Source organism: Janthinobacterium algoris, from assembly GCF_051380935.1.
Taxonomy (GTDB): domain Bacteria; phylum Pseudomonadota; class Gammaproteobacteria; order Burkholderiales; family Burkholderiaceae_D; genus Janthinobacterium.
The window spans coordinates 354,990-412,111 of sequence record NZ_JBNYXZ010000004.1 but is presented as its reverse complement, the minus strand read 5'-3'; the positions used below and the strand labels follow the sequence as shown (position 1 = coordinate 412,111).

General features: G+C 61.4%; 48 protein-coding genes, 2 tRNA genes and 1 pseudogene (1 of these 51 only partly in view). 34 read left to right on the top strand and 17 right to left on the bottom strand.

Going from position 1 to position 57,122, the window contains the following annotated elements:
* Nucleotides 1-212 precede the first annotated feature (212 nt).
* Both ACQ4W7_RS08720 and ACQ4W7_RS08715 read left to right on the top strand, forming a co-directional pair.
* Nucleotides 213-1,094 (top strand): LysR substrate-binding domain-containing protein, encoded by an 882-nt coding sequence (locus ACQ4W7_RS08720; RefSeq protein ID WP_436529826.1) that lies wholly within the window; start codon nt 213-215, stop codon nt 1,092-1,094.
* A 316-nt stretch (nt 1,095-1,410) separates the two neighbouring features.
* Nucleotides 1,411-2,493 (top strand): hypothetical protein, encoded by a 1,083-nt coding sequence (locus ACQ4W7_RS08715; protein WP_436529824.1) that lies wholly within the window; start codon nt 1,411-1,413, stop codon nt 2,491-2,493.
* Nucleotides 2,494-2,508: 15 nt separating this feature from the next.
* On the opposite strand, the gene ACQ4W7_RS08710 is transcribed toward ACQ4W7_RS08715, so the two are convergent.
* Both ACQ4W7_RS08710 and ACQ4W7_RS08705 read right to left on the bottom strand, forming a co-directional pair.
* A complete protein-coding gene (locus tag ACQ4W7_RS08710; protein WP_436529822.1) occupies nt 2,509-5,382 on the bottom strand; it encodes a bifunctional diguanylate cyclase/phosphodiesterase in 2,874 nt (957 codons plus the stop codon).
* A gap of 154 nt (nt 5,383-5,536) precedes the next feature.
* Nucleotides 5,537-6,307: a spermine/spermidine synthase domain-containing protein gene (locus ACQ4W7_RS08705; protein WP_436529820.1), complete on the bottom strand. Its 771-nt coding sequence runs from the start codon at nt 6,305-6,307 to the stop codon at nt 5,537-5,539.
* Nucleotides 6,308-6,459: 152 nt separating this feature from the next.
* Here ACQ4W7_RS08705 and ACQ4W7_RS08700 point away from each other — a divergent pair, with 152 nt between their 5' ends.
* The 6 genes from ACQ4W7_RS08700 to fdhD all read left to right on the top strand — a co-directional run bounded on the left by ACQ4W7_RS08700 (nt 6,460) and on the right by fdhD (nt 12,931).
* Nucleotides 6,460-6,735, top strand: coding sequence for a hypothetical protein (locus tag ACQ4W7_RS08700; RefSeq protein WP_426073078.1), 276 nt, complete (start codon nt 6,460-6,462; stop codon nt 6,733-6,735).
* Nucleotides 6,736-6,772: 37 nt separating this feature from the next.
* Entirely contained in the window at nt 6,773-7,924 is a 1,152-nt protein-coding gene (locus ACQ4W7_RS08695; protein WP_426073077.1) for a GGDEF domain-containing protein, read from the top strand.
* Between the two features lie 630 nt (nt 7,925-8,554).
* Complete coding sequence (locus ACQ4W7_RS08690) at nt 8,555-9,637, top strand: calcium:cation antiporter (protein ID WP_071077959.1); 1,083 nt, start codon at nt 8,555-8,557, stop codon at nt 9,635-9,637.
* A 166-nt stretch (nt 9,638-9,803) separates the two neighbouring features.
* Nucleotides 9,804-11,261: a Ppx/GppA phosphatase family protein gene (locus ACQ4W7_RS08685; protein WP_436529817.1), complete on the top strand. Its 1,458-nt coding sequence runs from the start codon at nt 9,804-9,806 to the stop codon at nt 11,259-11,261.
* Nucleotides 11,262-11,354: 93 nt separating this feature from the next.
* Nucleotides 11,355-12,032 (top strand): hypothetical protein, encoded by a 678-nt coding sequence (locus tag ACQ4W7_RS08680; protein WP_436529815.1) that lies wholly within the window; start codon nt 11,355-11,357, stop codon nt 12,030-12,032.
* A gap of 80 nt (nt 12,033-12,112) precedes the next feature.
* Entirely contained in the window at nt 12,113-12,931 is an 819-nt protein-coding gene (gene fdhD, locus ACQ4W7_RS08675; RefSeq protein WP_436529813.1) for a formate dehydrogenase accessory sulfurtransferase FdhD, read from the top strand.
* 72 nt (nt 12,932-13,003) lie between these two features.
* Here fdhD and ACQ4W7_RS08670 read toward each other — a convergent pair whose 3' ends face one another.
* Complete coding sequence (locus ACQ4W7_RS08670) at nt 13,004-13,162, bottom strand: hypothetical protein (RefSeq protein WP_436529811.1); 159 nt, start codon at nt 13,160-13,162, stop codon at nt 13,004-13,006.
* 247 nt (nt 13,163-13,409) lie between these two features.
* A pseudogene (locus tag ACQ4W7_RS08665) lies at nt 13,410-13,790 on the bottom strand (CbbBc protein); the annotation flags it as partial.
* 174 nt (nt 13,791-13,964) lie between these two features.
* Between ACQ4W7_RS08665 and ACQ4W7_RS08660 the strand changes: the two are divergent.
* A complete protein-coding gene (locus tag ACQ4W7_RS08660) occupies nt 13,965-14,726 on the top strand; it encodes a GNAT family N-acetyltransferase (protein ID WP_426073072.1) in 762 nt (253 codons plus the stop codon).
* Between the two features lie 126 nt (nt 14,727-14,852).
* Here the strand turns inward: ACQ4W7_RS08660 and ACQ4W7_RS08655 are convergent, their stop codons facing one another.
* From ACQ4W7_RS08655 to ACQ4W7_RS08645, 3 genes are all read right to left on the bottom strand, one after another.
* Nucleotides 14,853-15,143: a hypothetical protein gene (locus ACQ4W7_RS08655; protein WP_436529809.1), complete on the bottom strand. Its 291-nt coding sequence runs from the start codon at nt 15,141-15,143 to the stop codon at nt 14,853-14,855.
* A gap of 276 nt (nt 15,144-15,419) precedes the next feature.
* Complete coding sequence (locus ACQ4W7_RS08650) at nt 15,420-15,707, bottom strand: hypothetical protein (RefSeq protein WP_034786045.1); 288 nt, start codon at nt 15,705-15,707, stop codon at nt 15,420-15,422.
* A gap of 179 nt (nt 15,708-15,886) precedes the next feature.
* Nucleotides 15,887-16,579, bottom strand: coding sequence for an ABC transporter ATP-binding protein (locus ACQ4W7_RS08645; RefSeq protein ID WP_436529807.1), 693 nt, complete (start codon nt 16,577-16,579; stop codon nt 15,887-15,889).
* A 320-nt stretch (nt 16,580-16,899) separates the two neighbouring features.
* Between ACQ4W7_RS08645 and egtD the strand changes: the two genes are divergently transcribed.
* Entirely contained in the window at nt 16,900-17,892 is a 993-nt protein-coding gene (gene egtD, locus ACQ4W7_RS08640) for an L-histidine N(alpha)-methyltransferase (protein ID WP_436529805.1), read from the top strand.
* A gap of 10 nt (nt 17,893-17,902) precedes the next feature.
* On the top strand, nt 17,903-19,147 hold the full coding sequence (egtB, locus tag ACQ4W7_RS08635) for an ergothioneine biosynthesis protein EgtB (RefSeq protein ID WP_436529803.1): 1,245 nt from the start codon (nt 17,903-17,905) through the stop codon (nt 19,145-19,147).
* Between the two features lie 5 nt (nt 19,148-19,152).
* Here egtB and ACQ4W7_RS08630 read toward each other — a convergent pair whose 3' ends face one another.
* Complete coding sequence (locus ACQ4W7_RS08630) at nt 19,153-20,757, bottom strand: methyl-accepting chemotaxis protein (RefSeq protein ID WP_436529801.1); 1,605 nt, start codon at nt 20,755-20,757, stop codon at nt 19,153-19,155.
* A 166-nt stretch (nt 20,758-20,923) separates the two neighbouring features.
* Nucleotides 20,924-22,630, bottom strand: a complete 1,707-nt coding sequence (gene leuA / locus ACQ4W7_RS08625) for a 2-isopropylmalate synthase (RefSeq protein ID WP_436529799.1) — start codon at nt 22,628-22,630, stop codon at nt 20,924-20,926.
* A 488-nt stretch (nt 22,631-23,118) separates the two neighbouring features.
* On the opposite strand from leuA, the gene tssF reads away from it, so the two are divergent.
* The 5 genes from tssF to ACQ4W7_RS08600 all read left to right on the top strand — a co-directional run bounded on the left by tssF (nt 23,119) and on the right by ACQ4W7_RS08600 (nt 32,439).
* On the top strand, nt 23,119-24,960 hold the full coding sequence (gene tssF, locus ACQ4W7_RS08620) for a type VI secretion system baseplate subunit TssF (protein WP_436529797.1): 1,842 nt from the start codon (nt 23,119-23,121) through the stop codon (nt 24,958-24,960).
* Nucleotides 24,924-25,955 (top strand): type VI secretion system baseplate subunit TssG, encoded by a 1,032-nt coding sequence (gene tssG, locus ACQ4W7_RS08615; protein ID WP_436529795.1) that lies wholly within the window; start codon nt 24,924-24,926, stop codon nt 25,953-25,955. The genes tssF and tssG overlap by 37 nt, the downstream gene beginning before the upstream one ends.
* Before the next feature lie 78 nt (nt 25,956-26,033).
* Nucleotides 26,034-28,787 carry a type VI secretion system Vgr family protein gene (locus ACQ4W7_RS08610; RefSeq protein WP_436529793.1) on the top strand — a complete coding sequence of 918 codons (2,754 nt, stop codon included), beginning with the start codon at nt 26,034-26,036 and terminating at the stop codon, nt 28,785-28,787.
* A 42-nt stretch (nt 28,788-28,829) separates the two neighbouring features.
* Entirely contained in the window at nt 28,830-31,052 is a 2,223-nt protein-coding gene (locus ACQ4W7_RS08605; protein WP_436529791.1) for a T6SS effector phospholipase Tle3 domain-containing protein, read from the top strand.
* A gap of 553 nt (nt 31,053-31,605) precedes the next feature.
* A complete protein-coding gene (locus ACQ4W7_RS08600; protein WP_436529789.1) occupies nt 31,606-32,439 on the top strand; it encodes a hypothetical protein in 834 nt (277 codons plus the stop codon).
* A gap of 14 nt (nt 32,440-32,453) precedes the next feature.
* On the opposite strand, the gene ACQ4W7_RS08595 is transcribed toward ACQ4W7_RS08600, so the two are convergent.
* Complete coding sequence (locus ACQ4W7_RS08595; protein WP_436529787.1) at nt 32,454-32,741, bottom strand: barstar family protein; 288 nt, start codon at nt 32,739-32,741, stop codon at nt 32,454-32,456.
* Entirely contained in the window at nt 32,738-33,397 is a 660-nt protein-coding gene (locus tag ACQ4W7_RS08590; protein WP_436529785.1) for a hypothetical protein, read from the bottom strand. The genes ACQ4W7_RS08595 and ACQ4W7_RS08590 overlap by 4 nt, the downstream gene beginning before the upstream one ends.
* A 176-nt stretch (nt 33,398-33,573) precedes the next feature.
* Between ACQ4W7_RS08590 and ACQ4W7_RS08585 the strand changes: the two genes are divergently transcribed.
* Nucleotides 33,574-34,485, top strand: coding sequence for a patatin-like phospholipase family protein (locus tag ACQ4W7_RS08585; protein WP_436529783.1), 912 nt, complete (start codon nt 33,574-33,576; stop codon nt 34,483-34,485).
* A 59-nt stretch (nt 34,486-34,544) separates the two neighbouring features.
* Complete coding sequence (locus tag ACQ4W7_RS08580; protein ID WP_426073063.1) at nt 34,545-34,952, top strand: GlcG/HbpS family heme-binding protein; 408 nt, start codon at nt 34,545-34,547, stop codon at nt 34,950-34,952.
* 8 nt (nt 34,953-34,960) lie between these two features.
* Here ACQ4W7_RS08580 and ACQ4W7_RS08575 read toward each other — a convergent pair.
* Nucleotides 34,961-35,756 (bottom strand): IS5 family transposase gene (locus ACQ4W7_RS08575; RefSeq protein WP_436529781.1). Its coding sequence is split into 2 segments (ribosomal slippage): nt 34,961-35,495 and nt 35,494-35,756, totalling 798 coding nucleotides; the frame shifts between segments, so codons are not numbered across the junction.
* 351 nt (nt 35,757-36,107) lie between these two features.
* Here ACQ4W7_RS08575 and carA point away from each other — a divergent pair.
* The 4 genes from carA to ACQ4W7_RS08555 all read left to right on the top strand — a co-directional run bounded on the left by carA (nt 36,108) and on the right by ACQ4W7_RS08555 (nt 41,607).
* Nucleotides 36,108-37,286: a glutamine-hydrolyzing carbamoyl-phosphate synthase small subunit gene (gene carA / locus ACQ4W7_RS08570; protein WP_426073062.1), complete on the top strand. Its 1,179-nt coding sequence runs from the start codon at nt 36,108-36,110 to the stop codon at nt 37,284-37,286.
* Nucleotides 37,279-40,518, top strand: coding sequence for a carbamoyl-phosphate synthase large subunit (carB, locus tag ACQ4W7_RS08565; RefSeq protein WP_426073061.1), 3,240 nt, complete (start codon nt 37,279-37,281; stop codon nt 40,516-40,518). The genes carA and carB overlap by 8 nt, the downstream gene beginning before the upstream one ends.
* Before the next feature lie 169 nt (nt 40,519-40,687).
* A complete protein-coding gene (gene greA / locus ACQ4W7_RS08560; protein ID WP_426073060.1) occupies nt 40,688-41,164 on the top strand; it encodes a transcription elongation factor GreA in 477 nt (158 codons plus the stop codon).
* Nucleotides 41,164-41,607: a DUF4149 domain-containing protein gene (locus tag ACQ4W7_RS08555; protein WP_436529778.1), complete on the top strand. Its 444-nt coding sequence runs from the start codon at nt 41,164-41,166 to the stop codon at nt 41,605-41,607. Before greA ends, ACQ4W7_RS08555 begins: the two co-directional genes overlap by 1 nt.
* Before the next feature lie 106 nt (nt 41,608-41,713).
* Here ACQ4W7_RS08555 and ACQ4W7_RS08550 read toward each other — a convergent pair whose 3' ends face one another.
* Nucleotides 41,714-42,184 carry a YhbY family RNA-binding protein gene (locus ACQ4W7_RS08550; protein WP_010397237.1) on the bottom strand — a complete coding sequence of 157 codons (471 nt, stop codon included), beginning with the start codon at nt 42,182-42,184 and terminating at the stop codon, nt 41,714-41,716.
* A gap of 42 nt (nt 42,185-42,226) precedes the next feature.
* On the opposite strand from ACQ4W7_RS08550, the gene ACQ4W7_RS08545 reads away from it, so the two are divergent.
* The 6 genes from ACQ4W7_RS08545 (at nt 42,227) to ACQ4W7_RS08520 (ending at nt 47,642) form a co-directional block, all read left to right on the top strand.
* Entirely contained in the window at nt 42,227-42,910 is a 684-nt protein-coding gene (locus ACQ4W7_RS08545; RefSeq protein WP_096234939.1) for an RlmE family RNA methyltransferase, read from the top strand.
* A gap of 203 nt (nt 42,911-43,113) precedes the next feature.
* The gene (ftsH, locus tag ACQ4W7_RS08540; protein ID WP_426073057.1) at nt 43,114-44,997 is read left to right on the top strand and encodes an ATP-dependent zinc metalloprotease FtsH; all 1,884 of its coding nucleotides are present in this window, start codon (nt 43,114-43,116) and stop codon (nt 44,995-44,997) included.
* Nucleotides 44,998-45,104: 107 nt separating this feature from the next.
* Nucleotides 45,105-45,938 (top strand): dihydropteroate synthase, encoded by an 834-nt coding sequence (gene folP, locus ACQ4W7_RS08535; RefSeq protein ID WP_436529776.1) that lies wholly within the window; start codon nt 45,105-45,107, stop codon nt 45,936-45,938.
* Nucleotides 45,939-45,977: 39 nt separating this feature from the next.
* Nucleotides 45,978-47,315 carry a phosphoglucosamine mutase gene (glmM, locus tag ACQ4W7_RS08530; protein ID WP_426073055.1) on the top strand — a complete coding sequence of 446 codons (1,338 nt, stop codon included), beginning with the start codon at nt 45,978-45,980 and terminating at the stop codon, nt 47,313-47,315.
* A gap of 81 nt (nt 47,316-47,396) precedes the next feature.
* Nucleotides 47,397-47,473, top strand: a tRNA-Pro gene (locus ACQ4W7_RS08525).
* 94 nt (nt 47,474-47,567) lie between these two features.
* A tRNA-Arg gene (locus ACQ4W7_RS08520) sits at nt 47,568-47,642 on the top strand.
* Between the two features lie 68 nt (nt 47,643-47,710).
* On the opposite strand, the gene ACQ4W7_RS08515 is transcribed toward ACQ4W7_RS08520, so the two are convergent.
* From ACQ4W7_RS08515 to ACQ4W7_RS08505, 3 genes are all read right to left on the bottom strand, one after another.
* Nucleotides 47,711-47,890 (bottom strand): hypothetical protein, encoded by a 180-nt coding sequence (locus tag ACQ4W7_RS08515; protein ID WP_426073054.1) that lies wholly within the window; start codon nt 47,888-47,890, stop codon nt 47,711-47,713.
* A 143-nt stretch (nt 47,891-48,033) separates the two neighbouring features.
* Nucleotides 48,034-48,600: a PEP-CTERM sorting domain-containing protein gene (locus ACQ4W7_RS08510; protein ID WP_436529774.1), complete on the bottom strand. Its 567-nt coding sequence runs from the start codon at nt 48,598-48,600 to the stop codon at nt 48,034-48,036.
* A gap of 268 nt (nt 48,601-48,868) precedes the next feature.
* The gene (locus tag ACQ4W7_RS08505) at nt 48,869-49,420 is read right to left on the bottom strand and encodes a GbsR/MarR family transcriptional regulator (protein WP_436529772.1); all 552 of its coding nucleotides are present in this window, start codon (nt 49,418-49,420) and stop codon (nt 48,869-48,871) included.
* A gap of 138 nt (nt 49,421-49,558) precedes the next feature.
* Between ACQ4W7_RS08505 and cydD the strand changes: the two genes are divergently transcribed.
* The 5 genes from cydD to cydX all read left to right on the top strand — a co-directional run bounded on the left by cydD (nt 49,559) and on the right by cydX (nt 56,108).
* A complete protein-coding gene (gene cydD / locus ACQ4W7_RS08500; RefSeq protein ID WP_436529770.1) occupies nt 49,559-51,247 on the top strand; it encodes a thiol reductant ABC exporter subunit CydD in 1,689 nt (562 codons plus the stop codon).
* On the top strand, nt 51,244-52,923 hold the full coding sequence (locus ACQ4W7_RS08495) for an amino acid ABC transporter ATP-binding/permease protein (protein WP_426073050.1): 1,680 nt from the start codon (nt 51,244-51,246) through the stop codon (nt 52,921-52,923). Before cydD ends, ACQ4W7_RS08495 begins: the two co-directional genes overlap by 4 nt.
* A 140-nt stretch (nt 52,924-53,063) precedes the next feature.
* Nucleotides 53,064-54,641, top strand: a complete 1,578-nt coding sequence (locus tag ACQ4W7_RS08490; protein ID WP_426073049.1) for a cytochrome ubiquinol oxidase subunit I — start codon at nt 53,064-53,066, stop codon at nt 54,639-54,641.
* A 13-nt stretch (nt 54,642-54,654) separates the two neighbouring features.
* Entirely contained in the window at nt 54,655-55,809 is a 1,155-nt protein-coding gene (gene cydB, locus ACQ4W7_RS08485; protein WP_436529767.1) for a cytochrome d ubiquinol oxidase subunit II, read from the top strand.
* Between the two features lie 173 nt (nt 55,810-55,982).
* Nucleotides 55,983-56,108, top strand: coding sequence for a cytochrome bd-I oxidase subunit CydX (gene cydX / locus ACQ4W7_RS08480; RefSeq protein WP_076570210.1), 126 nt, complete (start codon nt 55,983-55,985; stop codon nt 56,106-56,108).
* A 63-nt stretch (nt 56,109-56,171) separates the two neighbouring features.
* On the opposite strand, the gene ACQ4W7_RS08475 is transcribed toward cydX, so the two are convergent.
* Nucleotides 56,172-56,384 carry a hypothetical protein gene (locus ACQ4W7_RS08475; protein WP_426073047.1) on the bottom strand — a complete coding sequence of 71 codons (213 nt, stop codon included), beginning with the start codon at nt 56,382-56,384 and terminating at the stop codon, nt 56,172-56,174.
* 202 nt (nt 56,385-56,586) lie between these two features.
* Between ACQ4W7_RS08475 and ACQ4W7_RS08470 the strand changes: the two genes are divergently transcribed.
* Nucleotides 56,587-57,122 carry the 5' portion of a hypothetical protein gene (locus ACQ4W7_RS08470; protein ID WP_426073046.1) on the top strand. The gene runs 193 nt beyond the window's last position, so 536 of the gene's 729 nt are visible here — the first part of the coding sequence; it begins with the start codon at nt 56,587-56,589; the stop codon falls past the right edge of the window.

Sequence of the window (57,122 nt, the reverse complement as noted above, 5' to 3'; positions counted from 1 at the left end):
AATGAAAAGTCGACCAAGGTCGGCATCGCTACCAAACGCTTAAAAGCTGGCTGGAGTGCCGACTATCTTGCCAAGGTCTTGGGCTTACCGACTTGATGCTTCATGCAATCGCCCTGCCTGACGTAGTGTGTTGCCATCACTGTTGCCGTGATTCCATTATAATGGCGTGATATGTGAAAATCGCGCAACAATGCGGCAATATTAAGGCAGCAATGGATATCAATTCGGACGACCTGAAAATCTTCGTCACCGTCATCGACAGCGGCACCCTGAGCGCGGCTGCCGTGCACCTGGGACAAACTACCTCGGGCGTTAGCCGCGCCCTGTCGCGCCTGGAAGACAAGCTGGCCACCTCGCTCTTGACGCGCACCACAAGGCGCATGGAGCTGACGGAAGAGGGGCAGCTGTTCCTGGACAAGGCGCGCGCCATCCTCGCCTCGATGGAGGATGTGGAGGAATCGATCCGCATCCGCCGCCAGAAGCCGGCCGGGCGTTTGTCCGTGGACGCCGCCTCGCCCTTCATGCTGCATTGCGTGGTGCCCCACGTGGCCGAGTTTCGCGCCATGTACCCGGACATCCGCCTGGAACTGACCAGCAACGACCAGATCGCCGACCTGCTCGAGCACCGCACCGATATCGCCATCCGCATCGGTGCCCTGGTCGACTCGACCCTGCATGCGCGCCCGCTGAGTGCCAGTCCTTTGCACGTGCTGGCCACGCCCGCCTACCTGGCGCGCCACGGCGTACCAAATACGCCGGAAGAGCTGTCCGGCCATGCGCTGCTGGGTTTTGCGCAATATGAACTGGGCAATCACTGGCCGCTGCGCCACGATGCCGGCAACAGCCTGCAGATCGTGCCTGCGCTGGCCGCTTCCAGCGGCGAAACCTTGCGCCAGTTGGCGCTGCATGACCAGGGCATCGTCTGCCTGTCCGACTTCATGACGAGGGACGACATCGCGGCCGGGCGCCTGGTGAAGGTGCTGCAGCCGTTCTACACGGGCTACCGCCAGCAGATCCACGCTGTGTATTACCGCAATACGCAACTGGCGCAGCGCATCAGCTGCTTCCTCGAATTCCTGCAGCAAAAGCTGTAGGTCCGGTCATGATGGAGACCGGCATGCAGTGTCCCACTTGCGGCGAGTATGGCGATCTGCGGCATGCACCATCCGCAAAACGGAGCAGCAGGTGATCGTCTGCAAGGAGTGTGTGCGCTATGGAAGCATCCGGAGACGCGGATCACGGCCGACAGCATGCTGGATGTTGCGACGTTTCTCGCCGAGTCAGGACTGCATGTCGGCTGGGATGAGTTCGAGACCGTGGTGAGGCCGCTAGCGCCAGGAATGCCTGCAATAAAACCGTAGTGCCTCGCGTGAGAAAGTGTGTATTTGCTATTGTGTAAGCCATGTTAGCATGTCGCAACTTAAAACATTGCAAAAAAAATATGCACAAACATTTTGCCCTGATCGCCTTGTTATACATGACCAGCGCCGGTGCCGCCAGCATCACCTATGCGGCAAAGCGGACTGCCGCGTTGCCGAGCATGCGCGGGTGACCGGGCACATAGCTTACTGGACTGGGGCTTGCAACGATGGCTATGCCAGCGGACCTGGTGCTTTGCAGTGGAGCAAGGACGGCAAGGCAACGGAACGTTATGAAGGAGCGCTGAGCAAGGGCGTGCCAGAAGGCGCAGGCATTTCACAGTGGGCGGACGGCAGCTTGCATGAAGGGAACTACCGGGATGGCATGCTGCAGGGCCCTGCCGTGGTAATCTTTAAGGGCGGGGAAAAACTGGAAGGCAATTTCGAGCAGGACAAGCCAGTGGGCAATGTCAAGTTCGGCTCTCCGGGCGACGATCAGTATGAGGGAGGCTGGCAGGATGGTCCCGGAGGCCACGGCACCATGACATTTTTTATGGGTGGCGCCTATCGTGGGCAATGGCGCGAAGGCCGACCGGTTGGTGACGGTGCGATCTTGTATCCCAACGGACTCGTGTTGAAGGGGCGTTTCAATGGTAGCTTCCACCTGAAGGCGCAGCCGGAATTGCCCGTGGCACCTAATATGTACACCATCAAGGAACAAAATGCGACGATTGGCTCGAACATTCGTGGCACTGCCTCTGGTGGTTTTGTGGTGCCCCCGGAAAAGTCATACGCCCAGTTGACGCCGGAGCAGCAGCAGCTCGTGAAAAGAGACTACGCGGTCTTGCAGGATGACGATGCACCGCCGTATCCGGAGAAGGGCATACTGGAAATATCGCGGGCCATGCAAAGCCTGATCTCGTACAAGGACGCTATCGGCGAGTTGCACGTCAATGTCGGTGTCGATGAACAGGGCGTGGCGCAGAATGTCACCCTGCTGAAAAGCCCGGACAGTGAGTCCGGCAAACTGGCGGCGGCCATGTTCATGCATCTCCGGTTTACACCGGGCCGTTGCGCAGGCCAGCCCTGCGCGATGGTAGTGCCGTTCAGGTTTACGCTCAGTTACAAGAAATAGCAAGCCGGCCTGACCTTATGCGGTCGCGTGCGAGCTGCTCAGCAGCAGCTCTACCTCGTGCGCGGGCAGCGGGTGGCTGAAATAAAAGCCTTGCGCTTCGTCGCAGCCGTGCTGGCGCAGGTAGTCCAGCTGTTCCACCGTTTCCACACCTTCGGCCACCACGCGCAGCTTCAAATTGTGCGCCAGGGCGATGATGGAGACGACGATGGCGGCATCGTCCGCGTCGCGCGCCACGTCGCCCACGAAACTGCGGTCGATCTTCAGCACGTCGATGGGGAAGGTGCGCAGGTAGGCGAAGCTGGAATAGCCGGTGCCGAAGTCGTCGATCGACAGCTGCACCCCCAGTGCCTTCATGTCGTGCAGCTGGCTGACGGCCAGCGCCACGTCGTGCATGAACAGGCTTTCCGTCAGTTCCAGTTCCAGGCAGGCGGGCGGCAGGCCCGTTTCAAGCAGCACTTCGGCGATCGAGGCGACCAGGTTCGGCTCGTTGAACTGGCGCGCCGACAGGTTCACGGCCAGGCGTAGCTGGCCCAGCCCGGCCGCATGCCAGGCCTGCATCTGCGCGCATGCCTGGCGCATGACCCAGGCGCCGATCGGCACGATCAAACCCGTATCTTCTGCCAGCGCGATGAAGCGCTGCGGGGCTACCATGCCCAGGTCCGGGTGTTGCCAGCGCAGCAGCGCTTCCACGCCGACGATGCGCCCGCTGGCCAAGTCCAGCTGCGGCTGGTAATGCAGCACGAACTGCCCGCGCTCCAGCGCGTTGCGTAGCGCGGTCTCGATGCGCAGGCGCTCCAGGGTGGCCTGGTTCATGGCCGTCGTGTAGAACTTGATGTTGTTGCGGCCCTGTTTCTTGGCGCAGTACATGGCGATGTCGGCCTGTTCGATCAGGTTCTGCGTCTCGCCATTCAAAGTCGCGTCGCCGGGGGCGTCGTAGCGCGACATGTCGTAGACGGCCACGCCGATGCTACAGGTGACAAAGAATTCCTTGCCGTCGAGCAATACCGGCTGGGCCACCGCATCCATCAGGCGCTGCACGATGGCGCCGCTGAGCACTTCGTCGGCCTGTTCGCACAGGATAGCGACGAATTCATCGCCGGACAGGCGCGCCACTGTGTCGCTTTCGCGCAGGCTGGCCTGCAGGCGCGCGGCAATGGTTTTCAATAGCAGGTCGCCGGCCTTGTGGCCCAGGCTGTCATTGACGAACTTGAAGCGGTCGAGGTCGATCAACAGCACCCACAGCGCGCGGTTCTTGCGGCGCGACAGGGCCATCGCTTGCGCCAGGCGGTCGCGCAGCAGGGCGCGGTTGGGCAAGCCCGTCAGCACGTCGTGGTGGGCGATGTGCTGGATTTTCTGCTCGGCCAGCTTGCGTTCCGTGATTTCGGACCCCGTGCCCCGGTAGCCGCGAAATTCGCCCAGCTCGTTGAATAGCGGTTCGCCGTTGATGCTGAACCAGCGCAGCTGGCCATCGCGGTCTTTCATCGCATATTCGAGGTTGGAAAAGGGCAGGTGCGCTGCCAGGTTGGCGATATGCTGCTTGCCCCAGCGCGAATTGCGCATCTCCGGGTTGTTTTCCCAGCGCGTCATGCCGATGAAGCGTTCCAGCGGCATGTTCGACTTGTCCGTAAAACCGCTGGTGATGTGGGTGAAGCAGAAGTTGGCATCCTGTTCCCAGTACCAGTCCGAGGACAGTGCCAGCAGGCGGCGGAAACGTTTCTCGCTTTCCTGTAAGGCGCGTTCCGTGCGCTGGCGTGCCCGCACGTCGGCGCTGAGCAGCTCATTGCTGCGCTTGAGGTCGGCCGTGCGCTGTTCCACCAGCAGCTGCACGCGGCGCGAGCGCTGCGTCAGCGACTGCACGAAGGCGGCCGTCAGCATGCTGAACAGCAAGCCCGTGATCAGGGTGAACAATGAACCCAGGTGCTCGGCCAGGAAGGGGCGCGGATGGGCCACCACGCGCACATGCCAGGGCCGGCCGGCGGATGAAAATGCCCGGTCATAATGGCTGTGATAAGCAAACTGCAGCCAGCGTGGCAGCGATTCCCAGGCGCCGCCCGCTTCGTCGGCAGGTGCCTGGCCATGCCGAAAGATCATCTGGCGCGGGTCGGCGCCAGCGTCCGCGTAGACGCTGAGTTCAAGCTGCGGGTCGCCCAGCAGGTCGGCGCCGGCGAGGATTTTCTGCACCAGTTCTCCGGCGCGGATGATGGCCGCCGTATCGCCAATCAGCGCCGCGCGTCGCTGCTGCACCGTTTGCAGCGGCATGCCGTGGCGGTACACGGGGCGCAGGATGACGAAGCCCTGCTGCGGTCCCTGCGCCAGGGCCAGCAAGCCGGTGGCGGTGGTCTGGCCGCTGATGATGGCTTGTTCCAGCGCGCGCGCCAGCAAGCCGTTCGGGCTGACGTTCAAGCCGAAGGCAGGGCGGTTACCCTGCAAGGGTTCAAGGTAGTCCACCACCAGGTAGCTGGCGCGCGTTGTCGCGGGCACAACGACGCCGTCGCGCATTTCCGTCATGGCGTAATCGGGCACGATGCGCCGCAGTTCGGCCTCGAATGCGGCGCGCTGCGCATGCGGCACGAGGCGGTGAAAATTGAAGGCCTGGATGAAAGGGTGGCGCTGCAGCAGCGGCGTGGTGAAGTCGTGGAACTGCTCGCGCGTGACGGGCATGACGGCAGCAAACAGCTGGTTGGTCGTGGTCAGCACCTCGACCGCATCGTCGAGTCCCTGCTCGATGGCGGCCACGCGCGCGCCGGCGCGCTGCTGCAGGCTCAGACTCATCTTGTCGTACTCGAGCTGGCTGATGGCGGCGAAGAGCACGGCGGTGATGCTGACGCCGCAGGTAAAGGTCAGCGCGGCCGCGGCAGAGATCGACAATGGCAGGCGGCCACGCAGCATGTTTTTTCCTATCTCACTTCATGAATACTTGAATTCGGCGGCGCCTGCCGGCCCCGCGCAGGCAGTAGTTTGTCATAAACCACATCCATCATGCTGATTTTGTACCAAATTACTACTAATAAGCAACAACATCCATGGCCGGGGAAGACGACTTTCAGCCCCTGCCCGCGCCTGACTGCTGACGCACCCGCCACAACTGCCATGCGGGCAGCACGCGGTTCAGGAACGCCAGGCCGCACACCCGCCGCCAGCGCACCAGGCGCACGATGCGCAGTGCTCGGCCCGCCCCGCGCTTGTCTGGCCTGGCGGCGAAGACGATGCGGTTGTTGCCGGCGATGCCATCGAAGTGGCACACGGCGCCGCGGAAGGTGAGCAGCAGGCGCGCCAGCATGGCGGGGTAGTGCTCGTCATAACTGAACAGGTTGGCCACCAGCACGCCGCCGGGCAGCAGGGCGCGCAGGCAGTCCGCATAGAAGCGCGCGCTGCCCAGTGCGGGCGGCAGGCCCGTTTCATCGTAGCCATCAAGCAGCAGCACGTCGGCGCAGCCCGGATGCTGGCGGATATAGCTGACCGCGTCCGTTTCGATGATGCGCAGGCGCGCGTCGTCGGGCGGCAGCATGAACTGCTCGCGCAGGGCGATCACGTCGGCGCGCAATTCCAGCACCGTGATGCGCGCCTCGGGCAGGTAGCGGTGGCAGAACTTCAGCAGCGAGCCGCCGCCCAGTCCCACCATCAGGATGTGCCGGGGACGCGGCACGAACAGGGTGAAGCACATCATGGCGCGCGCATAGCGCAGCAGCAGATGATCGGGGCGCGACAGCAGCATTTCGCTCTGGATCATGCCTGGTTGGAATTCCAGGCGACGCCGGTCGCCGCAGGTATGCACCTGGGGCGCGCGCACGGCAGGTAATTTGCTATCCGACATAGGACGACTTCGCTGAGTGGACAGGGGGAGATGCTTTGTTGCATTCAGAGAAATCTGATAAGCTCCCGTGAGCATACCCGATTAATCCGCGCCGAGCATGTGTAATGGCGCGCGGCGGCACGGCCGCGCAGTCGGGCACCATGGAGACAAGCATGTTTTTGGATCACCCCATCATTACGGCGACGAACAGTTTTACCGAGCCTGACCGCATCGAGCGGCTGACGCGCGTGTACGGTTACGCGGCGGCGCTGGCCGACCAGGCCGACAATGTCGGATTCATTGAAAAAGTAGCGCAGATCCACGATCACAAGGGCACCCTCATCGTGTTTTGGCATGAGGCGCCCAGCGAAGTGGAAAAGCAGTATTTCGTGCAGGCGTGGGCCAGCAAGGTCGGCGACGGCAGCAGCAATGTCGAACACGAAATCTGATCTGGCGCGCCGCGCCTGCGCATCGATAGTGTAGCCCATGGATATCAAGACCCTGGTACTGGCCCTGGCACTCGGCAACCTGAGCCTGTGCGCGGCCCTGTTCTTCTTCGAGTACGAGCGCAAGAAGTCGCTCAGCATGTCTACCTGGGCGGTAGCCAAGCAGTGCCAGGCCGTGGCCTGGTGCTTGCTGTATTTCCGCGGCGTGCTGCCTGATTTCCTCTCCATCTTGCTCGGTAACAGCCTGCTGTTTGCCGGCATGGCGCTCGACGCGGGCGCGCTGTGGCAGGCGGCCGGGCGCAGCGGCTGGCGCCGCTATGTATTGCCGGCGCTGGGACTGTCGGTGGCGCTGTTTGCCGCCTGCTATCTGTTCGACGTGGCGCCCCTGTTGCGCAGCGCCGGCGGTTCGCTGATCGTGGCCGGCTTCTTCCTCGCCGGCGTGGCCGCGCTGTGCCTGAAATGGCGCGAGGCGAGCATGCTGCGCCGTTTCCTCGTCGTCAGCATGGGCCTGCTGTCGCTGCTGATCGCCGCGCGCGGCGTGCTCGCCGCCGCCGTCCCCGCTTTTGATGCCGAGCTGCTGCAACTGGCCGGTTTTGGCGCCCTGTACCTGATGATGCTGACGAACGCCTTCGGCTACCTGCTGCTGTCGCGTGAAAAACTGGGCGGCGAACTGGCGCGCCTGGAAGTGCTCGATGCGGCCACGGGCGTGCCGAACCGGCGCGGTTTTTACCAGGCGCTGGCGCCGTGGATGGCGCTGGCGCGCCGGCCCGGCTTGCCGACGGCGCTGGTGGTACTCAATATCGACCATTTCAAGCGCGTCAACGACAGCTATGGCCATCCGGTGGGCGACGCGGTACTGAAAACCATCGTCGACACGTGCCGTCAGCAACTGCGCGACAGCGACCTGATGGGTCGCCTGGGGGGCGCCGAATTCGCCATCCAGCTGCCGCGCACGACCCTGGCCGATGCGCTGATGGTGGCCGAGCGCATCCGCGCTGCCGTCGAAGTGCTGCCCGTCAAGACGGAGCGCGCCGTGCTGCAACTGACGGCCAGCCTGGGCGTGACCACCATCCGCGCCGAAGACAGCACTGTCAGCCTGTTCAAGCGGGCCGACGAGGCGCTGCAGGCGGCCAAGCAGGCGGGCCGCAACAGGGTGGTCGAGGCGCAGGGCGCCAGCACCTTGGATATTTAAATCGGCTTACTTCTTGGGCGACCCCAGCCAGCTGGGTTCCTTGCCGCATTCCTTGCTCAAGAATAAGGCGTCGAGGCCCGGGATCGCAGCGCCTGTCAGGCGCCTTCATCGGCTCCACGTTCAACCATTCACTCCTGGGCAGGATCTTTTCTTCGCGTGGCGCCACCGGTGGCGCAGGCGGCAGGCTGTCTTGCCACCTTGGTGCGGCGGCAGGCGCAGGCGGGGTGGCCCAGTTTGCATCAAGCTGCGCTGTGGGCGCTGGCGGTGTGTCCGCATGTGCGGCGGCGCACAGCAAGCTGCCCGCGAAGATGAACGTACGCATGGCGGCACTGTTTACTGAAATCATGGTCTGTCCTTGATCGGTGCCGGGAGGGCGGCCTTGCATTATGACGGCAGCCGGAAGCAAAAAAACAAGGAAATTGCAACGGCATGTTACCAAAGGGACTATAGTTACCGATAGCAAGCAGGTGCACTGCAGCAAGGTAGTCGAGACGCGGGGCGCCGGCAGCCGGACGTGTGCATTGCCTAACTTTCATTTAAGCTAAGCAAGTTATGCTATGGCGCGCACGCTGGGCTCCCCTTTGCCGTCCGCACCGCAGTTCCCCTTTTTTTACTCTTGCCAGGCCCATAATGAAAATGCTTAAATCCCTGCCTGTATGGCCGCTTGCCGCCCCCCTTGCCGGTTGGCTGTTCCTGTTCGGTTCCACCTTCAATGTCGGCGGCGCCTACCAGATCCTGCTGGTGGCGGGCCTGATCGGCAGCGTGCTGGCCGCCGTGTACCACGCGGAAGTGGTGGCGCACCGCATCGGCGAACCGTATGGCACCCTGGTGCTGGCGCTGGCCGTGACCCTGATCGAGGTGGCGCTGATCGTCTCGCTGATGCTGGCCGGCGGACCGGAAACGACGGGACTGGCGCGCGACACGGTGTTTGCCGCCATCATGATCATTTTGAACGGCATCGTCGGCATCTGCCTGCTGCTGGGCGCCGGGCGCCACCGCGAGCAGACTTTCGGCCTGCTGGGCGTGAGTGCGTCGCTGGCCACCCTGGCGGCCATCGCCATCCTGACGCTGGTGCTGCCAAATTATACGTCCAGCGCCGCCGGACCCTATTACAACTCCAGCCAGCTCATTTTCATCGCCGTCATCTCGCTGGTCCTGTACGGCACTTTTGTGCTGGTGCAGACGGTGCGCCACCGCGACTACTTCCTGCCCAAGGAAGCCGTCGGCGATGAGGAGGTGCATGCTGCGCCGCCGACGCCCACCGTCGCCTGGGTCAGCGCCGGCGCGCTGCTGGTGTGCCTGGGCGCCGTGGTGCTGCTGGCCAAGTCGCTGGCGCCCGCGCTGGAGACGGCGATTGCCGCCATGGGCGCGCCAAAGACATTGGTCGGCATCGTCATCGCCGCCATCGTGCTGCTGCCCGAAGGCCTGGCCGCCGTGCGCGCCGCGCGCGCCAACCGTTTGCAAACGAGTCTGAATCTGGCACTCGGCTCCGCACTGGCCAGCATCGGCCTGACGATTCCCGCCGTGGTGGTGGTATCGCTGGCCACGGGCCTGACCATTACCCTGGGACTCGATATCAAGTCGACAGTGCTGCTGTTGTTGTCGCTGATGGTGGCCACACTGTCGCTGGGTACGGGCCGCACCACGGTGATGCAGGGTACCGTGCACCTGGTGATTTTTGCTGTTTATCTGTTCACTACCATCGTGCCCTAAGCGTCGTCGCCGTACGACTTCTTGTCACAATCCTGTCACGCCGCTGTCATACGATGAGGGTAGTGTGGTAGGATTTTTAAATCGTTTAAATGATTTATATAATTTACCAATTGAGTTTGCCAATTTTTTGGCGCTTGGTACAGCAAAGACAAGACAAGAGGCCAGTATGTATGCAGCGGTGGACCTGGGGTCCAACAGTTTTCGTTTACACGTCGGCAAGCATGATGGCGACACCATACGCGTGGTCAAGAGCGTGCGCGACCCGATACGCCTGGCCGCCGGCCTCGATGCCAATGGCGACCTGACAGAGGCGGCCATGCAGGGGGCGCTGGCCTGCTTGCAGCGCTTTCGCGCCATCCTCGCCGGCTTCGAACTCGATGCCGTGCGCGTGGTGGCCACGTCGGCCATGCGGGTGGCGCGCAACGGCGCCGTCTTCCTGCCGCTGGCCGAGCAAGCCATCGGCCATCCGATCGAGATCATCTCGGGTGAGGAAGAGGGGCGTTTGATTTACATGGGCGTGGCCAATGCGCTGGCCATTCCCGGCGAACGTCGGCTGGTGATGGATATCGGCGGCGGTTCGACCGAACTGATACTGGGGCGCGGCAACGATATCGAACGCGTCGAATCCTTCAGCCTGGGCACCGTCAAGCAAAGCCTGTCGTTCTTCATCGGCGGGCGCATCGACGCGCCGTCGTTCGAGGCGGCCATCCTGTCGGCGCGCAGCCATTTCGAAGATGCCGCGCCGCCCTACCATCCGCAGCACTGGAAGACGGCCTACGGCTCTTCCGGCACCATCCGCACGATCGCCGACATCATCGCCCGCAACAAGCTGGGTGATGGCTTGCTCACCAGCGCCAGCCTCGATGCGCTGGCGCGGCGCTTCATCGAGCTGGGTCACACCAGCCGCATCGACATGCCCGGCTTGCGCCCAGACCGCGCCAGCACCATTGTCGGCGGCCTGGCCATCTTGATCGGCCTGTTCCGCGAACTGGCCATTCCCGTCATGACGCCGATCGAGGCAGGCTTGCGCATGGGCGTGATGTGGGATTTGTATCTGCGTTCGACCAAGCGCGACCGCCGTGAACAGTCGGTGCAGGGCTGCATGGAGAAATTCCATATCGACCAGCAGCGCGCCGGCCGGGTGGCCGAACAGGCACTGACCATGTACGCGCAGCTCAAGCCCACGTCCGATGCCCTGGTGAAATGCCTGCGCTGGAGCAGCCTGCTGCACGAAGTGGGGCTGGCCGTGTCGCAGACGGGCTACCACAAGCACGCATCCTACATCGTGGAAAACGCGGACTTGCCCGGTTTTACCACGCGCGAACAGAAGACCATGAGCCGGCTGATCTTGGCGCAGAAGGGCAATTTGCGCAAGATCGGCGAAGTGCTGTCCGACCCTGATTTTGCCAAGGCCGTGCTGGCGCTGCGCCTGTCGATTCTGCTCATGCATGCGCGCATCGAAGCCGATTTCAGCGAACTGCGCCTGCGCATGAAGAGCCGCATCGAACTCGACATCAAACGCGGCTGGGTGGCGCACCATCCCACCGTGTCGTTCTGGATCGAGAAGGAACAGGAATTCTGGGATGAGGTCGGGGTCGATTTCACCATCCGTGCCAGCGCCTAGGAGGCCATGCCGTTCGCATGGCTTGATGTGCAGCAAGCAAGTTTTCAAAAAAGAGTATATATTGTTTATATTATTTATTAGATTGGATAATCCATGACCAAAACCGTTCCAGTGAAAAAAGCCGACAGCGCGACCGTATCGATGTTCCCCACCAGCGCCTCGATCAATGCGGCAGCGGCCAAGGCCGCACCGGCCGCCAAGCCTGCCGTAAAACCGGCCGCCAAGCCGGTGGCAAAAGCCGCCGCCAAGCCAGTGGCCGCCAAGCCCGCCGCAGCGAAGCCGGTAGCAGCAAAGCCTGTCGCTGCCAAGCTGGCGACCAAGGCCGTCGTGGCCAAACCAGTCGCCAAAGCCGCTGCCAAGCCGGCTGCCAAGGCGGAGGTGAAAGCCGTTGCCAAACCGGCGGCCAAGGTTGCTGCGAAACCAGCCGCCAAGGCCGTCGCCAAGCCGGCAGTGAAAGCCGCCGTCAAACCGGTAGCCAAAGCCGCTGCCAAGCCGGCCGCCGCAAAAAAAGCGCCGGCCGCCAAGGTTGCCGCCGTCAAGGAAAAAGCCCGCAAGCCGAAACTGGTGCGCGACAGCTTCACCATGCCGGAAGCGGAGTATGAAGTTTTGGGCCAGGTCAAGAAAGCTTGCCTGAAGGCCGGTTTCGAGATCAAGAAAAGCGAATTGCTGCGCATCGGCGTGGCGCTGATCAGCCAGATCGATCTGGCGACCCTGCAAAACGTGCTGGCCGGCTTGCCGCAGCTGAAAACGGGCCGTCCGAAGAAGGATTGATGGCGCGAGCGGAGGGGCCACCCCCCCGCTTGCCCATTCTGGTTTACCATGGGGCCTGTGATAGTTCCCCCATGGTTGCCATGTCAGAAGAAATCAGTATTGATCGCGCCGGCTTTGTCGAGCGCGCCATCGTCCGCCACCACGCGGGCGACTCCACTGCCGCCATCGACCACGTCGCCGAAGAAATCCCCGTCGCGCTGGTCTTCAATGGCATTTCCCACGTCGTCATGATGGCTACCCCGCGTGATCTGCAAGCGTTTGCCTATGGTTTCGCGCTGACGGAAGGCGTGGTCGCTTCTGCCGGCGCCATCTTCGACTGTGAAGTCTTCCTGCGCGCCGGTTCCGCCGAAGTGGCACTGACCATTGCGCAGGAGGATTTCGTGCGCCTGAAGGACCGGCGCCGCGCGCTCACGGGCCGCAGCGGCTGCGGCGTGTGCGGCATCGACAGCATCGACATGCTCGACTTGCAACCCGAAGCGCTGCCGCCGTCCCTGATTCAGGTCGACTTGCCCGCCGCGCTGGCGCGCGCGTCGAGCGGCTTGCGCGAACACCAGGCGCTGATGCAGGCAACGGGCGGCGTGCATGCGGCCGCGTGGTGCACGCCCGACGGCGATATCGTGCACGTGTTCGAGGATATCGGGCGGCATAACGGCCTGGATAAACTGATTGGCCACCTCGCACTGAGAGGCACCGACATGCGGCGCGGCTTCGTCTTCTTGTCCAGCCGCGGCAGCTACGAGCTGGCGCGCAAGGCGGCGCGCATGCAGATTCCCTTGCTGGTGACCATTTCCGCCCCCAGTTCGCTGGCCATTTCCATCGCCACGCAGGCGGGCATGAAGCTGGTGGGCTTTTGCCGCCAGGATGCTTTCGTCGACTACACTCCCGGCATCGCGCTTTAAGTTCCGCTGGGTTCCAGCGGTACGGGGACGGATTTCGACGTCGGTGCGCCACGCCATCGTCCCAGGCGCTGATCATATCTGCCAGCTCGCCATCGGCAAAGCCCACATGGCGATATCTTCCTTGTTGGCGAAGACGACCTTGCGCGTGCCGTACACCCCGCGGTAGCGGTCATCCATGCCGTAAATGGTGGTGTTGTACTGGTCGTGCGAGCGCGTACTCATCAAGACCATCAGGCGTTCCCCATGGCGCGACGTTGTAGTCCTAAAAATCGTCAAACACCTTTTCGATGTCGTCGCGGATGCGCGCGTAGTCGTCAGCATACGCGCGCCAGTCCACCAGGGCGCAGCCGACCGTCGCTTCGGCCATGCCGGCCACTTCCGAGCGCATTTGCGGCGAAGCGGGTGTATTGCGACCGTACGAGATATGCACCATGCGCATCGAGTCTTCCACCGTCACGCCTTGCGCCGCGCCGCCCCCTGCGATGGGCACATAGCGGTCGCTGCCTGCGTCGTAGACCATCGGTTCGGTTCGGTTCGGTTCGGTCAGCCGGCCGTGCTGTTCCAGCGCATAGTCGGACTGTTCCAGCAGTTGCGTTACGGTGGTGTTGGCAAACAGGTCCGCACCGGTGCGGCGGCTGGTCGCTTCCGCGGCGACGGCCTTGGTGCCGTTTTTGCAAAACGCAAACGTGGAAGCGTGGTTGCGGTCTGGCCAGGCGCAGCCGGGGCAGTCGAAGCCGTCCGGCTGGTTTTGCGCCAGCAGGGCTTTCAGATTGCCGGGCGCCACCCGTTCCTGGCGCAGGCTGATGGCCACGTGTTTCAAGGCATCCCAGCCGGCGGCCGGCTTGGTATAGGGCGTGATGTGGGGGGGGGGGCGTCCTGGTCTTCCATCCGGTTTTCCTGCCGGGCGAGTGTGGTAATTATGCACGATCCCCGAATGACATTGACTTGCGTCATGGAAATGACATTCGACTGTCATTTTCCTGACATATTAGACAAGTACGCTGGAGTCGTCTTGATCACAGGGGATGAAACCATGCAAAACATAAGCACGTCAAACGAAGCCAAGGCCCGGCCGGTCCAACTGGTGCTGAGCCAGGCCACGACAGCGGTGGAATTGCGCGAAGTCCAGCGTTTGCGTTACAAGGTGTTTATCGAGACCATGGGCCTGACGTCGCTGGCCAATGCCGATGGCCTCGACAGCGATGAATTCGACGCGCATTGCGATCATCTGATCGTGCGCGATGCCGATACCCTGAAAGTGGTGGGCACCTACCGCGTGCTGAGCGCGGCCAAGGCGGCCAAGATCGGCCGCCTGTATTCCGAAAACGAGTTCGACCTGAGCCGCCTGAAGAACCTGCGCGGACGCATGGTCGAAGCGGGCCGCGCCTGCATCCACCCGAAATACCGGGGCGGCAGCGTGATCATGCTGCTGTGGTCGGGCCTGGCCGAGTACATGCGCCGCGAGCGCTGCGACTACCTGGTCGGCTGCGCCAGCATCAGCCTGGCCGATGGCGGGCATAACGCTGTCGCCGTGTACCAGGCGCTGGCGGAAAAGCACATGGCGCCGGCCGAATACCGCGTCACGCCGCACCTGCCTTTCCCCATCCACCAGGTGGAAGCGGCGCACAAGCCGCAGGTGCCGCCGCTGATCAAGGGTTATCTGCGTTCGGGCGCCTGGATTTGCGGCGAACCGGCCTGGGACCCTGATTTCGAAAGCGCCGACATGTTCATGATGATGCCGCTTGCGAATCTGGATGAGCGCTATGCGCGCCATTACGGAGTGGTGCCTGGCTAAGGCAATCAAGATTCATGCCGGGCAGTGACGCCTGCAGCTGGCTGGCCAGCGCTTGCACGGCGCTGCGCAAGCCGCTCTCCGCGCTGTCGGGCGGCAGCAGTTCCAGCAGGAAGTGCAGCGGCGCCGTCAGCCGCGTCTTCGGTCCCAGCACCAGGCCCGTATGGGCGATGCCGGGGCCGGCCACTTGGGGCTGTGGCGGATGCGCCGCTCGAACGTGAAGCTGCCCTGGTAGCGCGTCTCGGCCATGATTTGCTCGATGGCCGCAGCGGCGGCAATGACGCGCGCCAGCAGCGAACTGCCGTCGCACAGCAGCAGTTGCACCACGTCGGCCGGACCGATATCGAGTGCGATGCGGCTGCTGCCGATACCGCGCGCGCCCGACAGCGCGTGGGTCGCTGGATATGGGGTTGAGATCACTGCTTAAAAGCTGACCTTGATGCCTGCGCGTACTGTGCGTGTTGTGTCAGATCAAGTTTGAGTGGAAATGCTGGCTGGCGGGAGCAATGCGAAGTGAAAGCAGGGAGGGGTAGCGCGGGAGCGGGAGGGCTGAGAAACGGTCAGCATGGTTTGGGCTGGGTCTCTTCGCTATCGTGCTCGGATGTTGTGCGGTGAGCGAACTACGCGAATTGTATGGCAAAAGTTCATGGCGCCGGGAACCTGGGTGCCTGGCAGGGCATTACAACAGCGGATGTATCAGTGGACTGGCGTGGCGGACAGTTCCTTCAGTTCGCGGATGGTGATGTCCGATTTTTCATGCATGCGCAATAAAATCGTTGCACCGACCGACAGTTTGCCGTGACGAATCTTGCTGATGATGGGAGGCTGTACTTCCAGAACACGGCACAGTTCCGCATCATTTTTCAGGTTCATCTTCTCGATCAGGGTATCGAGCAGCTTGTTGGGCACAAAACTCGATGGTTCGAGCGCCCGCGCCCGGTTCATCGCTTCAATCATTTCCAGCTTCTTTTGCCGAACGTTCATTTACTCCTCCTTCAGGTTATGCAAGGGACGAGACCACACACTGCGGTCCCGGCTAAAGTTCGTCATCGCAGTAAGGCTGTCCGGGTGACGTAACAACATTCGCATTAAAACATTGATAACCATGCAAGTGTTTTCAATAATACTACGATAACAAAACTTGTGACAGATAGTTAGTTAAATTAACTGTTTGTTTGATTAATTCGGTTGACGATTGTTGTATTTTGTAAGCCGTTTTTCGTCAGGATCATGGTTCTGTCCGCCATTTCGGCGGCGGCCAGCGAATGCGTGACCATGATCGCGCAACTGCCGTTGGCCTTGATTTCGGCGCGCAGCAATTGCAGGATGCTGTGCGCCGTATCGGGATCGAGGTTGCCGGTAGGCTCATCGGCCAATACCAGCGCCGGCTTGTGCACGAGCGCGCGGGCAATGGCCACGCGCTGCATTTCGCCGCCGGACAGTTGTTGCGGAAAGTCGCCGCCGCGTCCGCCCAGGCCGACCGCTTCGAGCATGCTGGAGGCACGCTCCTGGGGAAGTCCGTTGAGCAGCAGCGGCAGGGCCACGTTTTGCAGCAGGGTCAGGTGTGGCAAGACGTGGAAGGCCTGGAATATAAAGCCCATGCGGGCGCGACGCAGCCGGGTGGCGGCGGCGTCATCGAGGCTGGACATGGCAATGCCGTCCACCAGGATAGGGTGCGCTTCGGCACCCGCATCGGGCGTATCGAGGCCGGCGATCAGGTTCAGCAAGGTCGACTTGCCAACGCCCGAGTCACCCATGATGGCGATGAATTCCCCCGCCTTGAAGCGGCAGGAAATGTTAGCCAGCACGGGACGGGCATGGGCATAGGACTTTGACAGATGGCGCAATTCGAGCATGGTGTTAACGGCTATCGTAAAGGGAGGCACGCGGGGGAGAGGGGGGCCTGGGAACTGCTAAGGGGCGCGGATTGTTTGGCCGGCAACGTGTAGTATACGACAGGCTTATCCTTTTTGCTTGGCAATACCAATTTTATGTGCACACTGCTAGTTTGATCTTGCGTTACCTGTCGCACGGCTGGCTTGTGCGGATTCCGCTATGATGGGAAAAAATCATCGGCAATGGCGTCTTCCATGCCCTGCGCGGCAGCAGGCAGCGCGCGCATGCCAGGTACCAGCCCAGCAAGCCTTTTGTGAACCTTGATAGACGACGCCAGCCCATGACCATGCCACTCGCGCAACAGCAGTCAGATTTGTCTCCCGCCAGCAACGTCCGAGTGGCCAGCGCCACACCTGCCACGATAGTCGAGATCAGCAGCGGCCTGCTGGCGCGCGAGGCATGGACCTCGCCCAAGTACCTGTACGACGCGCTGGGCTCGAAGCTGTTCGAAGCCATTTGCGCCTTGCCCGAGTACTATCCGACGCGCACCGAGGCCGCCATCTTTGCCCGTCACGGCGCCGAGATCGCGCACGCCGTGGGGCCGGGCAGCACCCTGATCGACCTGGGGGCAGGCAATTGCGCCAAGGCCGCCAGCCTGTTCCCCCTGCTGCATCCAGTCCAGTATGTGGCCGTGGATATTTCCTATGATTTCCTCAGTGAATCGCTGAGCCGGCTGCAGCAGCGCTTTCCGCACATCGAGATGACGGGCCTGGGCCTGGATTTCTCCAGCCGCCTGGACTTGCCCGACAGCGTGCGCGAGGCGCGGCGATTGTTCTTCTATCCCGGCTCGTCGATTGGCAATTTCGCTCCTGAGCAAGCGACCGCCTTCCTGCGCCGCCTGCGCGCCAATGCGGACGGCGATGGCGGCCTGCTGATCGGCGTTGACCTGATCAAGGACGACGCCATCCTCGACGCGGCTTATGACGATGCGCTGGGCGTCACGGCCGCCTTCAACCTGAACATGTTGCGCCACGTGAACGGGCTGATCGGCGCGGACTTCGACGTGCGCGCCTGGCAGCACCATGGCTTTTTCAATGCCGACGAGCGCCGCGTCGAAATGCACCTGGAAGCGCGCAGCGAGCAAGTTGTCCATTGGAAAGGTGGCCAGCGGCGTTTCGCGAAAGGCGAACGCATCCATACAGAAGACAGCTATAAATACACGCGCGCAAGTTTTGTCGGCTTGCTAGAGCAGGCGGGATTTTCCACCGTGCAAGTCTGGACAGACCCGCAGCAGTGGTTTGCCGTCATTTACGCCAGAGTGATCCGGGATTAAGAAGGAAGAGATGTTGATCGATCATTACAATAAGGTGCGCCAGCACTCGCTGTGGCTGGCCGAACCGCTGTCCGACGAGGATTGCGGCGCCCAATCGATGCCGGACGCCAGCCCCGTGAAATGGCATTTGGCGCATACCACCTGGTTTTTTGAAACGTTTATCTTGGAAAACATGGAAGCGGCGTTCACGCCATTCCACCCCGCCTTCCGCGTATTGTTTAACTCGTACTACAACGGCGTGGGCGAGAAGCATCCGCGCGCCCAGCGGGGCTTGCTGACGCGCCCCGGCATGGCGCAGGTGCGCGCCTACCGGGCCAACGTCGATGCGCGCATCGCCCGCCTGCTGGCGGGCGAGCTGGCGCGTGCCGAGCGCGAACGGCTGACCATGCTGCTGGCGCTGGGCCTCGAACACGAGCAGCAGCACCAGGAATTGCTGTTGACGGACGTGAAACACTTGCTGGCGCAGAGCGCCCTGTTTCCAGCTTACATGGACAGTGCGCTGGACAGCGCGGCGCCGCCAGCGCAGCAAGCTGCACAGCCCACGGCCTGGCTCGTTTTCGACGGAGGCCTGGCGCAGATCGGCCATGCGGGCGACGGTTTTTGCTTCGACAATGAATTGCCGCGCCATCCGCAATACGTGGCGCCGTTCGAACTGGCCAGTGCGCTGGTGACGAATGGCGAGTATCTGGCCTTCATCGAGGCGGGCGGCTACCGCACGGCGCATTGGTGGCTGGCCGAAGGCTGGGACTGGGTGCGCAGCCAGCAGCTGGAATGTCCGCTGTACTGGCAGCGCGACGAGGCGGGGCGCTGGCAGGAATTCACCTTGTTTGGACTGCGCCCGCTAGACGTCCAAGCGCCGGCCACGCATTTGTCGCTATTCGAGGCGGATGCTTATGCGAACTGGGCTGGCGCGCGTCTGCCGACAGAAGCGGAGTGGGAAGTGGCGGCGCAAGGCATCGAAGTGCAAGTCGGGCAACTGCATCCAGCCCCGGCCACCTTGCGTGCAGGCTTGCGGCAAATGTTTGGCCACTGCTGGCAGTGGACCAGCAGCAGCTACGCGCCGTATCCCGGCTACCGCACGGCGCCCGGGGCGCTGGGCGAGTACAACGGCAAGTTCATGCTGAATCAGTATGTGTTGCGCGGTGCGTCGTGCGCCACGCCGGCCGGCCATGCGCGCGCCAGCTACCGCAATTTCTTCCCGGCCGGTGCGCGCTGGCAGTTTTCCGGCATCCGCCTGGCGCGCCAGGTGACGTAAATAGCCTAGTGCAAGCGCGGGACGGTGGGCGCATCAGGGCGGGGCGGCGCCTTGGCGATGGTGTTCGGTTCCAGCTTGAACTGGCTGACGAGGGTTTCCAGTTCGCCCGCCTGTTCATGCATGGCCGCTGCCGCCGCGGCAGCCTCCTCGACCAGGGCCGCGTTCTGCTGCGTCGTCTGATCCATCTGCATGATGGCGGCATTGATCTGCTCGATGCCTTCGCTCTGCTCGTGGTTGGCGACGCTGATTTCACCGACGATGGCGCTGACCCGGCCCACGCTGGCCACCACTTCTTCCATCGTGGCACCCGCCTGGTTGACCAGCTGCGCGCCCTGGTCGACCCGATTGACGGAGTCGGCAATGAGTTCCTTGATTTCCTTGGCGGCGGCGGCCGAGCGCTGGGCCAGGTTGCGCACTTCGGACGCCACCACGGCAAAGCCGCGTCCCTCTTCGCCCGCACGCGCCGCTTCCACGGCCGCGTTCAGGGCCAGGATATTCGTCTGGAAGGCGATGCCGTCGATGACGGCGATGATGTCGACGATCTTGCGCGAGGAGGCATTGATGGCATCCATGGTGCCGATTACTTCCGCCATGGCCGTGCCACCGCGCTGCGCGATGCCCGATGCCGAGCGGGCCAGGCTGTCGGCCTGGCGCGCATTGTCGCTATTGCTGCGCACGGTGCCCGTCAGTTCGATCATCGACGAGGCGGTTTCTTCCAGCGCGCTGGCCTGCGCTTCCGTGCGGGCCGACAGGTCGGCATTGCCGCTGGCGATCTGGCTCGACGCCACGGCGATCGTGCCCGTGCCACCGCGTACTTGCCCCACCAGCGTGGCCAGGTTGGTATTCATGTCGCGCAGCGCCTGCAGCAACTGGCCCGTTTCATCCATGCCATCGGCGACGATTTTACTGCTTAGGTCGCCTGCGGCCACGGCTTGCGCCACGCGCAGGGCATACGCGATCGGCGTGGTGATCGAGCGCGTGACCCACCAGGCAAAGAGCACGCCCAGCAGCAGCGCGGTCGTGCCCAGGCTGGCCATCAGCACATTCGCTGCGGAAATATTCTGCCGGATTTGCTGGCCGCCATGCACGACCACTGCGCGTTGGATTTCATTCAGGCGGTTCACCGTTTTTTGCAACTGATTCAGGGCGGGCAAAGTGTCGTCGCGCACATGCACGGCCGCTTCCGCGCGCTGTCCCGCCACCAGCAGCTTGTCGGCCTGGCTGAACGAGACCACATAGGCCTTGCGCTGCTGCTTCAGGGTGGCCAGCAGTTCCTTGCCTTCAGGCAGCACGATCAGGTGGTCGAGGATGGCCAGCGCATCGCTGATGGTGGCCTTGTTGGCATCGATTTCGCCGTGGATGGCGTTGGCGCGGGCCGGATCTTCATGGATGAACAGTTCCAGCACCAGCGCCGCGTTCGAGCGCGTGGTGCTGCGAATGGTGGCGATGGCATCGGCCTTGGCCCAGTCTTTCTCGATGATGGCTTCACTGAGTGCGCCGATCTTGTCCAGTCGGAAAAGGCCCGTTCCTACCAGCACTGCCATCAGCAGCAGCACCACGCCAAAACCGGCACCCAGGCGCACGCCTATCTTCATATCCGTCAATTTCATACTGATTCCCTCGGTAGCTAATGATCTGTCTCCGGTGGTCTTGTTATGAAACGATTATACGGTCGGCGATACCTGATTTGCACTACTAATTGCCCGGTAGAAATGAAAAAGCGGCACGGCGATCAAGCCGTACCGCTTTTTCTCCTATGAAGCGCGCTGAAATTACTTAGGCGGCGCTGGCCGCCACATCGGCCGCAGTTGTTTTTTCGGCGTCCGTCTGCCCGATGCGGCGGTTCACGGCCGACAGCACGGCCTTGAACGAGGCGGTGACGATATTGCTGTCGATGGCGGCGCCGAACAGGGTCGGGCCGTTGTCGAGGCGCAATTCCACGTAGCAAGCCGCTTGCGCATTGGCGCCGGAGCCGATCGAATGCTCATGGTAATCCATCAGCTTGATGTCCAGGCCCAGCGCATTCACGAAGGCATCGATGGGGCCGTTGCCGCCGCCTTGCAGGGCCAGCGGCGTTTGGCGGTGCGACAGGCTGATGTCGATCTGCACGGATTCATCGCTGCTGGTGTCTTCCACCATGCGGTGCGAAGCGTAGGCGTACGGCGCCGTCTGCTCCAGGTATTCCTTCTGGAATATTTCATGGATATCCTGCGCGGCGATTTCGCGGCCCGTGGCGTCGGCCACGGCTTGCACGGCGCGCGAGAATTCGATCTGCAGGCGGCGCGGCAAGACCAGGCCATATTCCTGTTCCAGCAAGTACGCCATGCCACCCTTGCCGGACTGGCTGTTGACGCGGATCACGGCGTCGTAGCTGCGGCCCAGGTCGGCCGGATCGATCGGCAAGTACGGCACTTCCCAGATGCTGTCCGGTTGTTGCTTGGCGAAACCTTTCTTGATCGCATCTTGGTGCGAGCCGGAGAATGCCGTAAACACCAGGTCGCCCGCATACGGGTGGCGCGGGTGGACGGGCAACTGGTTGCACTCTTCCACGCACTTGCGCACGGTATCGATGTCGGAGAAATCCAGGCCCGGGTGCACGCCCTGCGTGTATAAGTTCATCGCCAGGGTCACCAGGTCGACGTTGCCCGTGCGCTCGCCATTGCCGAACAAACAGCCTTCGACGCGGTCGGCGCCTGCCATCACGGCCAGCTCGGCCGACGCGACGGCCGTGCCGCGGTCGTTGTGCGGGTGCACGCTGATGATGATGGAATCGCGGCGCGCCAGTTTGCGCGACATCCATTCGATCTGGTCCGCATACACATTGGGCGTGCTGCATTCCACGGTCGATGGCAGGTTGACGATCATCTTGTTGGCCGGCGTCGGCTTCCAGATGGCGCTGACGGCGTCGCAGATATGCTTGGAGAAATCGAGCTCGGTGGTGGAAAACGATTCCGGCGTGTATTCAAAGCCCCATTGCGTTTCCGGATGCTGCGCCACCAGCTGTTTGACGAGGGTGGTGCCGGTGGTGGCGATCTGCGTGATTTCCTCGCGCGACATGCCGAACACGACCTTGCGGAACACGGGTGCCACGGAGTTGTACAGGTGGACGATGGCGCGCTTGGCGCCGACGACCGATTCCACCGTGCGGCGTATCAATTCCTCGCGCGACTGGGTCAGCACGATGATGGTGACGTCGTCCGGGATGCGGCCTTCATCGACGAGCTTGCGCACGAAATCGAAATCCGTCTGCGATGCCGATGGGAAACCCACTTCGATTTCTTTCAGGCCGATGGCAATCAGCATCTCGAAGAACCGCAGCTTCTTTTCCGCGCTCATCGGCTCGATCAGCGACTGGTTGCCATCGCGCAAGTCGGTGCTCATCCAGATCGGCGGTTTGCTGATGATCTGGTTTGGCCATTGACGGTCGGTCAATTTGACGGGAGGAAAGGCGCGGTATTTGGAAGCTGGGTTTTGCAACATCATGATCGGGTACTCCTGAAAATAGGGGAAATCAATGGTTGTGGCGCAAGCTTGCCGGGCGGCCACGCAACACTAGGCCAGGCAAGCGATCGGTAGTTTTAGCAGGCAAAGCACGGCAACGGCACCAGTGGTGGTGGTCGCGTCAGAAATTACGGGTGTAGCGGGGGATGGTGCAAACATCATCAAACCTTCCAGGGTTTTTGAAACACGCCGGCGTGTGGCCAGGCGAAGCAATGCGGAAAACTTATGCGCGTGCTAGGTGTAGTCGCGATAGCGACAGCAGGGAAGGGGAGGAATGTTTGAAGGAGGACATGCACTTAATGTACGGGAAGTTGGGCCGGGCTGTCAAGCATATTTCGGCAGGGAACGCTGCTGCTGCCATGTCACAGGTCGACTTATTGTTTCTGCGCAACTTACTTTTCTATCATTATTGAATAATGCAGTTTCCGTCTGGCGACCTGTGTCGCCCGCCCTGCTTTGGAGCTGCCAGCATGGAATCGTTGCTGAAGTACTATGAGCTGGAACTGGATATGCTACGTACGCATCAGCAGGAATTTGCTGCGCGCTATCCCGGTGTCGCCGGTGCACTGGGTATCGTGGGTAGCAGTTGCCAGGACCCGCATATCGAGCGCCTGATCGAGGCATATGCTCTGTGTAATGCCCGTACGGCCAAGAAGATCGATGATGCGCGTCAGGGTTTCACCGAGTCCATGCTGGAAGTGAATTTTCCACACTACCTGAGGCCGTTTCCCGCGTGTTCGATTGCCCACGTGGACGCCAGCGGTGTGCCGGGCCAGGCGCGCGACGGCATCGATATCTTGCCGCGTGGAACCTTGATGCATGCACCGCAATATCAGGGCGTCGTCTGCAAGTTTCGCACCGCCTATGATGTAGTGCTGGCGCCGCTCAGTCTTGCCGGCGCACGCTTCGTTCCCCTGATTGATGTTGCTGCGGCAGTCCATTTACCGTCCGACATATCGACTGCGATCGCTATCGATATCGTGTCCACGTCGGCCACTGGCACGCTGGAGCAATTGATGCTGCCTGCCGTGCGCGTATTCATCGATGGCACGCCATCGCTGACGGCCACCTTGCGCGATGCCCTGTTTTTGCATGCCGCGTATGCCTGGATCGAGGCCGGTGGCGTGCAGTTGCCGCTGGCGCAAGTGCCGCTGCGTGCCGTTGGTTTTTTGCCGGAGGAGGCGCTGTTGCCGCGCAAGCCGGGTTCCCATCGTGCCTACTGCTTGCTGACAGAATACTTTGCCTACCCTGAGAAATTCCAGTTTTTTGATATTGACCTTGGCCTGATTACACCACGCTTGCCGCCTGGATGCCAGCGTTGGACTTTGCATCTGGGCCTGCGCGCCACCGCTGCCAGCAGCGCTGGCGCACGTTTGCTGCGGTCCGTATCGGCAAGCAATTTGTTGCTTGCCTGCACGCCGGTGATTAATTTGTTCCAGCAGGCTGCCGCGCCGATCAGGTTGACGCAAATGCACAGCGAGTATCCGCTGCTCGCCGAACATAAATATGCGCACGCATATGACATTCATAGTGTCGATGCCGTGCGCCTGGTGCGGCAGGGCGCCCATGCCAACACGCTGACGCACTGCCAGCCGTTTTATGCCATGCGCCATGGGCAGGCTGGCGGAGCGAAGAGCCGTTATTGGGTGGCGCGGCGCGATGAGGCGCGGGCGCTCAGTCATCCCGGTTACGAAAGCAGCCTGGCGTTTGTCGACGGCGACGAGGACGATACCTATGCCGGGATAACGACGGTATCGGTCGATTTGACTTGCAGTAATCGCAACCTGCCGAGTGCATTGCCAGTCGGTTCACCGGATGGCGATCTGCGGCACGAGGGAACGGCTGGCGCGCTCCCGGTGCGCTTGTTGCGCCAGCCGAGTCCAGCGTATCGTTTCAAGGCGGACTTGCCTGCGCAAGCCCGTTTGCTGGCACTGTTGTCGTTGAATCATCAGGCGTTGGTGGAAGAGGGTGTGGCGCTATTCCAGGAAATGCTGGCGCTACATAATTTGCCTGCTTCACTTATGTCACAACGGCAAATTCAAGGCATCCAGGCTTTGACGCACCGCGCCAGCAGCACCTGGATGCCTGATGCCAGTGGCGGCGTGCTGGTGTTTGGCATCGACGTCTTGCTGACGGTGGATGAAGAGGCCTACGTCGGCAGTGGCCTGCATGTCTTTGCGCAAGTGATCGACCATGTGCTGGGCATGTATATTCATGTCAACAGCTATTGCCGTTTGCTCCTGATTTCGCACAAGAGTGGAAAGGAGTTGCTGCGATGCCCGCCCCGCAATGGCCAGCAAGCACTGGCGTAATCGCGCTGCTGTCCGAGGCGCCATACCGTTTTGGTTTCTTTCAGACCGTGCGCCTGCTCGAACGCTGGCTATGCCGGCAGGGCGCGTGCGCCGATTCAGCGCTGCACGATGGCCTGCGTTTTCATAACAGCGTTGCTTTGGCCTTTCCCGCCAGCGAGGTGGAGGCAGTGTGGCATGACAGCGAGCATGGCCGCCTGCACCTGCGGCCCAGTTTCATGGGCTTGCTGGGCGTGCAGGGCACTTTGCCCCTGCACTATACGGAGCGGCTGGTGCGCCAGGAGCGGGCGACGGGCGATGCCGGCGCGCGCGCCTTCCTCGATGCCTTGTCGCAACGCGCGCCCGTGTTGTTTTATCAGGCCTGGGCCAGCACCCGGATCGAGTGCCAGGTCGACGCAAGCGGCCGCCCCGGGTTCCTGTCGTTGCAGTTGGCGCTGGCTGGCGCATGGCCGTCGCGCCTGGCAAGTACCGGCGCGCTGCCTCCGGAGGCGCTTGCTTACTACGCTGCAGCGCTGCGGCAGCGGCCCGTCAGCGCCGAGTTGATGGCCGATGTGCTGGGTGATTATTTCGGCGTGCCTTTGCGTATCGAGTCCTTCGTCAATACCTGGCACGTGCGGGCAAGCAATGAGCATTCCTTGCTCAATCTGAGCAATGTTGGTTTGGGACAAGGCGCCATGCTGGGCGCACGCTGCCGGCGCCGGGACTTGCGCGTGCGCCTGTACCTGGGGCCCTTGAGCCGGGCACAGTTCGACGATTTTCTTCCCGGACATTCCGCTGCGCTGTCCTTGAAAAGCATGTTGAGCCTGTTTGGCTTGCCATGCATGCAATACGAAATCCGTCTGATCCTGCGCGCTGCCGATGTGCATGGCAGCAGCCTGACGGCCAGGATGGGGCAGGGCGCAGCTTGCCTGGGGCAGGCCGCGCGCTTGCTGACCGGAGAGGCCAGCCGCGACTGTGACGCCATGTGCTATGACATCCGATTTCCCGGTGCCGCTTGATGCGCCGCAATTGGCCGCCGGCAAATGTATGAATACTGATGAGCTGGGAGCGAGGCGTATCGACACTGGGGAGATGGAATGGAGAGCGCGGACGAATTCATGCAGTTCATGCTGGCGACGAAGGAACTGAACGCCCGTCACCGGCCATTGCGCCTGCGGCTGGCGTATGCGGACGGCGTGAACGACGATGTGCTGTTGCCGCAGCAGGTAGATGGCCGCGAAGCCATTTGCGCCAGTCTGGAGTACTGCATACGTTGCGTCTCGCTCGATGCGCACTTGCCACTCAAGCAGTTCATGGGTGTTCCGGCCGAGTTGCAGATCGTTACTGACGCAGGGCAGTTGCGCAGCGTCTGCGGCATTGTCGCGCAAGCCTCTGCCGGACTGAGCGATGGCGGCCTCGCCACTTACCAGCTGGTGCTGCACGATGCGCTGACCTTGATGGAAAAACGCCGCAATACGCGTGTGTTCCGTGGCAAGACGGAGCTGGAGATCGTCGAACTGCTGATTGCTGAATGGCGGCTGGGCAACACCATCATTGGCGCCACGTTTGCTTGCGAAATCGATCAGGCGCTGGCCTATCGTCAATTTCCGGCGCGCGAACTGACCATGCAGCACAATGAATCCGATGCCGCATTCATTCGGCGCTTGCTGCGGCGGCGTGGCATTTCCTGGGTCATCCAGCCTGGCGCCGCACAGCATGGCGCATCCGACGCCATGCCGTCGCATGTCTTGTTGCTGTTCGACGACGCCAGCCGCCTGCCGGAGAATGTGGCGCCTGTCATCCGCTACCACCGGGCGGACGCTACTGAAGAGAGCGATTCCATCACGGCCTGGGGTGCTGTGCGCACCCTGCAGGCAGGCAGCACGGGGCGTCATAGCTGGGATTATGCGGCGCCACGCAACCGCCAGTTCATGCAGACGGATGCGGGCGGCATGGCCGATCAGGGTGCCAGCGGCAATTGCCTTGCCGCCAACCTCGACGACTATTTTGTGGCGACGCCGCACATGGGCAATGACGCGGAAGATTTTCGCCAGCTGGGCTTGCTGGCGATGGCGCGCCATGACGTGGAAACCAAGTGTTTTCATGGCGAGGGCGTCGTGCGCTCGCTGTGTGCTGGCCAGCAGTTCAGCCTGGAAGGTCATCCGGAAATCGACCAGCATCGGCCAGATGCCCGGCGTTTCCTTGTCACGGCATTGGAAGTGCATACCAGTAACAATCTGCCGCCCGCCCTGGATGCGGGCATCGCGCGTCTGTTCGCCGCCAGTGATTGGCTGGCGCAAGGCGCGACCTCGGTGGCAGGGTGCACGGGGCCGGAAACGCCGCGTTATCGCATGCGCTTTAGCTGCGTGCGTTCCAGCGTGGTCCTGGTGCCCGCATTCGATCCGCAGCGCGATGTGCCCCAGCCGCAGCTGCAAAGCGCCATCGTGGTCGGACCCAGCGGTGAAGAAGTGCATTGCGACGAGCAAGGGCGCATCAAGGTGCGTTTCCCTGCGACCCGCGCTGCCGACCATGCACATGCGCAAGGTTCCGGCGCCTCGGATACGGAGCGCGACACGGCCTGGCTGCGCGTCGTCAGCAATTGGGCTGGCGATGGACAGGGCAGCGCGCACCAGTGCGGCACGCTGGCATTGCCGCGCGTCGGCTCGGAAGTGCTGATCGGATTCTTGGCGGGTGATCCCGACCGGCCGATTGTACTGGGGCAATTGTTCAACGCCGTGGCGCCGCCGCCGGCACTCAGCAAACGCGGCGCGCTGCCGGGCAACCGCTACCTGGCGGGCATGCGCAGCCGCGAAGTGCGCGGCCAGGGCGGCAATCAGCTGCGTTTTGACGACACGCCCCGGCAGATCAGTGCCCAGCTGGCCAGCGATCACGCCACCACTGAGCTCAACCTTGGATTTCTGGTCGAGCCGCGCGCCGGCGGCGCTGGCCAGCAGCGTGGCGACGGATTCGAGTTGCGCAGCGATCACGGCGGCGCGATCCGCAGCGGCAAGGCGCTGCTGCTGTCGGCCTGGCGGCGGCTCGACGCGGCAGGCGGCCAGTTATCGGCCGAGGAGCATCTGGCGTTGATGCAAGAGTGCCTGGACTTGTTCAAATCGCTGGGAGAGTACGCTGGCGCGCACCAGGCGCTGCCGGTTGACGTGGCGAGCGCCGCCGCCTTGAAAGAAGCGGTGGCTGGTGCCGTGGCGCCCGCTGCCAGCCTGACGGCGCCCGCGGGGCTGGCGCTGAGCAGCCCGAAGACCATAGTCAACTACGCCGGCGTGAATGTCGACACGGTGGCGCAGCAGCACGTGCACGTGATCGCGGGCCAGCGCTGCAGCATGCAGGCTGGCGAGGGCGTTTCCGTGTTTGCCCACAAGGGCGGCATCACCCAGATCGCGCACCATGGCAAATTTCTCATGCAGAGCCAGTTTGACGAGATGCAACTGAACGCCGCCAAGGCCCTGAAATTGACGGCCAATACCCGCATGATCGGCATGGCGCAGGATGAAATCACCTTCATGACGGCGGGTGGCGCCTATCTGAAACTGGCGGGCGGCAGCGTGGAACTGGGTGGTCCGGGTGCGCTGACCATCAAGACCGACGGCCATCACTGGAATGGCCCGGCCAGCAGCAAGGCTGAATTGCCGAGCTTTGACGAGGGCGACCTGGGCCGCATGCCGCAGGTGCTTTCCGGCCTCGATGGCAGTCCCGTCGGCGGTGTCAAGATCGTCGTCGGGCGCGAGGATGGCTCGCAGCAAGTGGTGGATGCCGACAGTGAAGGCAAGGGCGCCGCCATCGTGGGCGACAGTCTGGAAAAACTCAGGGTGCGTATTTTCAGGCCGCGCGACTAAGTACCGGTGTTGCACGTTCTCTGTCATTCACGGGAGTCAGACATGAGTGTACACAAGCCCAAGGCGGGTTCCTTGCCGTTCGACGAAAGCAAATACCTGCAGATAGGCGAAAAAGACGGCTTGCTGCGCTTCGATCACGACAAGTTGCCGATTACTACGCGCCTGCCCTTGCCAGGCATCATGATTTTCGTGCACGGTGTGAATTCCGATGGCGAATGGTATGACGAGGCGGAAACTGGTTTGTGCGCGGGATTGAATGCACGTTTGCACCGGCGTGTACACGATACCGGGCGCGGCGCCCAGGAAGGTATCGCCATGACGCCGGCCCGCTATATGGGCCAGCTGACGCGCGACGGTTTCATTAACCCGCTGATGAAACCAAAAACCTTCATGCAGGCCGATGGCTATTCGCCCGTGATCCGTTTCCGCTGGGGCTACGCAGCCAATGATATCGAGTTGCAGACATATGGCGACGGCATATTCCTGAATGAACAGAATTACTGGGGCGGCGGCCCTTTTGCCAATGGCTGTACTTCGCTGCCGGACCTGTGGGGCGAAGGCTTGTCGGACCAGCTGTTTCTGTGGATGCAGATCCAGCACATGAACCCGACCAATGACCGGCAGGTGTACGCCTGCCCGCCACGCCCGTATTTCGTGCTGGCCGCCTACCGCCTGGCGCGGCTGATCGAGGCCATCCGGCAAAAGCAGGCCGACGTGCCGATCACCATCGTGTGCCACAGCCAGGGCAATATGGTCAGCATGGCAGCGGCCTTCCTGGGCGAGCGCCTGCCCAAGGTGGCGGACTCCCAAGGCAGGATGTGGCCTTGCATTGCCGACAATTATGTCCTGTGCAATCCGCCGTACAGCGTGGTGGAAGACAACATGGCGGAGAACTGGACGTCGTCGAACCTGAAAGCGGCGGACGGCAGCACGGGCCGCCAGACGGCTGCGGCACGCATCGACACGCTGGCGGCTTTCTTTGCGCTCATCGGCGAACGGCGCGCCGCACAATGGCAGGCCGAGAAAATCGACCAGGCCATGAGCAGTGCGCACCACCCCTTCAAAGCGCAGCACGATATTGATACTTATGGCGTGCGGGGCGCAACTGTGGGACGCGTGACCCTGTATTGCAATCCGCACGACCAGGTGATTTCCTCCTTGACGGTGCAAGGCATGGGCTGGCGCGGCTTGGCCGGTCCTGTGCTGGACAAGGATGGCCTGCCAAAGAAAGACCGCCAGGGCAAGGTCGACCCTGGCGAAATCGCCAGGGCAGGCGGCGAGGGAGTATTTACCCAGCGCGTGTTTGCCGAGGGTTTTCCCGTCGGCGTAAAAGGCGCGTACGACTACTGGGGCGATCATCGCCCTGCTATTGATTTTGGCAACGACCATTTCTGGAATCCACCTTCCATGATTTCCACGTATAGCGTGGCCAAGGGCCTGGAAGCGCAAGAAAAATGGCTGTTCCAGATACTCACCGTGGCGTTTGCGCCCATCGCCATCGTGGCCACCGCATTGATGCGCAAGCGTATAAATGCCTCGCCCGACAAGTACTGGAAAATCCCGCTGGAAGCGCCCGACCTGCCAGAGACATTCTTCCCGCAAGCGAAGTTGTTTGGTGCGATCTGCCCCAGCTTTGACATGGGACTGCATCCACACGGCTGGGAGCGCAACACGGATGCCGCGCATCCGGAGGGCGATCCTTTCCACGGCGAGCGCGAGCTGTCGATACCGCGTGGCGGCCTGCATGGCGAAAAACAGCGCACCGATGCCGCGCGCGGCAACGAGGAGAGCGAAGCGGCACTGCAATACGAATACCACGCCTCCCTGCGCATGATGGCCAAGCGCGAAGGCAAGGTCGAGAAAGGCAAACACGTCACGGAAGAAGACCATCCCGAGACGGCGAGCGCGCAATACACGGCATGGCGCCAGCGGAAAATCCAGGCGGGCCTGGCCGGCAACGTGGGGACCTATGCCACCGATCACTCCACCATCCTGACCAACAGCGAACATTCCAGAAAGGCGCTGGCGTATGACGTGGCCGTGGGCTGCTGCCATCTGTTGGAAACAGATTTGCGGGAGTTGAGAACGATGGCGGATTGGCGGTTTCTTGATGATCTTGGAGGCCCTGAGCATATAAATATGTCTATTGAATATTTTTACGAAGGCAAAGTGAATGGAGCCGCGCCTTCGAAGTGGGTAAGAAAATCAGTAGATGGCGTAATGCCAAAAAAAATAAGTGATTTACGTGAAAATAATGTCCCTTAATTTTTATTTAAAAATATATGCATGGGAGGGGAGAGTGGCTAAGAATTTCATATTTACTTCTGTCGCGGCGATCATGGCGACGGTAGGGCTGTCGTCATGCGTAGTAAAATCGGAAGCAATGATCGACAAAAACAAAGCTGGCACTTCTGGTGTTGGAATGCCGTTTACTGCCCAAGTAGTTGGGGTGCAATGGTTGAATCCGCTTCATAGACAAGATTATCCTACCGAATGGCAGTTATTGTGGACTCTAGGAAAAGTTTGTCCAAATAAAAAAGACGACATGGTGGAGTTGTACCCAGCTATTTTTTCGAATGTTAGATCCGTTGCAGGGATAGCATCTTCGAACGATGGGAAAATTACTTTTAGTGATTTCCATATTAAATACGCTAGGCAAATAATAACAAAATTCCATGGTATGTATTTTTCAAATCCAACCTATTTTTATAACGCCCACGACGTAAAAAACAAAAAAGGCTGGAATGAATTGGCGGGTATCCATGTTGAGTACACTTTGCCTGCAGAACGGTTTGATCCCCTTCTTGCAGGCGACGACTTGCGCAAGCAAATTACAAGTACTTTTTCAATTGGAAATCCGAACTTCCCCAACTCCTGGACCAAGTCCACCCCGCCCGACGTGCGCGTGACGCCAGGTGGCGCGAATGCAGGCTTTGTGTCTCTGGCGGCCGCCCTCGATTATTTGCAGGCGCATCCCGCTGAAACGGTCTGGGTGATGAGCTGGGATGCGCCCAGCTTCCCGAAAGATGAGCAAATCAATGAAAACATGGTCTTGCTGGTACTGGCCGGTCCCCATTACAAGACGGAGCGCGATGCGCTGGCGTGGATAGCTTATCCCGCCACGCAGCAGGTCAGCGCCTTTGCAGCGCAGAAGGGCTTGCCGCCGCCCACGGTACAGGCGTGGCAGGCGACCCTGGCGCAGGCGGCAGGCAACGGACGCAAGAGCGAGGTAGATATCGGCTATGTGATCCATGATGCGAACAACACCCGGCCGGCGTCGCCGGACCGCATCGCCTACCTGGCGCAAACCTTGACGACCGAGCTGCCGGCCTTCGATTTCCTCCAGCAAAGCTTCAATACGCCGGCCTTGCTGGGTGAAATGGGCGCCGCCACGGCCTTGACGAATGTGGCGCTGGGTATCGCCCAGGCGAATCACTTTGGCCAGAACGTGCTGGTGGCGGGCACCAGCGACGCCGGCCAGACGAGCGGCGTGCTGATATTGCCGCCGGCCAAGGTGCGCCCCATCGACCCCGTGAAACCGTGGTTCCGCGCGCGCGGCGGCGGCAATGCCTATTTGATGTGGTGGGGCATCCGCCATGCCTGGGCCAAGCTGGACGCGGGGCAATTCAATGAGCAGGGGTATTCGAAATAGAAAATATCGCAGGCTCAGGCATAGCGTACCTGCGCCGCCTGGGCCGGCATGTCCAGTGCCATGCGCGCCAGGATGCGCTGCAGGATGGCCGCATCGCGCGGCAGCCGCTCTTCCAGCGCTTGCCATGCTGTGAATTGTAACTGTTGCGGCATTTCCACCAGGCCCGTGATGGCATCCCAGAAGGCATCCCAGTTCATGCCGTAGAAGGCCGGAAAGGCCAGCGCGGCTGCCAGGGTGGCATGCAGCTGGCGCGCGGTATTGATATCGCTCAAGTCGATGCTGATATGGGCTGGCCTGTTCACAGTATGCCCTTGAGCAGCTTCTGCAGGTTTTCGCGCATGTCGCCCACCATGGCCGCATGCTGCTCCAGGATGGCGGGCGCATGCTTGAACGGTGCCGCATCGAGATACAGGCGCGGCAAGTCGGCCAAGGCCACGCCGCGTGGGCCGCCGCGCAGGATTTCGTCCACATGCTTGTTGATCGAGTTGACGGCTGCCTGGATGCGTGGCGTGGCTGACGCGGCCAGGCAGGCGACCAGCGCCGCATCGAGGTCGGTGCGCGCGGGCGCCTGCGGCAGCACGGGCGCGGCGATCTGTTCCAGCGGCGACATGTTGACGGCCGGCTTGCGATACGCGCGCAGGGTATCGAGCGCCATCAGCCGGTGCGCGCCGCCGCGCTGCAGCCAGTCAAGGATGCGCGGCCAGGGCGTGCCCAGCAGGGCTGCCGCCACACCCCATTGCCCCGCCACGGGCGAGCCGATATAGTCATCGATCCAGTCGATGGCGGCCGGGTTGCCCGTGTAGGCCAGCAGGATGGCGTTCGACGAGCGCAGCGCGGGCGCTTGCGTGGCCAGCACGCAAGTCAACCAGGCGAGGGCGCCGTCGCCGGGGTGGCTGGCCAGTTGCTGTGAAAAAGGGGCGCTCAAGGCGCGGCTGTCGGCAAATTGATGTTCTGACATATCGGGAGCAAGTAACAAAGCAGGCGCCAGTCTAGCAGCCGTGTGGTGGCAGAGTCGGCCCGTACGAACATTGTCACCGCAAACATTTAAGACAGGCTTCAGTGCGGGCGGCCCCGCTTGCGCTACAATCGGCTCTCCTTTGTTGCCACTGCCGCGCGCGGTTCTCTTCTGCCACTATGCTCCCTAAACGCCTGACCCTGCTTGCCCTGGCCGCCTTTGCGCTGGCCGGCTGCGATACCACCGTCCCGAAACCCATACAAGTATTGACGCCTCCCGAGCCCATCGTCGTGCCGCCGCGCAAGATCAAGATCGGCCTGGCCCTGGGCGGTGGCGCGGCGCGCGGCTTCGCGCATATCGGCGTGATCAAGGCACTCGAATCGCAGGGCATCCACGCCGACATCGTCACCGGTACCAGCGCCGGCAGCGTGGTGGGTGCCTTGTATGCGGCAGGCAACTCCGGCTTCGCCCTGCAAAAGATGGCGTTCGACATGGACGAGGCGGCCATTTCCGACTGGGCCTTGCCCCTGTTCGGCAAGTCGTCCGGCGTGCTCAAGGGCGAGGCGCTGCAAAGCTATGTCAACAAGGCTGTCGGCGGCGTGCCGCTGGAAAAACTCAAGATCCCGTTTGGCGTGGTGGCGACCGATTTGAAGAATGGCCAGCCGATCCTGTTCCAGCGCGGTAACACCGGCATGGCCGTGCGCGCCTCGTCGGCCGTGCCCGGCGTGTTCCAGCCCGTGACGATTGCCGGCCACACCTATGTCGATGGCGGCCTGGTCGCTCCCGTGCCCGTGCGCTTCGCGCGCGACATGGGCGCCGATTTCATCATCGCCGTGAATATTTCATCGCAAACGGATACTCAGAAGGCCATCAGCTCGATGGAAGTGCTGATGCAGACGTTTGCCATCATGGGCCAGCGCATCAACCAGTTCGAGCTGAAGGATGCTGACGTGGTGATCCAGCCCAGCCTGGGTACCATGAAGGGCAACGATTTCAACAGCCGCAACCAGGCGATTTTGGCGGGCGAGCAGGCGACCTTTGCCGTCATGGCGCAGCTCAAGCAAAAGCTGAAAGCCAAGCGCGAGCAGTAAACGATCGCGCCGCTGCGCATTTCGTATACAATTTTGCTTCAACATAACAAGGATGCACCATGCAATCGAAACCGATTTTGACCCTGGACGACGTAAAGAAAATCGCTGCCGCCGCCGAAGCGGAAGCGGTCAAGAATAACTGGGCGGTCACGATCGCCATCGTCGATGACGGCGGCCATTTGCTGTGGCTGCAGCGTATGGATGGCGTGGCGCCGATCTCGTCGCACATTGCCCCCTCGAAAGCCAAAACGGCCGCGCTGGGCCGCCGCGAATCGCGCATCTATGAAGAGATGATCAATGGCGGCCGCGTGTCGTTCCTGAGCGTGCCGGAAATCGACGGCTTGCTCGAAGGCGGCGTACCCATCGTGTTCGACGGCCACTACGTGGGCGCCGTCGGCGTCTCGGGCGTGAAGTCGGCGGAAGATGCGCAAATCGCGAAAGCTGGTATTGCAGCGTTGACGGCCTAAGAACGTGTTCATGATCTCCTGAGCAGCATCGCCAGGAAAGCCAGGTGGATGAACTGCAAGCTGGTGTTAAGCCATCGTTCGCAGTTTTTCCACAGTCGCCTGTTTTTTTCCAACCAGGCGAAGCTGCGCTCGACCACCCAGCGCTTGGGTATCACTGCGAACTTGTGCAATTCACTGCGTTTGGCAATCTGCACCGTGACCGCCTCGCCCAAGGTTTCCTGCACACCTTGGGCAAAGGGTTTGCCCACATAACCGCTGTCGGCCAGCACGCTTTGCACTTTATCCAGGCCGCCTTTGCAACGCTGCATCGCCTGCAGCGCTCCTTTGCGGTCCGTAACCTCGGCCGTCGTCACGGCAATGGCATGGGGTAGCCCCTGTGTGTCAACACCGATGTGGCGCTTGATGCCTGAAACCTTTTTGCCCGCGTCGTAACCCTTGCTACCGGCCGTGTCGGTATTTTTTACGCTTTGTGCGTCAACGATCAACAGCGTCGGCTTGGCGCTGCGCTCCAGTCTCTCGCGGGCCGCGCCAACCTGATTTTTTTAATGCCCGTTCCAGCACGCTGATACCGTGCTGGTCGGGCTCGCTCCATTTGGCAAAGTACGAATGCACCGTCCTCCATTTCGGAAAATCCCTTGGTAGCATCCTCCACTGGCAGCCACTGCGCAGCAGATATAGCACCGCGCAGAACACTTCGTACAAGTCCACCGTGGTCGGTTTCGTGCGTTTCCTCACGCTTTGCAGCAGCGGTAGGATTTCTTCAAACTTTTCTCGACTGATGTCGCTGGCGTAAGGTTTTCTCATCCCGCCATTATCCGGCTATTCGGATAGATTGTGAACACGTTCTAAGTAGTCGCCGCAGTTGCAGAACTAGCCGCCCCGCGCAAGCCGGGCGGCTTTTTCATGGCGCGCGGGTTTTATGCTGTTGTGCAAAAAAATGCCGGGCCTTCTACATTTTCTTCTACATTTTCTTCCTTGTGGAAAAGCTTCCTTTTGGTTATAATTCAAAGGTTTAGCCAATCACACATATACCGTAGCGACTACCCATCCCCTCATTCAAAATGACCGTTGAAACACCCTGAGTGCATCTGGCTCGGGTAATTAGGCGGTCGGTCTGACGTGGCGCAGCTACGGTAACTTTATCAGGAGTTGCCCTTGCCGCCATTTTTTTCTGGCCCTGCCGTTCCAGCCATATTAGCGCTTGCTGATGGAACGATCTTTAAAGGTTTTTCGATCGGTGCCGCCGGTCATACCACGGGCGAGGTTGTTTTCAATACCTCCATGACCGGGTATCAGGAAATCCTTACCGACCCAAGCTATTGCCGCCAGATGGTCACCCTGACCTATCCGCATATCGGCAATACGGGCGTCAATCCGGAAGATGTCGAATCTTCCAAGGTTCATGCCGCTGGCCTCATCATCCGCGATCTGCCATTGCTGGCATCCAATTTCCGTTCCACGCTCTCCCTGTCCGACTACCTGAAAGCTGAAAATATCGTCGCCATCGCCGGCATCGATACACGCAAGCTCACGCGCATCCTGCGTGAAAAAGGTGCGCAGGGCGGCGCCATCCTGGTCGGTACGCAAGGCAATGAGCCATCCGCCGCGCAAGCGCTGGAACTGGCCCGTTCCTTCCCCGGCCTGGCCGGCATGGACTTGGCCAAGGTGGTATCGAGCAAGACTGCCTACGAGTACCGCGAAACGGAATGGACCTTGGGCGAAGGCTATGGCCAGTTGGCCGACGCCGATGCGAAATACCACGTGGTCGCCTTCGACTACGGTGTCAAGCGCAACATCCTGCGCATGCTGACGGCACGCGGCTGCAAAGTCACCGTGCTGCCGGCGCAAGCCACGGCGGCCGACGCCCTGGCGCTGAATCCGGACGGCATCTTCCTGTCGAACGGTCCCGGCGACCCGGAACCGTGCGATTACGCCATTGCTGCTACCCGCGAATTGATCGAGAAGGGCATCCCGACCTTCGGCATCTGCCTCGGTCACCAGATCATGGCGCTCGCTTCCGGCGCAAAAACGCTGAAGATGAAGTTCGGTCACCACGGCGCCAACCATCCGGTGCAAGACCTGGAAACCAAGCAAGTCTTGATTACCTCGCAAAACCACGGTTTCGCCGTCGACGCGGCAACCTTGCCCGCGAATTGCCGCGTGACCCATGAATCGCTGTTCGACGGCTCCCTGCAGGGCTTTGCCCGCACGGACAAGCCGGCTTTCTGCTTCCAGGGCCACCCTGAAGCGTCGCCGGGCCCGATGGATGTTGCTTACCTGTTTGACCGCTTCATCAACTTGATGGCTGCGGAGGAGAAAAAGAAAAATGCCTAAACGTTTAGATATTAAAAGTATTCTGATTATTGGCGCTGGCCCGATCGTGATCGGCCAGGCCTGCGAATTCGATTATTCCGGCGCGCAAGCGTGCAAGGCCCTGCGCGAAGAGGGCTACAAAGTCATCCTGGTCAACAGCAATCCTGCGACCATCATGACGGACCCGGAAATGGCCGACGTGACCTACATCGAACCGATCACCTGGTCGGTGGTTGAACGCATCATCGCCAAGGAGCGTCCGGACGCCATCCTGCCAACGATGGGCGGCCAGACGGCGCTGAACTGCGCGCTGGACCTGTTCAACAATGGCGTGCTGGCGAAATACAACGTCGAACTGATCGGCGCGTCGCCGGAAGCCATCGACAAGGCGGAAGACCGTTCCAAGTTCAAGGACGCGATGACCAAGATCGGCCTCGGTTCGGCCAAGTCGGGCGTGGCGCATTCGATGGAGGAAGCGTGGGCGGTGCAGCGCACCCTGGGCTTCCCGACCATCATCCGGCCATCGTTCACCATGGGCGGTTCCGGCGGCGGCATCGCCTACAACGAAGAAGAATTCGAAACCATCTGCAAGCGCGGCCTGGAAGCCTCGCCGACGAAAGAGTTGCTGATCGAAGAATCGTTGCTGGGCTGGAAAGAGTACGAGATGGAAGTGGTGCGCGACAAGGCGGACAACTGCATTATCATTTGCTCGATTGAAAACCTCGACCCGATGGGCGTGCACACAGGCGACTCCATCACGGTGGCGCCAGCGCAAACGCTGACGGACAAGGAATACCAGATCATGCGCAATGCCAGTCTGGCAGTGCTGCGCGAGATCGGCGTCGACACCGGTGGCTCGAACGTGCAATTTTCGATCAACCCTGTCGATGGTCGCATGATCGTCATCGAGATGAACCCGCGCGTGTCGCGTTCGTCGGCCCTGGCATCGAAAGCCACGGGCTTCCCGATTGCAAAAATCGCTGCCAAGCTGGCCGTCGGTTACACCCTGGACGAGCTGCGCAATGAAATCACGGGCGGCGCCACGCCGGCCTCGTTCGAACCGTCAATCGATTACGTCGTCACGAAGATCCCGCGTTTCACTTTCGAGAAATTCCCGACCGCCGACCACCACCTGACGACGCAGATGAAATCCGTCGGCGAAGTGATGGCGATTGGCCGTACCTTCCAGGAATCGTTCCAGAAAGCCTTGCGCGGCCTGGAAGTGGGCGTGGACGGCATGAACGAGAAAACCAAGGACCGCGAAAAGATCGAAGAAGAACTGGGCGAGCCTGGTCCTGAGCGCATCTGGTACGTGGGCGATGCGTTTGCCCAAGGTTTCACTTTGGAAGAAGTGCACAACCTGACCAAGATCGACCCATGGTTCTTGATCCAGATCAAGGAAATCGTCGACCTGGAACTGTGGCTGGACACGCAGAAGCTGGAAAATCTGGACAAGAACACCCTGTACAAGTTGAAACAGAAGGGCTTCTCGGACCGCCGCCTGGGCTTCCTGTTGCAAACGACCGACACGGCCGTGCGCCAGCAGCGCCATGCGCTCAACATCCGTCCTGTCTACAAGCGCGTCGATACCTGCGCAGCGGAATTTTCGACCGACACGGCGTATATGTACTCCACGTACGACGAAGAGTGCGAATCGAATCCGACCGACAAGAAAAAGATCATGGTGCTGGGCGGTGGCCCGAACCGTATCGGCCAGGGTATCGAATTTGACTATTGCTGCGTCCACGCGGCCCTCGCCATGCGCGAAGACGGCTACGAAACCATCATGGTCAATTGCAACCCGGAAACCGTGTCGACCGACTACGATACTTCGGACCGCCTGTACTTTGAGTCCCTGACGCTGGAAGACGTGCTGGAAATCGTCGCCATTGAAAAACCGGTGGGCGTGATCGTGCAGTACGGCGGCCAGACCCCGCTGAAACTGGCGCTGGACCTGGAAGCGAATGGCGTACCGATCATCGGCACTTCGCCCGACATGATCGATGCGGCCGAAGACCGCGAGCGTTTCCAGCAATTGTTGCACAAGCTGGAACTGCGCCAGCCGCCTAACCGCACCGCCCGCACGGAAGCCGACGCTTTGGCGCTGGCGCAGGAAATCGGTTACCCGCTGGTCGTGCGTCCATCGTACGTGCTGGGTGGCCGCGCCATGGAAATCGTGCATGAGCAACGCGACCTCGAGCGCTACATGCGCGAAGCGGTCAAGGTTTCGCACGATTCACCCGTGTTGCTGGACCGCTTCCTGAACGACGCCATCGAGTGCGACGTCGATTGCATCTCCGACGGCGAAACGACGTTTATCGGCGGCGTGATGGAACACATCGAACAGGCTGGCGTACACTCGGGCGACTCGGCTTGCTCGCTGCCACCGTATTCGCTGGCACCGGAAACCATTGAAGAACTGAAACGCCAGACGGCGCTGATGGCCAAGGGCTTGAACGTGGTCGGCCTGATGAACGTGCAGTTCGCCATCCAGAAGCAGGAAATTGACGGCGAAATGAAAGATGTCGTCTTCGTGCTGGAAGTCAATCCGCGCGCTTCGCGTACCGTGCCTTTCGTCTCGAAAGCCACGGGCTTGCAACTGGCGAAAATTGCTGCCCGCTGCATGGTCGGCCAATCGCTGGCCTCGCAAGGCATCACGCAGGAAGTCGTGCCGCCATATTTCAGCGTCAAGGAAGCCGTCTTCCCGTTCGTCAAGTTCCCGGGCGTGGACACTATCCTGGGCCCTGAAATGAAATCGACGGGCGAAGTCATGGGCGTGGGCCTGACGTTTGGCGAAGCGTTTGTGAAATCGCAACTGGGCGCCGGCGTGAACCTGCCAAAATCGGGCAAGGTCTTCATCAGCGTGAAAGCGTCGGACAAGCCGCGCGCCGTGCAAGTGGCGCGTGACCTGGTCGAGTCGGGTTTCACCGTGGTCGCCACCAAGGGCACCGCCGCCGTGATCGCCGCTGCCGGCATCGCCGTCACGCCAGTGAACAAGGTGATCGAAGGCCGTCCGCACATCGTCGACATGATCAAGAACCATGAAATCGTGCTGGTGATTAACACTGTGGAAGAAAAACGCAGCGCCATCGTCGATTCGCGGGCCATCCGCACTTCGGCCCTGGCGTCGCGCGTGACGACCTACACCACCATCGCGGGCGCGGAAGCGGCCGTCGAAGGCATCCGCCATCTGGATGAGTTGCGCGTGTACGATCTGCAAGGCCTGCACAAGACCCTGCAGCAAGCTGAATAGTCCGCGTGTCATTTGCAGTGGCCGCCGTTAGGCGGTACACTGCATGCTTATCAACCACAGAGTTCCGTGCAGAGCAGCGCGCGGCCTCTGTGGTTTTCACTTGGTGCATCCGTTAACCGTGACAAAACACGGACAACGGCGCCGATAACTAGCAGATAGTAGAGATAACATGACCTCAGTCCCATTGACCACATACGGTGCAGAACTTCTGAAAGAAGAGCTGCATCATTTGAAGACCAAGGAACGCCGCATCGTCATCGATGCGATCGCCGAAGCGCGTTCGCACGGCGACCTGTCGGAAAACGCCGAGTATGACGCCGCCAAGGAGCGCCAGGCGTTCGTGGAAGGCCGCATCGCCGAACTCGAAGGCAAGCTGGGCGCAGCGCAAATCATCGACCCGACCGCGCTCGACGCGGAAGGCCGCGTGGTCTTTGCCTCGACCGTGAACCTGGAAGACCTGGAATCGGGCCAGAAAGTCACTTACCAGATCGTGGGCCTCGATGAAGCCGACCTGAAAAAGAACAAAGTGTCCGTGACGTCCCCGATCGCCCGCGCGCTGATCGGCAAGTACGCCGGCGACGTGGTGGAAGTGCAGGCGCCGTCCGGCCCGCGCGAATACGAAATCCTGGAAGTGCTGTATATCTGATGCTCGCCCGCGTGCGCATCCTCGTTGCCACCCTGTGGGCAGGCAGCCTGTGGACCATCGGTTTTATCGTGGCGCCCACGCTGTTTGGCACTCTGAGCGACCGTGTGCTGGCGGGCAATATCGCCGGCAGCATGTTCCGCGCCGAGGCCTGGCTGTCCATCGCCTGTGCGTTGATACTGTTGGCCTTGCTGCAATGGAGTCCCGGCGCGCTGGAGCTGAAGCGCCGGCGCCTGCTGGCCGCGCTGGTGCTGTCCATGCTGGTGTGCGCGCTACTCAGCCATTTTGGCATCTCGCCCCTGATGGCCGAGCTCAAGGCGCAAGCGCCGTCGGGCATCATGCACGAAGCCATGCGCAGCCGCTTCGGCATGCTGCATGGCGTGTCGACCCTGATCTTTGCCGTGCAGAGTTTACTGGCGGGCGTATTGATCTGGAAACAGCAGTAGTTTGATATAAGTAAAGTAATTGCATGAAAAAAGCGGAGCAGGGGATATCCCGTGCTCCGCTTCTTGTTTCAAACCCGGCAGCCTTGCGGTTGCCGGGTGAACAGGCTTACTTGCTGCCCAGTGCGCTTTTCTTGGCGCTTTTCTGACGTGGCTTGGCACGCTTGATGGAACCGCCTTCGGTAACGCGCTCATTGCCCTTGATCATGACTTTCGTCACGCTGGGGCGCTTGGTGCCGCTGGCGCTGGCTTTGACGATGGTCACTTCGCGCATGCCTTTGCCGGCGCTGACCTTCTCTTTAACCACTTCTTTTTTCGGACGGTAGATTACCAGCAGTTTGCCAATATGTTGTACCGGGGCGGCGCCGAGATTGCCGCAAATCGTATCGTACATTCCGACGCGGGCTTCGCGGTCGTCGCCGAACACGCGGACTTTAATCAGACCGTGCGAATCCAGGCCAAGGTCGATCTCTTTGAGGACAGCAGGTGTCAAGCCCGCTTCGCCAATGATGACGATAGGCTTCAGCGCGTGTGCTTCGGCGCGCAGTGCGCTGCGCTCTACGGGTGTAAGTTTTAGCATAATAATATTTAGTAATTCCCTTAAAAGCAGTATTCTACGCGAATGGCAAAGAAGAAATTAAACAAAAACTGGTTGCACGACCACATAAATGATCCTTATGTGAAGTTGGCGCAAAAAGAGGGCTATCGCGCCCGGGCAGCATACAAGCTCAAAGAAATCGATGAAGACGAAAAACTGATCAAGCATGGCCAGGTAATTGTCGACCTTGGTTGCACTCCTGGCAGCTGGGCCCAGTATCTGCGGCGCAAGCTGGCCGGCAAGGACGGCGGCGGGGTCAATGGTACCCTGATTGGCCTGGACATGCTGGAAATGGAGCCGATCGCCGATTTCCACTTCATTCAGGGCGACTTCCGCGAAGCGCGCGTGCTGCGCCAACTGGAAGTGGTGTTGCAAGGGCGCAAGGTCGACGTGGTACTGTCGGACATGGCGCCCAACCTGTCGGGCATCGCCACGGCGGACGCCGCGCGCATGGAGCATTTGATCGACTTGGCCATCGAATTTTCCCAATTGCATTTGAAGCCATCGGGCGTATTGCTGGTGAAATGTTTCAAGGACATGGGTTTCAGCCAGATCGTGGAGAAATTCCGCGCCGAATTCAAGGTTGTGGTGCAGAAAAAGCCCAAGGCCAGCCGCGATAAATCGTCAGAAATCTTCCTGATGGGGCGTGGTCTCAAGAATCCGCTGAAAAATGCTGTGCAAGAAGATGATTCCGCCCTTGATATTTAAGAGGGAATCCGCACATGGGAACGAGAAGTGCAGTAGCGTCTGATGGCATAAAAGCCTAAATTGTTTATACTGCATTTTTTTTGCGTGAACGCGGTTTTTTCGCGCGCACGGATCGGCGGGCTTTGGCACGGCCCGCTTATTGCGAGTAAAATCGTGTTTCTAGCTATTGGTAAAGAGATGCGCACTGCATCCAAGGAGTCTTCGTGAATAACATGTTTTCCAAATCTGCCATCTGGGTAGTCGTATTGCTGCTGTTGTTCATGCTGTTCAAGCAATTCGACAGTCATGGCGCCACAGGCGGCAGCAAGGCCATCGCTTATTCCGATTTGCTGGATGAAGTCAAAGCCAAGCGCGTCAAGGATGTCGTGATCGAGGGTTCGTCGATCACCGCCAAGCTGATGGACGACACCAAGGTGCGTACCACCGCCACCAGTCTCGACAAGGGTCTGATCGGCGACCTGCGCGACAATGGCGTGCATTTCGATGTGCGCCCGCCTGAGGAAGCGTCGTTCCTGCAAACTATTTTTGTATCCTGGTTCCCCATGCTGCTGTTGATCGGCGTCTGGGTCTTCTTCATGCGTCAGATGCAAGGCGGCGGCAAGGGCGGGGCATTCTCGTTCGGCAAGTCGAAGGCGCGCATGATGGATGAAGCCAGCAACACCGTCACCTTTGCCGATGTCGCCGGTTGCGACGAAGCGAAAGAAGAAGTCAACGAAGTGGTCGACTTCCTCAAGGACCCGAGCAAATTCCAGAAACTGGGCGGCCGCATTCCCCGCGGCGTGTTGATGGTCGGTCCTCCGGGCACGGGTAAAACCCTGCTGGCGCGCGCCATCGCCGGCGAAGCCAAGGTGCCGTTCTTCTCGATTTCCGGTTCCGACTTCGTGGAAATGTTCGTCGGCGTGGGCGCCTCGCGTGTCCGTGACATGTTCGAGAACGCGAAAAAGCATTCGCCTTGCATCATCTTCATCGATGAGATCGACGCTGTCGGTCGTCACCGCGGTGCCGGCATGGGTGGCGGCAATGACGAGCGCGAACAGACCCTGAACCAGTTGCTGGTCGAGATGGACGGTTTTGAAGCGAACTCCGGCGTGATCGTCGTGGCCGCCACCAACCGCGCCGACGTGCTCGACAAAGCTTTGCTGCGTCCGGGCCGTTTCGACCGCCAGGTCTCCGTCGGCTTGCCCGACATCCGCGGCCGCGAACAGATCTTGAACGTGCACATGCGCAAAGTGCCTATCAGTACCGACGTGAAAGCCGATATCCTGGCTCGCGGCACCCCTGGTTTCTCGGGCGCCGACCTGGCCAACCTGGTCAACGAGGCAGCTCTGTTTGCCGCCCGTCGCAGCAAGCGCCTGGTGGAAATGGCCGACTTCGAAGATGCGAAAGACAAGATCTACATGGGTCCTGAGCGTAAATCGATGATCATCCGCGAGGAAGAGCGTCGCAATACGGCTTACCATGAGTCCGGTCATGCGGTGGTGGCCAAGCTGCTGCCGAAAGCCGATCCCGTGCATAAAGTAACGATCATGCCGCGCGGCTGGGCCCTGGGCTTGACCTGGCAGTTGCCGGAACACGACAACTTGTCCGCCTACAAGGACAAGATGCTGGAAGAAATTTCCATCCTGTTCGGTGGCCGTATCGCCGAAGAGATTTTCGTGGGACAAATGTCCACCGGCGCGTCGAACGACTTCTCGCGTGCCACCAAGCTGGCCCGTTCCATGGTGACCCGCTTCGGCATGTCCGACAGCATGGGCGTAATGGTCTACGAAGACAGCGAAAATGAAGGTTTCTTCGGTGGCGCCACCAAGACGATCTCGGAAGCGACCCAGCAAAAGGTCGATGCTGAAATCCGCAACATTCTCGACACGCAATATGCTTTGTCGCGTAAGTTGTTGGAAGGCAATCGCGACAAGGTTGAAATGATGACTAAAGCCTTGCTGGAATGGGAAACCATTGATGCAGAGCAAATCAACGACATCATGGCCGGTCTGGAGCCACGTCCGCCGAAAGTCATCCCGCCACGCCGCAATGCGGGCGGCGACAGCGGCGCGGGCGGCATCTCGCCAAACGTGACGGCGCCAGCCTGATAACGGCAGCCGCTTGATCGGTGGCGTGCTGTCTAAAAGGGTAAGGAGCAATCCTTGCCCTTTTTCGTTGCCGCAGCAGTTTTTTCCTGACGACTAAAAAGAGTTACATGCGACATTATTTGCAATTCGGCCGTTTTGGCTTCAATCTGCAGGGCACGCAGGCGTTGGTGATGGGCATCCTGAACATCACGCCCGATTCCTTTTCCGATGCGGGCCAGTATCAACACCTGGAATTTGCCATTTCGCGCGCCGAGCTGATGATAGTCGACGGCGTCGACATCATCGATATCGGCGGCGAATCGAGTCGCCCCGGCGCACGGCCGCTGCCGTTGCAGGATGAGTTGCAGCGCGTCATGCCGGTGCTGTACGCCTTGCGCGACTGCGGCAAGCCCCTGTCCATCGACACGTACAAACCCGAAGTGATGCGCGAAGCCATCTTGGCGGGTGCCGACATGATCAACGACATCAACGGTTTCTGCGCGCCAGGCGCCATCGAGGCCGTGCAGGATAGCGATTGCGCGCTGTGCATCATGCACATGCAAAGCGTGCCGCAAACCATGCAGTATCAACCCCAATACGAGGATGTGGTGCGCGAAGTCATCGCCTTCCTGCGCCAGCGCATCGAGACAATGACGGCGGCCGGCATTGCCCGCGAGCGCCTGTGCGTCGATCCCGGCTTTGGTTTCGGCAAGACGGTGGAGCAAAACTATGCCTTGCTGCGCGCCACGCGCCAGTTGCGCAGCGAACTGGACCTGCCTGTGTTGGCCGGGCTGTCGCGCAAGTCGATGATAGGCGCCGTCACAGGACGTCCCGTCAAGCAGCGCCTGGCCGGCAGTGTTGCCGGTGCGCTTGCTGCGGTAGCGCAAGGTGCAGAAATTATCCGTGTGCATGATGTGGCTGAAACCGTCGATGCGCTGAAGGTCTGGCGCATGGCGCACTGAGCCTGTAAGATTCATTATAAACAACAAAAAGAGAAATATATGACGCGTAAATATTTTGGTACCGATGGCATCCGCGGTCTGGTGGGCACGGCTCCGATCACTCCCGATTTCGTCATGCGCCTCGGCTATGCGGCCGGCAAGGTGCTGGCCAAGTCGCAAGGCGGCAAGGCGCGCCCGACGGTGCTGATCGGCAAGGACACGCGCATTTCCGGCTACATGCTGGAAGCGGCGCTGGAAGCGGGCTTGTCGGCGGCCGGCGTGGACGTGATGCTGGCCGGCCCCATGCCGACGCCGGCGATTGCCTACCTGACGCGGGCGCTGCGCCTGTCGGCCGGGGTGGTCATTTCCGCCTCGCACAATCCCTACCATGACAATGGCATCAAGTTCTTTTCCGGCCAGGGCACCAAGCTGCCCGACAGCGTGGAACTGGAAATCGAAGCGGCGCTCGACGAGCCCATGGCTTGCGTGCCGTCGGACAAGCTGGGCCGCGCCAAGCGACTGGACGATGCCCAGGGCCGCTACATCGAATTTTGCAAGAGCACCTTCCCGAACGAGCTGGACTTGCGCGGCCTGAAGATCGTCGTCGATTGCGCGCATGGCGCCGCCTACCATATCGCCCCGCACGTATTCCATGAGCTTGGCGCGGAAGTCATCGCCATCGGCAACAAGCCCGACGGTTTCAACATCAATGCGGGCTTCGGCGCCACGGCGACCAAGGCCATGGCCGATGCCGTCGTCGAGCATGGCGCCGATCTTGGTATCGCCCTCGACGGCGATGCCGACCGCCTGATCATGTGCGACGCCACGGGCCGCTTGTATAACGGCGACGAGTTGTTGTACGTCATGGTCAAGGACCGCCTGGCGACGGGTCCCGTGGCCGGCGCCGTGGGCACCCTGATGACGAACATGGCGCTGGAAGTGCTGTTCAAGCAGCAAGGCATCGGCTTTGCGCGCGCCAAGGTGGGCGACCGCTACGTGCTGGAAGTCATGAAGGAAAAGGGCTGGATACTGGGCGGCGAAGGTTCCGGCCATTTGCTGTGCCTGGACAAGCATACGACGGGCGACGGCATTGTCTCTGCGCTGCAAGTGTTGTCTGCGCTCAAGCGTAGCGGCCAGAGTCTGCAGCAATGCCTGGCCGAACTGGTGCTGTTCCCGCAAACCCTGATCAACCTGCGCGTGGCGCCCGGTTTCGACTGGCAAAAAAATGCCGCCATGGTGGCCGAGAAAGAACTGGTCGAGGCTGAGCTGGGCGACACGGGCCGCGTGCTGATCCGCGCTTCGGGCACCGAACCGCTGATCCGCGTGATGGTCGAGGCGAAAGACAAGGAGGTGGCTGAATCGATGGCACGCCGCATCGCCGACAAGGTCGGTGTGTAAAGGCAAGGGGCGATAGTTATTTCCATCTAATTCGCCTGGGGCAATTGACGAAATTGGGCGGGGGCGTTATTATCTTGTCTTCGGAGTGTGGCGCAGCCCGGTAGCGCACCTGGTTTGGGACCAGGGGGTCCAAGGTTCGAATCCTTGTACTCCGACCAAAGTCATAAACGGGCTGTCAGAAATGACAGCCCGTTTTCTATTCCGCGCAGGCATGTCATTGCTGGCGCGCATGGATTAAAATACTGCACCTTTCCGCCCATCGTTCAACGGATAGGACAACGGTCTTCTAAACCGTGAATGGGGGTTCGATTCCCTCTGGGCGGACCAGTTTCATGCTGGCCACGGCTTGCGCCATGCGGCCGCTTCTTCTCTTTTCCTGTCTTCCGCACGCGGCCCTAAGGCTGCGCAAACAGCACCACGCTCAGCAAATACAGCAGCGGCACCGCACACAGCAGCGCAGATAATACCGACAGCATTTTCTTGCTCGCCAGGCGTGCCAGGCGCAGCCGTTCGCGCACGGGCAAATGCTGGCGCAGCACGCTGCGCGTGCGCGACTGGAATGGGGATTCATGCATGGAGGCTCCTTCGCAAGGGTGGCTGTGGTGCCAACCAGCATAGCGAAAGCGGCATAAAGGCGGTGTAAAGAGTGGGCGGCGCGGCGCAAGCGCGCTGTAAACATGGGTGCGCCGGCGCCGTGTTGCAGGTCTTCTTGATGCTCCTATTTTGCCTGGCGGCGGCGCGCCATGACACCGAGCAGGCCCAGGCCGGCGAGCAGCATGGCATAGGTTTCCGGTTCAGGTATGGCGGAAACGTAAGCGCGGTAATTGCTCAGGTCCTTGGGCAAGCCTTCTACCGTGAACGTCGTGCCGGCTGCGACGGGCGCGGCCCAGTGGAAGACCAGTTCGCCCTGGCCGAAGTGGATGGCCAGGAAGTCATAGGCGGCCGCGCTCGTATAGGAATTGACGCCGCCACTCAAGCCTGCCGTGGTGCCGGCAGTGCAGCCCGAAGTAGCATTGTCGCAATACGATACGGCTGGGCCCAGGCTGGTGCCGAAGACGCCATTGATATACCCCTGGATGTCGGATGGGCTTTGCGGCGTCAGGTTGCCGTCATAGTATTTCACCATCAGTGCCGGCGACGGCGTGTAGGTAACGGTACTGCCTGCGATGCTGAAACCGCTGGCCGGTCCCACGTCGATCCATGTAGCAGCCTGCGCCATGCCCATCAAGGCCGTCAGGGTGGCCAGTATAGATGTCCGTATTGCAATTCTTGTTATGCTTTTCATGAAAATCCCCTTTTATTGTATTGCAGAAATTTCACTGCTTTAGGGTGCGCGCCATCCAGTCAGGGAGGTCAACTTGTCACCCGGTCACCTTTGCGTGAGTACGCATATGCAAGCTTAGTCTTGATGTAAACTAATGCAATTCAAATAATTCTATTGACTTAGTTGATAACAGCGCATACGGCTATGTATGGCTGTGTTAGCGGGAGTCTGTGCGGCGAGCAGAAATGGCGTGACAACACGCACCACTTTGTGTTATGAAAAGAGAGCTTCAGTCGCTGTTATTGCTGACGCCAAACAGGCGGTCCTTGGCATTGAGCAGCTTTTGCACCTTGGCGCCCATTTTCATCAGTTGCGCCATCGATTCGGGCGACAGGCGCTGCAAGTCGTCGAACCAGGTGTTGGCCAGATCGACCAGTTCATACATTTCGCGCATGCGCTCCTGCGCATACTGATCCACGGCTTCCGTGGCCGGCGCCAGCAGCGATTCGCGCAGCACTGTCAGGGTGGGCGCCACTTCACGGCGGCGGCGTTCGGCGGCCACCACGCGGAAGATTTGCCAGACATCGCCCAGCGAGGAAAAATATTCGCGCCGGTCGCCGGGGATGCGCGACTGGCGTATCAAGCCCCAGCCCTGCAATTCTTTCAAGCCGATGCTCACGTTCGAGCGTGAAAAACTCAGGTGTTCCGCGATTTCGTCCGCGTGCAAAGGATGCTCTGCGACAAACAACAAGGCGTACACTTGCCCCACCGTTCGGTTAAAGCCCCAGCGGCTGCCCATCTCGCCGAAATGGCTGACAAAGGTCAGGATCAACGGCGTCATTTGGATATGTTGAGTTTTCATAATTATCTGAATTTTTTCACGCCATGCCCGCAGGGTCAATTGATATATGTCATGTTTCGCAGTATTATACAAAAAATCGAATTTACAGAAAATTCTGAAAACTCAAAAAGTATAGAGATGCCTACCACGCCACTGTCTTTGCCCCGCTGTATTCTTCCCCGTGCCGCCAGCCTGGCACAAGGTGGTGCCGCCTTGCTGTGGCTGCCACAAGCGGCCTTGCTGGCCTGGGCCGTGCAAGCCATGCAGGGCGGTGCACCCTGGCGCGCGGCCCTGCTGCCGGCTGCGGGCGTGCTGCTGCTGGGCGTGCTGCGCGCAGGCTGCGAAGCGTGGGGCGCGCGGCGCATGTATGCGGCGGCGCGCGAGCACCTGTCCACTTTGCGCGCACAGGTGGCGCAAGCGCTGGCGCACCGTTCACCGCTGGACCGCCAGCGCGCGCAGTCGGGCCAGGCTGCCAGCGTCATCGCCGAGCAGGCCGAAGCCATCGTGCCGTATCTGGTGCGTTACAAGCCCGCGCGCTGGAAAGTCGTGCTCGTGCCGCTCGTGATCCTGGCCGTCGTGACGCCGCTGTCGTGGATCGCCGCCTTGATCCTGCTCATCGCCGCACCCCTGATTCCCGTCTTCATGGCCCTGGTGGGCATGGGCGCGCAAGCGGCCAGCCGCGCGCAGATGGTGGAAATGGGCAGCATGAACGCCTTTCTATTGGACCGCCTGCGCGGCCTGGCCACCCTGCGCGCGCTCGACGCCGTCGACGCCACGGCCGCACGGCTGGATGCCTCGTCGCAATCCGTGCGCCGGCGCACGATGGTGGTGCTGCGCATCGCCTTTTTGTCGTCTGCCGTGCTGGAACTGTTTTCCGCGCTGGGGGTGGCCATGGTGGCGGCGTTTATCGGATTCTCCTTGCTGGGCAGCATCAATTTCGGCACCTGGGGTCGGGAACTGAACCTGGGGCAGGGCTTGTTCATCCTGCTGCTGGCGCCCGCATTCTTCGAGCCCCTGCGCGAATTGGCCGCCGTCTGGCACGACAAGGCGGCCGGCGAAGCGGGCCTGGCCGGTTTGCATGACCTGGCGGGGGAGGGCGTGCCCCTGCCTGGCTTTGGTGCGGAAGTGGCTGCCGTTTCCGCCGCCGCCATGGCGGTGGCCCCGCCGCCCGCCGTCGAGATCCATCAACTGCGCTTTGCCCACCCGGGCGAAACGCCCGTGTTTGACGGCTTCGACTTGTGCGTGCGTGCCGGCGAGCACGTGGCCCTGCTGGGCGCCAGCGGCGCCGGCAAGACCACCTTGCTGTCCTTGCTGGCCGGCTTGCTGCCCGCCAATGGCGGAGATATGCGCATCGGTGGCGTGCGCCTGACCGACAGCACCGTGAATACCTTGCGCCAGCGCGTGGCCTGGATGGGCCAGCGCCCGCATGTGTTTGCCGCGTCCGTCAGCCAGAACGTGACCCTGGGCCGCGTCGGCGCGAACGCTGCGCACGTGACGCAGGCGCTGCACCTGGCCGACCTGGCCGCCGTGGCCCAGGCGCAGCCGGCCGTCATGCTCAGCGATGGCGGCCAGGGCTTGTCCGGCGGCGAAGCCGTGCGCCTGGCGCTGGCCCGCGTGGCCCTGCACCCGCATGCCGACCTGCTGCTGGTCGATGAACCGACGGCCCACCTGGACAGCGAAACGGCGGCGCGCGTGACGGACGCCCTGCTGGAATTGGCCAAGGGCAAAACCATGATCGTTGCCACGCACGACCCGGTGCTGGCTGGCCGGCTGCAGCGCACAGTGCAGGTCGATGCGCAGGCGCAGAAGGAAGAGGCGCGCGCATGAAAACTTCTCTCATCTGGAATCCCGTCCTGCGGCAATTGTTGCTGGCCCAGCCGGGCAAGCTGATCCTGGGCGCCATGCTGGCGGCCCTGACGGCGGTGGCCGGCATGGCCTTGCTGGGCTTGTCCGGCTGGTTTATCACGGCCACCTCGATTGCCGGCTTGCACGCCTCCACCGCGATCCTGTTCGACGTGTTCGGTCCCTCGGCCGGCATCCGTTTGCTGGCCATCGGCCGCACGGGCTCGCGCTATGCGGAGCGCCTCGTCACGCACGACGCCACGTTCGCCGCGCTGGTCTGCATCCGCGTGCAACTGTTTCGCGGCTGGTCGCGCCCGGAAGCGGCCAGCCGCTTGCTGCGCCAGCCCGCCAAACTGCTGTTCCGCCTGACGGCCGATATCGACGCGCTCGAAGCGCTGTACCTGCGCCTGTTGGTGCCGGCTTTTACGGCACTGTGCGCGGCCTTGCTGGCCGGCGTGGCGCTGGGCGTGATGCAGTGGCAGCTGGGCTTGGGCCTGGCAGCGTGGCTGCTGGCCGCCGGTGGCGGCATCAGCTGGCTGGTGGTGCGCCGCGCCCGCCATCCCGCCATCGTGCGCTCGCGCGCCATTGAAAAATTGCGTTCCGGTACCATCGACCTGGTGGCGGGCCAGACGGACCTGGTAATGGCGGGGCGCATCGATGCCCAGTGCCTCGCGCTGGGGCAGATCGACCGCTCGCTGGCGCAAGCCGATTTCGCCTTGCTGCGCTTGGACACGGCTGCCGGCGCCGCGTATGGCGTTGCCGGCAGCGTGACTTTGGCCGGCGTGCTGCTGGCCGTGGCCGCGCTGGTGCAGCAGCAGGTGCTGAACCTGCCGCTGGCAGCCCTGGCGTTGTTGATTGCGCTGACGGCCGTGGAGCCGTTTGCGGGATTGCGCCGTGGCGCGCTGGAAGCGGGGCGCATGCTGCTGGCCATGCGCCGCCTGGCGCCGCGCCTCGATGGACAGGACGTGGCGCCGTCCGCGGATGCCGCGCCGGGCTTGCGCCTGGAGCACGTCAGCGGCGCGCATGCGGGCAGCCATGTTGCAATTTTGCATGATATTTCCCTGCACATCGCCGCGGGCGAGCGCGTGGCCTTGATCGGCCCCAGCGGCGCGGGCAAGTCGACCTTGCTGGCCATCGCCGCGCGCGAGCTGGCGCCGCTGTCGGGAACGGTGGCCGCACCGCGCGCCTGTTTGTTCACCCAGAAGACGGAACTGTTCCAGGATAGCCTGCGCGACAACCTGCGCCTGGCCGACCCGTCCGCCAGCGATGCGCAGCTGTGGGCGGCGCTGCAATCGGCAGGCCTGGATGAGGAAGTGCGGGCCTTCGCGGGCGGCCTCGATACGCTGTTGGGCGAGGGCGGCCTGGGCTTGTCGGGCGGGCAGGCGCGGCGCTTCGCGCTGGCGCGGTTGTTCCTGCACGAGTCGACCCTGTGGCTGCTGGACGAAGCCACCGAAGCGCTCAATGCGCAGGCGGCAATCGATGTCCTGCAGCGCCTGCGCGCGCGCAGCGTCGGACGTACCGTGCTGATCGCCACCCACTTGCGGCGCGAAGCGGCGCTGGCGGACCGGCTGGTCATCCTGCGCGACGGCCGCATCGTGGGCGACGCGCGCCGTGGCACACAAGCCTTCGAGGCGGCGCTGGCTGGCTTGCGCGGCGATTGAGGAAGAATAGGGGAAGAGTAGGGGAAGAGTAGGGAGATACGGGCGGCGCTGCCTGACAGCTGTGCAACACCGGCGCCTAGCGAAACAGCATCAGATAGATACCAAGTTTACACACAGTAGGGAAATACCAAGGAAATCATATGGACTTCGATATTGTCGCTTTATCCAGACTGCAGTTCGCGCTGACAGCTCTGTACCACTTTATATTCGTTCCGCTGACGATAGGCCTGTCAGTGATCCTCGCCATCATGGAGACGGTTTACGTGATGACGAACCGCACCATCTGGCGCGACATGACCAAGTTCTGGGGTGTCTTGTTCGGCATCAACTTCGCCATGGGCGTGGCGACAGGCATCGTCATGGAATTCCAGTTCGGCATGAACTGGAGCTATTACAGCCATTATGTGGGCGATATTTTCGGCGCGCCGCTGGCCATCGAGGGCTTGATGGCCTTCTTCCTGGAAGCGACCTTCGTCGGCCTGTTCTTTTTCGGCTGGGACAAGCTGTCGAAGCGGGGCCACCTGGTCACGACCTGGCTGGTGGCCATCGGCTCGAACTTCTCGGCCCTGTGGATCCTGATCGCCAACGGCTGGATGCAAAATCCCGTCGGCGCGGCCTTCAATCCGCAGACCATGCGCATGGAAGTGACCGACTTCGGCGCCGTGCTGACGAATCCTGTTGCACAGGCGAAATTCGTGCACACGGTGTCGGCCGGCTATACGGCGGCGGCGATTTTCGTGCTGGGTATTTCCGCCTGGTATCTGCTGAAGGGCCGCCATGTGCAGCTGGCCAAGCGCTCGATGACGGTGGCCGCCTCGTTCGGCCTGGCCGCTTCGCTGTCGGTGGTGGTGCTGGGCGATGAAAGCGGTTACCTGTCGTCCGAACACCAAAAGATGAAGCTGGCAGCCATCGAAGCCATGTGGACCACGGAACCGGCGCCTGCCGCCTTCACGGCTTTCGGCTTCCCCGACGAGAAAGCGCGCGAGACGCATTATGCCGTGCACATCCCGATGGTGATGGGCTTGATCGGTACGCGTTCGCTGACGACGGAAATCCCCGGCATCGAGCAATTGGTCGACCGCGGCGAGCTGCTGATCAAGGATGGCATCAAGGCGTATGACGCGCTGCAAACCATCCGCAGCGTGGCGCCCGGCGCGCCCGTGCCGCAAGAGGCGAAAGACATGTTCGAGTCGAAAGGCCAGTCCATGGGTTACGCCTTGCTGCTGAAACGCTATGTCGACGATCCGCGCGAGGCCACGCCCGAGCAGATCCGCAAGGCCGCGCTCGACACCGTGCCGCCCGTGGCGCCCTTGTTCTGGTCTTTCCGCGTGATGGTGGGCCTGGGCATGTTCTTTATCTTGCTCACCGGTACTTTCTTCATCCTGTCGACGCGCCGCACCTTGGACAAGCACCGCTGGCTGTTGAAGCTGGCCGTGTTCGCCATCCCGCTGCCGTGGGTGGCGATTGAGGCGGGCTGGATCGTGGCCGAAGTGGGCCGCCAGCCGTGGGTGATCGAAGGCGTGCTGCCGACGGCCGTGGCCGTCTCTAACCTGGGTGCGACCACCTTGCTCATCACCATTGCCGGCTTTGCCGCCATCTACACCGTGCTGTTGATTATTGAAATGAAGCTCATGCTCAAGGCCATCCGCAAAGGGCCGGAAGAGACGCCACCGGCCCCCGCGCCAGCGGCCGCAGCCATTCATACTCAACGCGCCTAAGGAGGGCCAGACCATGATTTTGCATGAAATGATTTCTTACGAAACACTGCGCCTGATCTGGTGGCTGCTGATCGGCATCTTGCTGGTGGGCTTTGCCATCACGGACGGCTTCGACTTGGGCACGGGCATCTTGCTGCCCTTCGTCGGCAAGACGGACCTCGAGCGCCGTGTCGTCATCAACAGTATCGGTCCCGTGTGGGAAGGCAACCAGGTATGGCTGATCCTCGGCGGCGGCGCCATCTTTGCCGCCTGGCCGCAGCTGTACGCCGTCTCGTTCTCGGGCTTTTACCTGGCCATGTTCGTCATCCTGGTGGCGCTGATCGTGCGTCCCGTGGCGTTTAAATTCCGCAGCAAGCGCGAAGACCCGCGCTGGCGCGCCCGCTGGGACGCGGCCCTGTTCGTGGGCGGCTTCGTGCCGGCCCTGATCTGCGGCGTGGCGATAGGCAACGTGCTGCAAGGCGTGCCGTTCCGTTTCTCGTCGGACATGCACATCTTCTATGACGGCAGTTTCTTTGCGCTGCTCAACCCGTTCGCACTGCTGTGCGGCCTGGTCTCGGTGGCCATGCTGGTGATGCACGGCGCCACCTGGCTGCAAGTGAAAACGGACGGTGCCGTGGCTGACCGTTCGCGCCGCTACGGCAGCGTGGCGGCGATCGCCACCGTCGTGCTGTATGCGGCCGCCGGCGTGGCCCTATGGCTGTGGATCGACGGCTACCGCTACACCAGCGCCATCGTCGTCGATGGCCCGTCCAACCCGATGCTGAAAACGGCGGAAGTGTACGTGGGCGCCTGGTTCCTCAACTTTGCCGCCCATCCGTGGACCTGGATCGCCCCTGCGGTAGGCTTGTTGGGCCCCTTGCTGGCCTTTGCCTTCCTGCGCGCGCGGCGCGAAGTGCCTGCCTTGCTGGCCAGCGCGGCCAGCATCGCCGGCATCATACTCAGCGTGGGCGCGGCCATGTTCCCGTTCATCCTGCCCTCGTCGATTGACCCGCGCGCCAGCCTGACCGTGTGGGATTCCTCGTCCAGCCACATGACCCTGTTCATCATGCTGGTCGTCACGGCCGTCTTCATTCCCCTCATCGTGGCGTACACGACCTGGGTATATAAAGTGTTGTGGGGCAAGGTTGACGGCAAAGCCATCGAAGACGACACCGGTCACGCTTATTGAGAACACCAAACCAAACCTACTGCGCCTCGCGCTTTGCGGCCGGCGATGCTCACCGTACTAGAGTACGGTTGCGCTTCTCGGCCACAAATCGCTGCCGCTCGCTACGGTTTTGTTAGGCGTCGTTAGTTTGATCTTAAAAATGATCAAGTTGGAATTGAAGAAAGGACATAATTATGTGGTATTTCGCCTGGATACTGGGTCTTCCGCTGGCGGCGACGTTCGCCGTGCTCAATGCAATGTGGTATGAAGTTGCCGATGGCGACACGACGCCCGAGCAGTACCGCGACACGCCCAAGTAGGCGCGTGTCGGCTTGACTGGCCCCGCCCCGTGCGCATGCATCGGGCGGGGCTTTTACTTTTTATCAAAGCAAGATGAATTCGCCGCGGATGCGCAGCTTCATGCCGCGCGGCGCGTCGGCGCCCGCTGCCACGGCCCAGGCCGTGATCCATTGCGCGCAGCGTTGCCGCTCGGCCGCATCGTGCAAGCATTGCAAGCGCGCATCGGCCCGGTCGATGCGCTGGGCCAGATACAGGCGCTGATCCAGGGGATCCGTCTTTTTGCTGTAATGCTGCATGGCGATTCCTTTCCGCATGGTAACTTCGCGTGGTAACTTTGTTCGGTCATGGCATAGCCATGTACGCGCGGGCCGGGCGCCTGGATTCAGTTTCATGAAAATAAAAAGCCACGCACATCGCGCGGCGCGCCCGCTGCGCCTGCCCAAGGGGATGAGGGCGGCGTCTGCTACACTGCGTTCCACTTTTATCGACGGAACTGCCATGACTTCCCTTCCTTTGCCGTACCGCGCCACCGCCACCGAAGCCTGTGCCTGGCTGGCGCACCAGACCGGCACGCCGTGGACCCTGGCGCGCCTGCTGGAGCAGGGCGGCTTGCCGTTTGTCTGGCTCGATTACAGCGACGCGTGGGCCGAGCTATTCCATGACGGCGTGACACGCTATGCGGCGCCCGTCGTGTTCATCGGCGACAAGCAGCACCTGGCTTCGGGCGCCGAGGATGTCTGGCTGCGTTTTACGCGCGACTCTGGCAATATCGCCATCGAACTGAAGGCACCGGGCTTGCGCGTGCCCGTCGACGGCTTGCATTTCCAGGAGCGCGATCTGTTACGTTTGCTCAAGGAGTTGCAGCATCCGCAGCCGGCCGAGCCGGAAGCCGGAGCTGACAACGCAGTGCCGTTTGTCTTGCCCAGCGCCTTGAAGGGCCTGGGGCGCGAGCACATCCTGATCGCCTTTGCCGGCGTGGGCAAGGTCGACCTGGACAAAGGCATGGCCAGTGGCGTGGGCATCTTTGGCGACGA

What these genes read in the sequence shown, in the direction of transcription:
- ACQ4W7_RS08720 (WP_436529826.1), top strand. Translation starts at nt 213, where the DNA reads ATGGATATCAATTCGGACGACCTGAAAATCTTCGTCACCGTCATCGAC.
- ACQ4W7_RS08715 (WP_436529824.1), top strand. Translation starts at nt 1,411, where the DNA reads ATGTCGCAACTTAAAACATTGCAAAAAAAATATGCACAAACATTTTGC.
- ACQ4W7_RS08710 (WP_436529822.1), bottom strand. Translation starts at nt 5,382, where the DNA reads ATGCTGCGTGGCCGCCTGCCATTGTCGATCTCTGCCGCGGCCGCGCTG.
- ACQ4W7_RS08705 (WP_436529820.1), bottom strand. Translation starts at nt 6,307, where the DNA reads ATGTCGGATAGCAAATTACCTGCCGTGCGCGCGCCCCAGGTGCATACC.
- ACQ4W7_RS08700 (WP_426073078.1), top strand. Translation starts at nt 6,460, where the DNA reads ATGTTTTTGGATCACCCCATCATTACGGCGACGAACAGTTTTACCGAG.
- ACQ4W7_RS08695 (WP_426073077.1), top strand. Translation starts at nt 6,773, where the DNA reads ATGGATATCAAGACCCTGGTACTGGCCCTGGCACTCGGCAACCTGAGC.
- ACQ4W7_RS08690 (WP_071077959.1), top strand. Translation starts at nt 8,555, where the DNA reads ATGAAAATGCTTAAATCCCTGCCTGTATGGCCGCTTGCCGCCCCCCTT.
- ACQ4W7_RS08685 (WP_436529817.1), top strand. Translation starts at nt 9,804, where the DNA reads ATGTATGCAGCGGTGGACCTGGGGTCCAACAGTTTTCGTTTACACGTC.
- ACQ4W7_RS08680 (WP_436529815.1), top strand. Translation starts at nt 11,355, where the DNA reads ATGACCAAAACCGTTCCAGTGAAAAAAGCCGACAGCGCGACCGTATCG.
- fdhD (WP_436529813.1), top strand. Translation starts at nt 12,113, where the DNA reads ATGTCAGAAGAAATCAGTATTGATCGCGCCGGCTTTGTCGAGCGCGCC.
- ACQ4W7_RS08670 (WP_436529811.1), bottom strand. Translation starts at nt 13,162, where the DNA reads ATGGTCTTGATGAGTACGCGCTCGCACGACCAGTACAACACCACCATT.
- ACQ4W7_RS08660 (WP_426073072.1), top strand. Translation starts at nt 13,965, where the DNA reads ATGCAAAACATAAGCACGTCAAACGAAGCCAAGGCCCGGCCGGTCCAA.
- ACQ4W7_RS08650 (WP_034786045.1), bottom strand. Translation starts at nt 15,707, where the DNA reads ATGAACGTTCGGCAAAAGAAGCTGGAAATGATTGAAGCGATGAACCGG.
- ACQ4W7_RS08645 (WP_436529807.1), bottom strand. Translation starts at nt 16,579, where the DNA reads ATGCTCGAATTGCGCCATCTGTCAAAGTCCTATGCCCATGCCCGTCCC.
- egtD (WP_436529805.1), top strand. Translation starts at nt 16,900, where the DNA reads ATGACCATGCCACTCGCGCAACAGCAGTCAGATTTGTCTCCCGCCAGC.
- egtB (WP_436529803.1), top strand. Translation starts at nt 17,903, where the DNA reads ATGTTGATCGATCATTACAATAAGGTGCGCCAGCACTCGCTGTGGCTG.
- ACQ4W7_RS08630 (WP_436529801.1), bottom strand. Translation starts at nt 20,757, where the DNA reads ATGAAATTGACGGATATGAAGATAGGCGTGCGCCTGGGTGCCGGTTTT.
- leuA (WP_436529799.1), bottom strand. Translation starts at nt 22,630, where the DNA reads ATGATGTTGCAAAACCCAGCTTCCAAATACCGCGCCTTTCCTCCCGTC.
- tssF (WP_436529797.1), top strand. Translation starts at nt 23,119, where the DNA reads ATGGAATCGTTGCTGAAGTACTATGAGCTGGAACTGGATATGCTACGT.
- tssG (WP_436529795.1), top strand. Translation starts at nt 24,924, where the DNA reads ATGCCCGCCCCGCAATGGCCAGCAAGCACTGGCGTAATCGCGCTGCTG.
- ACQ4W7_RS08610 (WP_436529793.1), top strand. Translation starts at nt 26,034, where the DNA reads ATGGAGAGCGCGGACGAATTCATGCAGTTCATGCTGGCGACGAAGGAA.
- ACQ4W7_RS08605 (WP_436529791.1), top strand. Translation starts at nt 28,830, where the DNA reads ATGAGTGTACACAAGCCCAAGGCGGGTTCCTTGCCGTTCGACGAAAGC.
- ACQ4W7_RS08590 (WP_436529785.1), bottom strand. Translation starts at nt 33,397, where the DNA reads ATGTCAGAACATCAATTTGCCGACAGCCGCGCCTTGAGCGCCCCTTTT.
- ACQ4W7_RS08585 (WP_436529783.1), top strand. Translation starts at nt 33,574, where the DNA reads ATGCTCCCTAAACGCCTGACCCTGCTTGCCCTGGCCGCCTTTGCGCTG.
- ACQ4W7_RS08580 (WP_426073063.1), top strand. Translation starts at nt 34,545, where the DNA reads ATGCAATCGAAACCGATTTTGACCCTGGACGACGTAAAGAAAATCGCT.
- carB (WP_426073061.1), top strand. Translation starts at nt 37,279, where the DNA reads ATGCCTAAACGTTTAGATATTAAAAGTATTCTGATTATTGGCGCTGGC.
- greA (WP_426073060.1), top strand. Translation starts at nt 40,688, where the DNA reads ATGACCTCAGTCCCATTGACCACATACGGTGCAGAACTTCTGAAAGAA.
- ACQ4W7_RS08555 (WP_436529778.1), top strand. Translation starts at nt 41,164, where the DNA reads ATGCTCGCCCGCGTGCGCATCCTCGTTGCCACCCTGTGGGCAGGCAGC.
- ACQ4W7_RS08550 (WP_010397237.1), bottom strand. Translation starts at nt 42,184, where the DNA reads ATGCTAAAACTTACACCCGTAGAGCGCAGCGCACTGCGCGCCGAAGCA.
- ACQ4W7_RS08545 (WP_096234939.1), top strand. Translation starts at nt 42,227, where the DNA reads ATGGCAAAGAAGAAATTAAACAAAAACTGGTTGCACGACCACATAAAT.
- folP (WP_436529776.1), top strand. Translation starts at nt 45,105, where the DNA reads ATGCGACATTATTTGCAATTCGGCCGTTTTGGCTTCAATCTGCAGGGC.
- glmM (WP_426073055.1), top strand. Translation starts at nt 45,978, where the DNA reads ATGACGCGTAAATATTTTGGTACCGATGGCATCCGCGGTCTGGTGGGC.
- ACQ4W7_RS08515 (WP_426073054.1), bottom strand. Translation starts at nt 47,890, where the DNA reads ATGCATGAATCCCCATTCCAGTCGCGCACGCGCAGCGTGCTGCGCCAG.
- ACQ4W7_RS08510 (WP_436529774.1), bottom strand. Translation starts at nt 48,600, where the DNA reads ATGAAAAGCATAACAAGAATTGCAATACGGACATCTATACTGGCCACC.
- ACQ4W7_RS08505 (WP_436529772.1), bottom strand. Translation starts at nt 49,420, where the DNA reads ATGACGCCGTTGATCCTGACCTTTGTCAGCCATTTCGGCGAGATGGGC.
- cydD (WP_436529770.1), top strand. Translation starts at nt 49,559, where the DNA reads ATGCCTACCACGCCACTGTCTTTGCCCCGCTGTATTCTTCCCCGTGCC.
- ACQ4W7_RS08495 (WP_426073050.1), top strand. Translation starts at nt 51,244, where the DNA reads ATGAAAACTTCTCTCATCTGGAATCCCGTCCTGCGGCAATTGTTGCTG.
- ACQ4W7_RS08490 (WP_426073049.1), top strand. Translation starts at nt 53,064, where the DNA reads ATGGACTTCGATATTGTCGCTTTATCCAGACTGCAGTTCGCGCTGACA.
- cydB (WP_436529767.1), top strand. Translation starts at nt 54,655, where the DNA reads ATGATTTTGCATGAAATGATTTCTTACGAAACACTGCGCCTGATCTGG.
- cydX (WP_076570210.1), top strand. Translation starts at nt 55,983, where the DNA reads ATGTGGTATTTCGCCTGGATACTGGGTCTTCCGCTGGCGGCGACGTTC.
- ACQ4W7_RS08475 (WP_426073047.1), bottom strand. Translation starts at nt 56,384, where the DNA reads ATGCAGCATTACAGCAAAAAGACGGATCCCCTGGATCAGCGCCTGTAT.